General features: G+C 62.1%; 53 protein-coding genes and 5 pseudogenes. 33 read left to right on the forward strand and 25 right to left on the reverse strand.

Annotated elements, in window-relative coordinates; translation table 11 throughout:
* Window positions 1-549, forward strand: a 549-nt coding sequence (locus DDF70_RS20755) for an ABC transporter ATP-binding protein (protein WP_114943260.1), incomplete at its 5' end; no start/stop codon positions are given.
* Between the two features lie 337 nt (window positions 550-886).
* On the opposite strand, the gene DDF70_RS20760 is transcribed toward DDF70_RS20755, so the two are convergent.
* Window positions 887-1582: an FCD domain-containing protein gene (locus DDF70_RS20760; protein WP_162820544.1), complete on the reverse strand. Its 696-nt coding sequence runs from the start codon at window positions 1580-1582 to the stop codon at window positions 887-889.
* A gap of 121 nt (window positions 1583-1703) precedes the next feature.
* Here DDF70_RS20760 and DDF70_RS20765 point away from each other — a divergent pair, with 121 nt between their 5' ends.
* From DDF70_RS20765 to DDF70_RS20790, 6 genes are all read left to right on the forward strand, one after another.
* On the forward strand, window positions 1704-2612 hold the full coding sequence (locus DDF70_RS20765) for a beta-keto acid cleavage family enzyme (RefSeq protein WP_162820545.1): 909 nt from the start codon (window positions 1704-1706) through the stop codon (window positions 2610-2612).
* 181 nt (window positions 2613-2793) lie between these two features.
* Window positions 2794-3777 (forward strand): fumarylacetoacetate hydrolase family protein, encoded by a 984-nt coding sequence (locus DDF70_RS20770; protein WP_114946744.1) that lies wholly within the window; start codon window positions 2794-2796, stop codon window positions 3775-3777.
* Between the two features lie 86 nt (window positions 3778-3863).
* Window positions 3864-5195: an MFS transporter gene (locus DDF70_RS20775; protein WP_114946745.1), complete on the forward strand. Its 1332-nt coding sequence runs from the start codon at window positions 3864-3866 to the stop codon at window positions 5193-5195.
* A gap of 137 nt (window positions 5196-5332) precedes the next feature.
* Window positions 5333-6223, forward strand: a complete 891-nt coding sequence (locus DDF70_RS20780; RefSeq protein WP_114946746.1) for a helix-turn-helix domain-containing protein — start codon at window positions 5333-5335, stop codon at window positions 6221-6223.
* 423 nt (window positions 6224-6646) lie between these two features.
* A complete protein-coding gene (locus DDF70_RS20785) occupies window positions 6647-8320 on the forward strand; it encodes a tannase/feruloyl esterase family alpha/beta hydrolase (protein WP_162820546.1) in 1674 nt (557 codons plus the stop codon).
* Window positions 8321-8371: 51 nt separating this feature from the next.
* A complete protein-coding gene (locus DDF70_RS20790) occupies window positions 8372-10066 on the forward strand; it encodes a tannase/feruloyl esterase family alpha/beta hydrolase (RefSeq protein ID WP_162820547.1) in 1695 nt (564 codons plus the stop codon).
* Between the two features lie 554 nt (window positions 10067-10620).
* Here DDF70_RS20790 and DDF70_RS20795 read toward each other — a convergent pair.
* Window positions 10621-11793: a sialidase family protein gene (locus DDF70_RS20795; RefSeq protein WP_114946783.1), complete on the reverse strand. Its 1173-nt coding sequence runs from the start codon at window positions 11791-11793 to the stop codon at window positions 10621-10623.
* 295 nt (window positions 11794-12088) lie between these two features.
* On the opposite strand from DDF70_RS20795, the gene DDF70_RS20800 reads away from it, so the two are divergent.
* The 6 genes from DDF70_RS20800 to DDF70_RS20825 all read left to right on the forward strand — a co-directional run bounded on the left by DDF70_RS20800 (window position 12089) and on the right by DDF70_RS20825 (window position 19239).
* Window positions 12089-13594 carry an ABC transporter substrate-binding protein gene (locus tag DDF70_RS20800; protein WP_114946749.1) on the forward strand — a complete coding sequence of 502 codons (1506 nt, stop codon included), beginning with the start codon at window positions 12089-12091 and terminating at the stop codon, window positions 13592-13594.
* 68 nt (window positions 13595-13662) lie between these two features.
* Window positions 13663-14574: an ABC transporter permease gene (locus DDF70_RS20805; RefSeq protein WP_245435585.1), complete on the forward strand. Its 912-nt coding sequence runs from the start codon at window positions 13663-13665 to the stop codon at window positions 14572-14574.
* 3 nt (window positions 14575-14577) lie between these two features.
* Window positions 14578-15510, forward strand: a complete 933-nt coding sequence (locus tag DDF70_RS20810; protein WP_114946750.1) for an ABC transporter permease — start codon at window positions 14578-14580, stop codon at window positions 15508-15510.
* Complete coding sequence (locus DDF70_RS20815) at window positions 15503-17125, forward strand: ABC transporter ATP-binding protein (RefSeq protein WP_114946751.1); 1623 nt, start codon at window positions 15503-15505, stop codon at window positions 17123-17125. The genes DDF70_RS20810 and DDF70_RS20815 overlap by 8 nt, the downstream gene beginning before the upstream one ends.
* A gap of 64 nt (window positions 17126-17189) precedes the next feature.
* Window positions 17190-18314, forward strand: coding sequence for an iron-containing alcohol dehydrogenase family protein (locus DDF70_RS20820; protein WP_114946752.1), 1125 nt, complete (start codon window positions 17190-17192; stop codon window positions 18312-18314).
* A gap of 28 nt (window positions 18315-18342) precedes the next feature.
* Window positions 18343-19239, forward strand: coding sequence for a dihydrodipicolinate synthase family protein (locus DDF70_RS20825; RefSeq protein WP_114946753.1), 897 nt, complete (start codon window positions 18343-18345; stop codon window positions 19237-19239).
* Between the two features lie 87 nt (window positions 19240-19326).
* On the opposite strand, the gene DDF70_RS20830 is transcribed toward DDF70_RS20825, so the two are convergent.
* Both DDF70_RS20830 and DDF70_RS20835 read right to left on the reverse strand, forming a co-directional pair.
* Window positions 19327-20082 (reverse strand): FadR/GntR family transcriptional regulator, encoded by a 756-nt coding sequence (locus tag DDF70_RS20830; protein WP_114946754.1) that lies wholly within the window; start codon window positions 20080-20082, stop codon window positions 19327-19329.
* A 7-nt stretch (window positions 20083-20089) separates the two neighbouring features.
* Window positions 20090-21181 (reverse strand): four-carbon acid sugar kinase family protein, encoded by a 1092-nt coding sequence (locus DDF70_RS20835; RefSeq protein ID WP_162820548.1) that lies wholly within the window; start codon window positions 21179-21181, stop codon window positions 20090-20092.
* Window positions 21182-21362: 181 nt separating this feature from the next.
* On the opposite strand from DDF70_RS20835, the gene pdxA reads away from it, so the two are divergent.
* From pdxA to DDF70_RS20850, 3 genes are all read left to right on the forward strand, one after another.
* Complete coding sequence (gene pdxA / locus DDF70_RS20840) at window positions 21363-22361, forward strand: 4-hydroxythreonine-4-phosphate dehydrogenase PdxA (protein WP_205772458.1); 999 nt, start codon at window positions 21363-21365, stop codon at window positions 22359-22361.
* A gap of 119 nt (window positions 22362-22480) precedes the next feature.
* Window positions 22481-23512 (forward strand): class 1 fructose-bisphosphatase, encoded by a 1032-nt coding sequence (locus tag DDF70_RS20845; RefSeq protein ID WP_114946756.1) that lies wholly within the window; start codon window positions 22481-22483, stop codon window positions 23510-23512.
* Between the two features lie 298 nt (window positions 23513-23810).
* Window positions 23811-24074 carry a DUF6894 family protein gene (locus DDF70_RS20850; protein WP_114946757.1) on the forward strand — a complete coding sequence of 88 codons (264 nt, stop codon included), beginning with the start codon at window positions 23811-23813 and terminating at the stop codon, window positions 24072-24074.
* A 75-nt stretch (window positions 24075-24149) separates the two neighbouring features.
* Here DDF70_RS20850 and DDF70_RS20855 read toward each other — a convergent pair whose 3' ends face one another.
* Window positions 24150-24413 carry a cold-shock protein gene (locus tag DDF70_RS20855; protein WP_114946758.1) on the reverse strand — a complete coding sequence of 88 codons (264 nt, stop codon included), beginning with the start codon at window positions 24411-24413 and terminating at the stop codon, window positions 24150-24152.
* Window positions 24414-24650: 237 nt separating this feature from the next.
* On the opposite strand from DDF70_RS20855, the gene DDF70_RS20865 reads away from it, so the two are divergent.
* Window positions 24651-24836, forward strand: coding sequence for a hypothetical protein (locus DDF70_RS20865; RefSeq protein WP_114946760.1), 186 nt, complete (start codon window positions 24651-24653; stop codon window positions 24834-24836).
* Window positions 24837-24978: 142 nt separating this feature from the next.
* A complete protein-coding gene (locus DDF70_RS20870; RefSeq protein ID WP_114946761.1) occupies window positions 24979-25401 on the forward strand; it encodes a DUF6894 family protein in 423 nt (140 codons plus the stop codon).
* A gap of 40 nt (window positions 25402-25441) precedes the next feature.
* Here the strand turns inward: DDF70_RS20870 and DDF70_RS20875 are convergent, their stop codons facing one another.
* The gene (locus DDF70_RS20875) at window positions 25442-26182 is read right to left on the reverse strand and encodes a Crp/Fnr family transcriptional regulator (RefSeq protein ID WP_114946762.1); all 741 of its coding nucleotides are present in this window, start codon (window positions 26180-26182) and stop codon (window positions 25442-25444) included.
* 120 nt (window positions 26183-26302) lie between these two features.
* Here DDF70_RS20875 and DDF70_RS20880 point away from each other — a divergent pair, with 120 nt between their 5' ends.
* The gene (locus tag DDF70_RS20880; RefSeq protein WP_114946763.1) at window positions 26303-26524 is read left to right on the forward strand and encodes a hypothetical protein; all 222 of its coding nucleotides are present in this window, start codon (window positions 26303-26305) and stop codon (window positions 26522-26524) included.
* A gap of 23 nt (window positions 26525-26547) precedes the next feature.
* On the opposite strand, the gene DDF70_RS20885 is transcribed toward DDF70_RS20880, so the two are convergent.
* Window positions 26548-26796, reverse strand: a complete 249-nt coding sequence (locus DDF70_RS20885; RefSeq protein WP_114946764.1) for a DUF6894 family protein — start codon at window positions 26794-26796, stop codon at window positions 26548-26550.
* Between the two features lie 177 nt (window positions 26797-26973).
* Between DDF70_RS20885 and DDF70_RS20890 the strand changes: the two are divergent.
* Window positions 26974-27173, forward strand: a pseudogene (locus DDF70_RS20890) (CsbD family protein).
* A 58-nt stretch (window positions 27174-27231) separates the two neighbouring features.
* On the opposite strand, the gene DDF70_RS20895 reads toward DDF70_RS20890, so the two are convergent.
* The 5 genes from DDF70_RS20895 to DDF70_RS20910 all read right to left on the reverse strand — a co-directional run bounded on the left by DDF70_RS20895 (window position 27232) and on the right by DDF70_RS20910 (window position 29377).
* Complete coding sequence (locus tag DDF70_RS20895; RefSeq protein WP_114946765.1) at window positions 27232-27627, reverse strand: PRC-barrel domain-containing protein; 396 nt, start codon at window positions 27625-27627, stop codon at window positions 27232-27234.
* Window positions 27628-27968: 341 nt separating this feature from the next.
* Entirely contained in the window at window positions 27969-28319 is a 351-nt protein-coding gene (locus DDF70_RS36765; RefSeq protein ID WP_162820549.1) for a hypothetical protein, read from the reverse strand.
* 118 nt (window positions 28320-28437) lie between these two features.
* Complete coding sequence (locus DDF70_RS20900; RefSeq protein WP_245435586.1) at window positions 28438-28689, reverse strand: DUF1236 domain-containing protein; 252 nt, start codon at window positions 28687-28689, stop codon at window positions 28438-28440.
* Entirely contained in the window at window positions 28689-29042 is a 354-nt protein-coding gene (locus tag DDF70_RS36770) for a hypothetical protein (RefSeq protein ID WP_162820550.1), read from the reverse strand. The genes DDF70_RS20900 and DDF70_RS36770 overlap by 1 nt, the downstream gene beginning before the upstream one ends.
* Window positions 29043-29098: 56 nt before the next feature.
* A complete protein-coding gene (locus DDF70_RS20910; RefSeq protein WP_114946766.1) occupies window positions 29099-29377 on the reverse strand; it encodes a hypothetical protein in 279 nt (92 codons plus the stop codon).
* A 244-nt stretch (window positions 29378-29621) separates the two neighbouring features.
* On the opposite strand from DDF70_RS20910, the gene DDF70_RS20915 reads away from it, so the two are divergent.
* On the forward strand, window positions 29622-30167 hold the full coding sequence (locus DDF70_RS20915; protein ID WP_114946767.1) for a DUF892 family protein: 546 nt from the start codon (window positions 29622-29624) through the stop codon (window positions 30165-30167).
* A gap of 766 nt (window positions 30168-30933) precedes the next feature.
* Here DDF70_RS20915 and DDF70_RS20920 read toward each other — a convergent pair.
* Together DDF70_RS20920 and DDF70_RS20925 are read right to left on the reverse strand one after the other, a co-directional pair.
* Complete coding sequence (locus tag DDF70_RS20920; RefSeq protein ID WP_114946786.1) at window positions 30934-31245, reverse strand: SWIB/MDM2 domain-containing protein; 312 nt, start codon at window positions 31243-31245, stop codon at window positions 30934-30936.
* Window positions 31246-31280: 35 nt separating this feature from the next.
* The gene (locus DDF70_RS20925) at window positions 31281-31988 is read right to left on the reverse strand and encodes a sigma-70 family RNA polymerase sigma factor (protein ID WP_114946787.1); all 708 of its coding nucleotides are present in this window, start codon (window positions 31986-31988) and stop codon (window positions 31281-31283) included.
* 512 nt (window positions 31989-32500) lie between these two features.
* Between DDF70_RS20925 and DDF70_RS20930 the strand changes: the two genes are divergently transcribed.
* Window positions 32501-32896, forward strand: coding sequence for a response regulator (locus DDF70_RS20930; RefSeq protein ID WP_245435587.1), 396 nt, complete (start codon window positions 32501-32503; stop codon window positions 32894-32896).
* Window positions 32897-33012: 116 nt separating this feature from the next.
* On the opposite strand, the gene DDF70_RS20935 is transcribed toward DDF70_RS20930, so the two are convergent.
* Window positions 33013-35358 carry a PAS domain-containing hybrid sensor histidine kinase/response regulator gene (locus DDF70_RS20935; protein ID WP_162820551.1) on the reverse strand — a complete coding sequence of 782 codons (2346 nt, stop codon included), beginning with the start codon at window positions 35356-35358 and terminating at the stop codon, window positions 33013-33015.
* A 299-nt stretch (window positions 35359-35657) separates the two neighbouring features.
* On the opposite strand from DDF70_RS20935, the gene DDF70_RS20940 reads away from it, so the two are divergent.
* Both DDF70_RS20940 and DDF70_RS38170 read left to right on the forward strand, forming a co-directional pair.
* The gene (locus DDF70_RS20940) at window positions 35658-36035 is read left to right on the forward strand and encodes a response regulator (RefSeq protein WP_114946769.1); all 378 of its coding nucleotides are present in this window, start codon (window positions 35658-35660) and stop codon (window positions 36033-36035) included.
* Window positions 36036-36164: 129 nt separating this feature from the next.
* A complete protein-coding gene (locus tag DDF70_RS38170; protein WP_245435588.1) occupies window positions 36165-37274 on the forward strand; it encodes a sensor histidine kinase in 1110 nt (369 codons plus the stop codon).
* Window positions 37275-37594: 320 nt separating this feature from the next.
* Here DDF70_RS38170 and DDF70_RS20950 read toward each other — a convergent pair whose 3' ends face one another.
* Window positions 37595-38344 carry a Crp/Fnr family transcriptional regulator gene (locus tag DDF70_RS20950; protein WP_114946770.1) on the reverse strand — a complete coding sequence of 250 codons (750 nt, stop codon included), beginning with the start codon at window positions 38342-38344 and terminating at the stop codon, window positions 37595-37597.
* A gap of 40 nt (window positions 38345-38384) precedes the next feature.
* A complete protein-coding gene (locus DDF70_RS20955; RefSeq protein WP_114946771.1) occupies window positions 38385-38831 on the reverse strand; it encodes a DUF6894 family protein in 447 nt (148 codons plus the stop codon).
* A 189-nt stretch (window positions 38832-39020) separates the two neighbouring features.
* Here DDF70_RS20955 and DDF70_RS20960 point away from each other — a divergent pair, with 189 nt between their 5' ends.
* Window positions 39021-39317, forward strand: coding sequence for a hypothetical protein (locus DDF70_RS20960; protein ID WP_114946772.1), 297 nt, complete (start codon window positions 39021-39023; stop codon window positions 39315-39317).
* 463 nt (window positions 39318-39780) lie between these two features.
* Here the strand turns inward: DDF70_RS20960 and DDF70_RS38175 are convergent.
* Both DDF70_RS38175 and DDF70_RS20970 read right to left on the reverse strand, forming a co-directional pair.
* Window positions 39781-39963, reverse strand: a pseudogene (locus DDF70_RS38175) (hypothetical protein); the annotation flags it as partial.
* Between the two features lie 217 nt (window positions 39964-40180).
* Window positions 40181-41158 (reverse strand): MBL fold metallo-hydrolase, encoded by a 978-nt coding sequence (locus tag DDF70_RS20970; RefSeq protein ID WP_114946773.1) that lies wholly within the window; start codon window positions 41156-41158, stop codon window positions 40181-40183.
* A 384-nt stretch (window positions 41159-41542) separates the two neighbouring features.
* Here DDF70_RS20970 and DDF70_RS20975 point away from each other — a divergent pair, with 384 nt between their 5' ends.
* Both DDF70_RS20975 and DDF70_RS20980 read left to right on the forward strand, forming a co-directional pair.
* Window positions 41543-41836 carry a hypothetical protein gene (locus DDF70_RS20975; protein ID WP_114946774.1) on the forward strand — a complete coding sequence of 98 codons (294 nt, stop codon included), beginning with the start codon at window positions 41543-41545 and terminating at the stop codon, window positions 41834-41836.
* A 265-nt stretch (window positions 41837-42101) separates the two neighbouring features.
* The gene (locus DDF70_RS20980) at window positions 42102-42701 is read left to right on the forward strand and encodes a PAS domain-containing protein (protein WP_114946775.1); all 600 of its coding nucleotides are present in this window, start codon (window positions 42102-42104) and stop codon (window positions 42699-42701) included.
* Window positions 42702-43374: 673 nt separating this feature from the next.
* Here the strand turns inward: DDF70_RS20980 and hpf are convergent.
* Window positions 43375-43809, reverse strand: a complete 435-nt coding sequence (gene hpf, locus DDF70_RS20985; RefSeq protein ID WP_114946776.1) for a ribosome hibernation-promoting factor, HPF/YfiA family — start codon at window positions 43807-43809, stop codon at window positions 43375-43377.
* Between the two features lie 116 nt (window positions 43810-43925).
* On the opposite strand from hpf, the gene DDF70_RS20990 reads away from it, so the two are divergent.
* From DDF70_RS20990 to DDF70_RS21000, 3 genes and pseudogenes are all read left to right on the forward strand, one after another.
* Window positions 43926-44123, forward strand: coding sequence for a CsbD family protein (locus DDF70_RS20990; RefSeq protein WP_114946777.1), 198 nt, complete (start codon window positions 43926-43928; stop codon window positions 44121-44123).
* Between the two features lie 20 nt (window positions 44124-44143).
* Window positions 44144-44485, forward strand: coding sequence for a cupin domain-containing protein (locus DDF70_RS20995; protein WP_114946778.1), 342 nt, complete (start codon window positions 44144-44146; stop codon window positions 44483-44485).
* Window positions 44486-44742: 257 nt separating this feature from the next.
* Window positions 44743-45051, forward strand: a pseudogene (locus DDF70_RS21000) (IS66 family transposase); the annotation flags it as partial.
* A 76-nt stretch (window positions 45052-45127) separates the two neighbouring features.
* Here the strand turns inward: DDF70_RS21000 and DDF70_RS36775 are convergent.
* Both DDF70_RS36775 and DDF70_RS21005 read right to left on the reverse strand, forming a co-directional pair.
* Complete coding sequence (locus tag DDF70_RS36775) at window positions 45128-45268, reverse strand: hypothetical protein (protein WP_162820552.1); 141 nt, start codon at window positions 45266-45268, stop codon at window positions 45128-45130.
* A gap of 326 nt (window positions 45269-45594) precedes the next feature.
* Window positions 45595-45822, reverse strand: a complete 228-nt coding sequence (locus DDF70_RS21005) for a hypothetical protein (RefSeq protein WP_114946779.1) — start codon at window positions 45820-45822, stop codon at window positions 45595-45597.
* On the opposite strand from DDF70_RS21005, the gene DDF70_RS21010 reads away from it, so the two are divergent.
* The gene (locus DDF70_RS21010) at window positions 45806-46039 is read left to right on the forward strand and encodes a hypothetical protein (RefSeq protein ID WP_114946780.1); all 234 of its coding nucleotides are present in this window, start codon (window positions 45806-45808) and stop codon (window positions 46037-46039) included. The two genes, DDF70_RS21005 and DDF70_RS21010, sit on opposite strands and share 17 nt — an antisense overlap.
* 624 nt (window positions 46040-46663) lie before the next feature.
* Here DDF70_RS21010 and DDF70_RS21015 read toward each other — a convergent pair.
* On the reverse strand, window positions 46664-47797 hold the full coding sequence (locus DDF70_RS21015) for a sensor histidine kinase (protein WP_114946781.1): 1134 nt from the start codon (window positions 47795-47797) through the stop codon (window positions 46664-46666).
* Window positions 47798-48045: 248 nt separating this feature from the next.
* Window positions 48046-50112: pseudogene (locus DDF70_RS21020) on the reverse strand (response regulator); the annotation flags it as partial.
* On the opposite strand from DDF70_RS21020, the gene DDF70_RS21025 reads away from it, so the two are divergent.
* Complete coding sequence (locus tag DDF70_RS21025; RefSeq protein WP_114946782.1) at window positions 50101-50940, forward strand: DUF4238 domain-containing protein; 840 nt, start codon at window positions 50101-50103, stop codon at window positions 50938-50940. The pseudogene DDF70_RS21020 and the gene DDF70_RS21025 sit on opposite strands and share 12 nt — an antisense overlap.
* 150 nt (window positions 50941-51090) lie before the next feature.
* Window positions 51091-51270 (forward strand): annotated as a pseudogene (locus DDF70_RS21030) (antitoxin Xre/MbcA/ParS toxin-binding domain-containing protein); the annotation flags it as partial.
* 257 nt (window positions 51271-51527) lie between these two features.
* Here the strand turns inward: DDF70_RS21030 and DDF70_RS21035 are convergent.
* Entirely contained in the window at window positions 51528-52667 is a 1140-nt protein-coding gene (locus DDF70_RS21035) for an ATP-binding protein (protein WP_114946790.1), read from the reverse strand.
* Window positions 52668-52675: the final 8 nt, after the last annotated feature.

Genomic DNA, 52675 nt, shown 5'->3' on the forward strand with positions numbered 1-52675 from the left:
GTGGCCATGCGCACCGAGATCAAGGCCCTGCACCAGCGCCTGAAGACCACCACCATCTACGTCACCCACGACCAGATCGAGGCCATGACCATGGCCGACAAGATCGTGGTCATGCACGACGGCGTGGTCGAGCAGGTCGGCGCGCCGCTCGAGCTCTACGACCGTCCGGCCAACCTGTTCGTGGCCGGCTTCATCGGCTCGCCGGCGATGAACTTCCTCAAGGGCCATCTGCAGGGCGGCCGGTTCGTGACCGCGAGCGGCATCACCCTGCCGGTGGCCAACGCCCCGGCGGCCTCGGACGGCCAGCCGATCATCTACGGCATCCGGCCCGAGCACTTCATGCTGGACGAGGCGAACGGGGTGCCGGCCGAGGTGGCGGTGGTCGAGCCGACCGGCTCGGAGACGCAGGTGTTCGCCAAGTTCGGCGGTTCGGACGTGGTCGGCGTGTTCCGCGAGCGCGTCGACGCGCAGCCGGGCCAGCAGATCCGCGTCACGCCCGATCCGCGCCTCGTCCACCTCTTCGACGAGCAGACCGGCAAGCGCCTCTGATCAACGTCTGCAATAGGCAAGCTCAACTCACCGAGACGTTCAACCCTCCAGACCACGGCTCGGGAAGGTCTCCCTTTGGCACGCCTGAGACGCTAGAGATTGGTTCGCTTTAGCGCTTGAGAGCCGACATTCGTTCGGTGGCCGGAACGTGAAAGTTTGACCCAAACCAGACCATCCGATGGTAGGCATGAAACGAGATGGAAGCGACGCTCGCTGCGTGGTATTCCACAACGCCGGTGAGCAGGGTTTGATGGCTCCCGGCCATCGCCGAACACGAGTGGACCCCGTGGGCACACGCATGGAAGGTCACAGCGTGCTACGTTGGTGCGGCTTTGGATCAACGAGCGGCACCGGGTGGAAACACGTCGTCGGCAAATGTCATCAGGTGGTGGCGGAGGATCTCGCACGCACGGGCAGCGTCCCTCTTGATGGAATACTCGGCAAGGATCCTGTGCTCGTCGATGCGCTGCACCCGCTGCAAGTGCTCCCGAGGCTTGCGGTTCTTGAGCATCAGGTGGCGGTACCGGAAGCCCTGGTCGTAAAGAACATCGAGGAAGGCCAACATGCGCGGCGAACCGCAGGCCGAGATCAGCGCCATATGAAAGGCCTTGTGGACCGCGTCGAATCCCGTGGCCGCCTCACGCGCGTCCTCCGGCGCCCAGGACATGTAGTTCACGAGACGATGGAGTGTCGCGACGACCCCGGCCTCCCACTGGTCGTCGCCATGCTCGATGGACAGACGCAGAGCTTCCATCTCAAGCGGGAGGCGGGTGCGGATGATATCCATGAGGTCGGCCGGGCTCATGTCCGCAACGCGGAAGCCACGCTGGTCGATCACCTTTACCAACCCCCGGGCGATCAGCCTGGACAGCCCCTCACGCAAGGGCGTCGACCCGATCCCGGTCTTTGCGACCAGGTCCCGGATGTTGAGCCGCTCGCCCGGCTGGAGTTCGCCGGCCAAGATCTGGGCCGCAATGTGCTCGGCCGCCTTGGCAGCTAGGCTATCCGACGACTGAAGGGGGAGGGCATCCATGTTCACCGCCAAAATATCGATATTTTCTGTTTTGATGCACAAATTTAGTGTTTACATATTTTAGCCTCCCGCTATCGTGAGCGTCAACAACAGCCAAAAGTGCGTTCACAGGGAGATGCCCGTGCCCAACAAAAAAATCGTGATCGTCGCCGCCCTCAATGGCGGAATGCAGCGCGATCGAGACGGCGCCAAGGTGCCGATCACCCCGGCTGAGATCGCAGAGGATGCCTACCTCTGCTACAAGGCAGGCGCCGCGATCATCCATGTCCATGCCCGCGACGAAAGTGGCCGGAACACGGGCGACCCGGTGGTCTATAGCGAGATCATTAGGCGCATCCGGGACAAGTGCGACGTCCTGATCCAGACCACAAATGGCATCGGCGTTCGTCGCGATCCCACGACAGGCGACTTCATCTGGCCGACCGACGACGAGCGCCTTGCCCTCCTGAACATCGAGCCGCGCCCCGACCTCTACGGCATCGCAGCGGGTTCCATGGACTTCTATCATCCGGAGGGCGGCTATCCGGGCGAGACCCCGTATATGAACTCGCCCAACTTCCTGCGCACGACCCTGCCTCATGTCTACCGGATCGGCTCGACCGTCGAGTTCGAGCTGACAGAGGTCAATGTGGTGCATCGCCTGTCCCGCCTTGCGGACGAGGGAATCATCGACCGCCATGCCAGTAACCTGTGGATGCTCCACGGCGGTGGCATCGGCAACACCCCGCCGACGGCGCGGGCCCTGGTCTACTCGCGTGACGAACAGGAGCGTCTTTTCCCCAACGCGAAGTGGGGCGTCCTCGGCGCCGGCCGTGCCCAGTTCACGATGGCGGCTCTCGGGCTTGCCATGAACTGCGACACGGTCCGTGTCGGCTTCGAGGACAACATCTACCTGCCGAATGGCGAGCCCGGACGACGTAACCACGATCTCGTGGAGGCTGCCGTCAGGCTCGCGGGTTCCCTTGCGCGCGACCCTGCAACCCCGGCGGAGGCGAGAACCGTGTTCGGTCTCAAGGATCCCGCACGCTAGATCGTCTGGAGAGCCGCGCCCGTTGCCTTTCGGCCGGAAGGGCTGAGGACCAGGGTCGTCTCTCCAGACTTCCACCAGCGATATCACCGTGCCCGCTGCACGAACCTGCCTTCCATGAGGCGGGACAGGATCCGTGCGTCGAGGCTCACCCAAGGAATGAAGACATGGGACATCAGACACCATGAAGCTGGCCACGCTCTCTGACGGCAGCCGTGACGGAAGGCTTGTCGTCGTTTCCAGGGATTTGACGCTGGCGGCTCTTGCCGAGCCGCGCACGCTTCAGAACGCGCTCGATGCGTGGGACGAGGCCTTGCCAGCCCTGAACGACCTCTATCGGAGGCTGAACCACCGTGAGGTCGCTGGCGCATTTGCGTTCGAGACGTCCCATTGTCTGGCGCCGTTGCCGCGAGCCTACCAGTGGCTCGATGCATCGGCATTCCTGGCCCATGGCGAGTTGATGGCCAAGGCCTTCCGGATCAACAACCCCCAGGGCGCCACGCCGCTCGTCTACCAGGGTGCTTCCGACCGAATGCTGGGCCCCGCGCAGGACGTTCCGTTCCCAAGCGTTGAGCACGGCATCGACTTCGAGGGCGAGTTCGGTGTCATCCTCGGCGATGTCCCGATGATGGCGACGGCTGAGGAAGCCCAGAAGGCAATCCGCCTTCTGGTCCTGATCAATGACTGGTCCTTGCGCACCCTTGCACCCTCCGAGATGAAAACCGGGTTTGGCTGGATCGCGGCCAAGCCCGCCACGAGCTTCGGACCCGTTGCGGTCACGCCGGACGAACTCGGTGATCGTTGGGTCGACGGGCGGATCCACCTACCACTTCATGTATCGCTCAACGGCCGACGCTTCGGTGAACCGTTCGGCGGTGCCATGGACTTCGGATTCCCTGACATCATTCGGCATGTCACGGCCACCCGTGCGCTGGGAGCCGGCACGATTCTCGGATCCGGTACCGTCTCGGAAGGCGACCCGGACCGCGTTGGCTCCGCCTGCATTGCAGAGCGACGTGGGTTCGAAATCATTCAATCCAATGCAGCGACGACGGATTTCTTGAGCTTCGGCGATACCGTCCGGATCGAGGCCTTGGGTCAAGATGGTCAATCGATCTTCGGCGCGATCGACCAGACGGTCGTCCGGAATCCGGTACGGCCGGACTGATCCTATACAGACGCTCGAGCATACGGTCGCAGAACATAACGAAAATGGCCGTTCTGCCGAGGTAGTCACAACTAAGGGAGGGTTTCATGTACAACGTGAGGGTAGCCGAGGTGGGGACCGCGGCAGTCGACGAAGGCCGGATCTTTCAAAAAACGTTCTGGCGCATCGTGCCGTTGCTCGTTGCAGGGTACTGCGTCGCGTTCCTCGATCGCGTCAACATCGGCTTCACGCAATTGCAGATGGGAAATGCCGTTGGCATCAATGCCGCGCAGTTCGGGTTTGCGGCCGGCATCTTCTTCCTGACCTACGCGCTGCTGGAACTCCCCAGCAACCTGCTGTTTCAGCGTATCGGCGCCCGCAAGACCTTCCTGCGCATCATGTTCCTCTGGGGCTTGGTCGTCATTGCCACCGCCTGGGTCACCTCGGCGACCCAGTTCTATATCCTGCGCTTGCTGCTGGGAGCCTTCGAGGCCGGCTTCTTCCCGGGCGTGGTGCTCTACCTGACCTGGTGGTTCCCCAGTGCCCAGCGCGGCCGGGTGACGGCGGTCATCTTCCTCGCGCTCCCGCTGGGCGGTACGATCGTCGGCCCACTCACAGGTGCCATCATGAGCGGACTCGACGGAGCCCTTGGCTTGCAGGGGTGGCAATGGGTCTTCATCGTCCAAGGCATTCCGGCCTGCCTCCTGGGCATCATGTGCTACCTCTACCTGCACGAAAGCCCGCAGACGGCTCCGTGGCTGACGGATTCGGAGAAGGCTCACCTGCTCGAAAAACTGCGGCAGGACGAGGAGCGGGCGCCTGCCAAGTCGGGTCATCCGGGTGCGGCAACGTTGAAGGATCCTGTCGCCTATCTGCTGGCCTTCGTTTACTTCGTGCCGACTTGCGGGTTCTACCTTTTCAACTTCTGGCTTCCGACCCTCATCCGCGAGAGCGGCGTGTCGCAGATCATGAACATTGGCCTTCTCTCAACGATCCCCATGCTGTGCGGAATTGCCGGCCTCCTGGCGATGAACTTCAGCTCCGACTTCTTCAAGGAACGCCGCTGGCATCTGGTTGCCTGCTTCCTCCTGGCCGCCGGCGGATTGCTGATGGCAGCATGGCTCAAAGGATCGACCTACACGCTCCTGGCATCTCTGTGCGTGGCCAATATCGGGCTGACGGCGCTGGGGCCGCTCTTCTGGACCTTGCCGCCGACCTACTTCGGGCGGGCCGCCGCGGCAACGGGAATCGCGCTGGTGAGCACGATCGGAATCACGGCTGGCTTCGTGAGCCCATCCGTCCTGGGCTACATCAAGGCCCAGACGGGCGACCTGACACTGGGCATATACGGCATCGCGGCGCTGCTTCTGATCTGTGTTCCGCTGCTGATCTGGACCGTGCCGGACCGCGCGATGCGGGTCGGCGGAACGACGGATTGAGTTGGGTACAAGGCGGTCAGGTAGCGTGAAGCCGTGAACTGCCACATTGGTTCGTTCGCGGCTTCGCCACAGCACGCTCAAGTGCGCTGTTCAGACCGACCGAAAGGTAATCACCAACGCTGCGGCACGAGGCGAATGTGGCGAACGGCACGATTCCGACCTATGCCCTGTACGGAGAGGCCACGGACGCCCCCGGCGTGGGCTGGATCCACTGCGAGTCGATTCAGGCCCGCAGTCGTTTGCATGACTATGTCATCCAGCCGCACCGCCATCAGACGCTGTTCCAGATCCTTCACCTGACGCAAGGCAGCGGTCACTTGCTCGTCGACGGACAGGGCATAGGGATCGACCCGCCCTGCATCGTCACGCTGCCGCCAATGGTGGTCCATGGCTACACCTTCACGCCGGACGTGGAAGGCACCGTCATGACCGTGTTCGCCAATCGCGTTGCCGAGATCCTGGGCGCCACTGCCGACCTGGCGGAAAACTTCCGGTCGGTCCAGATCGTTGCGGTCGAAGGCCACCATGATCTCGCCCATAGCCTTAATTCGGATATCGACGCGATCGTGTCCGAGTTGCAGGCGCATGCGCCCGTACGGCGCCAGACCATGGAGGCACGGCTGTTCCTGATCATGGTCGCGCTGTACCGCGTGCAGAAAAGGAAGAGCCAGCCTCCATCGAGCGAACCCTCCCGCTCCCGGGAGCATGCCCTACGGTTCCGTCAGATCGTCGACCAGGATTATCGCAGCCATCGAAGAATCCCGTCATATGCCAGTCAGCTCGGCATTACCTCGACCCATCTCAACCGGATCTGTCGCGAGACCTTCGGCGAAACCGCCTTGGGCCTGATCCATCAGAGGCTGGTGCTGGAGGCGAAGCGCTACCTAACGTTCACGACGTTGAGCGTTAAGGAAATCTCTTTTGCGCTTGGGTTCGAGGAGCCCGCTTACTTTACCCGCCTCTTCAAGCAAAAGACCGGCATGTCACCCATGACCTTCAGGGCCATTCAGGCAACTGCGGCGAACTGAAGGCTCAGGGATTGCCAGACCCTGCCGCCTGGGACTAGGCCCAGTCCGAGGTATCAGCCGTATGGCGCGCGGATTGCCCTTCACAAGGTCGCTTTTGTGCACCGGCTGCTTCATGCGGCCTGATTGCCTGGAGTGTCGATACGCATTCCAGTGCGGTTGGGCGATGTTCGAAAAGTCCAGGAGAATGCAGGATTGATGCATTGATGGGTGGTTGGTGCCCCGTACACTCGCCTCATGCCCGGATCAAAGGTGAATACACCTGATCCCCAGGTTCACTTCAGGAGCCGCAACAGCCGGTCGCCGACCCGTGGGCGGCGCGCTGCATCGATCCGTCCTAGCGTGCCGCTCGTGTTCCGAGGCGGCAGCCGAGTGATCTTGCGTCCAAATCGAGCCAACGAGAACGCAGACGAGGGAGTATACGCCATGAGAAAACGCCACCTGAGACATGCCTTGCTGACGCTCGCGGGGATTGCTAGCGCGACGCAGGCAGGCGCGCAGACAGAATCCAGCACGAAGCCGGCCGTTCAATGCAATTCGCTGAAGGAGATGCGCATCGCGCAGGGATCCATCGGCCTTCCGACGGGCGGGGCGGTCGTCACCTCCGCCGTTGCCAAGCCTGCGGCGGAGAAGAAGGTCACGCCAAACGGGATCCAGCTTGCCCTCCCTGAGTATTGTGAGGTGAGAGGGGTCATCAAGCCTGTCGATCCGAACGCACCGGACATCAACTTCCAGGTCAGCCTGCCGAGCGCCTGGAACCGTTATGCCATGCATTATGGCGGAGGCGGGATGAACGGCAATCTCGTGACCGGATTGTCCCAGCGATACCCCCAGCCGCTTGATGCCCCGCTGCCCATCTCGCGCGGCTATGCGACATTCGGGAGCGATTCCGGCCACACCAACAACGGCGGCGACTTTACCTTTGACTTCGCCCTCAATGACGAGGCGTTGAGGAACTTTGGCTTCGAGGCGCTGAAGAAGACGAAGGACGTCGCCTTCAGCGTGATCAACCGCTACTACGGCGCGTCACCGTCCAAGAGTTTCTTTGCCGGCCACTCGAATGGCGGCCGCGAGGCCCTGATGGTCGCACAGCGCTTTCCGTCCGACTATGACGGCGTCCTCGCCGTCACCCCTGTGCTGAACTTCACCGGCATCCAGCTCAGCGGCAACCGGCTTGTCGCAGCCCTCTCCGACGGCGGTTGGTTGACGAACGCGAAGATCGATCTGCTGACGAAATCCTCGCTTGAGGCCTGTGACGAGTCGGACGGCATCAAGGACCAGATCATCGGTCGGTACATGGGCTGCAAGCACGATCCGATCGTCCTGCGCTGCCCCGGCGGGAGCGACACCGGCCCCTCGTGCCTTTCGGACCTGGAGATCTCGACCGTCAAGATCTACCGTGAGCCGCATGTGTTGCCCTTCCAGCTTGCCTACGGTGTTACCGGCTTCGAGGGATTCGGCGTCTCGGGGCGGGAGAGCTTCAGGGACGGCTGGGCAACCTGGGTGACGGGGAAAGGGGCACCGGCTCGTCCGCAGCTTCCGGGTTCGGACCGTCCGCAGGGACAGGGCAACGTCCCGTTCTTCGGGCAGATGTTCGTTCGCTACTTCATTGCCCAGGATCCCGCGTTCGACACCTACAACTTCGATCCTCTGAAGTTCCGGGAGCGGATCCAGAAGGTGTCTGCCATCATCGACTCCACCAATCCCGACCTGTCGTCCTTCCTCGATCGCGGCGGCAAGCTGATCATCACCGACAATACCGGTGACTCGGCGCAGAGCGGATATAGCGGCATCGCCTACCATGATGCCGTCGCGAAGGTCGTCGGCCCTGACCGGCTTGCACAGGGCGTGCGCCTGTATATCGCCCCGGGCGGTTCCCACTACGGGATCGGGACGCCGTCGAAGTTCGATGCGATCGGCTCTCTCGAGCGGTGGGTCGCCAGCGGTGAGGCGCCCGGGAACCTCGTGGTCGTCGACATGGGCCCGGCCACGCATGCGGTCGGCGCCTCCCGTCCGCTGTGCGAGCATCCCCGCTACCCCCACTACAGAGGGTCGGGCGATCCAGCCCGTGCGGAAAACTACGAATGCCGGTCGTTCTAGGATCGGGGTATGCTGGAACAAAAGAACCGACGCAGCGAACAGGAGGAAGCAATGAAGCCCATCATCTACGCTGTTGCAGCCGTTACAGCGATTGTCGGCCACGGCGCTCAAGCTCAGGACAAAACCACAACCGCACTCCAGCGATGCCAGGATCTGAAGGGCCTTGTGATTGCACCCGGTGACATCGGCCTCCCGGCAAAGGGAGCGTCGGTCACACAGGCCGACCGGGCTCCACTGGCGGAACCCAAGGCCTCTCCCGACGGTGAGTTCGGGCTCCCGATCCCGGAGAGGTGCATCGTCCAGGGTCGGATCGAGCCCGTCGATCCCAATGCCCCGCCGGTCAACTTCAATGTCAACCTGCCCACCACCTGGAATGGCAAGGCCTTGCAATCCGGCGGCGGCGGTCTCGGTGGAGCCCTGATCACGGCTCCCAACCAGAAGGGCTCCGGCCGCTTCGACCCGATCCCGCTGGATCTGCCTTATCCCCTTACACTCGGCTATGTGACCTTCGGCGATGACGACGGCCATCAGGGATCGGATGTCAACTTCACGAAGAGCGACGAGGCGTTGCGGAACTGGGCATCCGACGCGCACAAGAAGACCCGCGACGTCGCCCTGACCATCATCAAGGCAGCCTATGGCAAGGCACCGGATCGCCTTTACTTCACGGGCGAGTCGGCGGGTGGCCGCGAGGCCGTGATCATGGCCCAGAAGTTCCCGCGCGACTACGACGGCATCATCGCCACGTCACCTGTGCTGGGCTGGTACGGGATCCACTTGGCGGACAATGCGATCCGCGACAGGCTGATCCAGGGTTGGCTGGATGCAAAGGCGATCTCTCTCATCGCCGAGAAGACCCGTGCCACTTGCGATGAAATTGATGGTCTTAAAGACGGCATCATCGCCCGCTACATGGAATGTCCCAACAACGTTGCAAGCTTGCGATGCCCTGACGGCAGGCCCGGAGAGGGCTGCCTCTCAGATGCGCAGATCCTGGCCGTGAACGCCATCCGAGAGCCCTGGTCCATGATCGTGCCCCTGGCACACGGGGTCACGCGCTATGCCGGCTTCGGGGTCACCGGTGACGAGGATGGAGAACGCTACCAGTATGCGTTCTACACCGTCGGAACGGAACGACCGTCGCAGCCTCTGGAGCCCGGGCGGGGCTTCGAGTCGAAGCGCGGTGCCGTGCTCAACTTCTCGAACCTGCTGGTCCGTCACACGATCGCACAGGACCCGGGCTTTGACCCCTACCAGTTCGATCCGCGTCCCTATGCCAGGCGCATTCAGTACCTGTCGGCACTGTTCGACGCGACCAATCCGGACCTATCCGAGTTCCGCAATCGCGGCGGCAAGATGATCATCCTCCAGCCGTCCGCGGACAATGCGGTCGGGACACCGATGATCGCGGAGTATTACAGGTCCGTGGTTGCCAAGATGGGACAAAACGCGGCCGATGACGTCCTCCGCTTCTATGTCGGACATGGCGGCGGGCACAATGTCACGGGCACCTCGCAGGTGGATACTCTCACCCTCCTGGAGAACTGGGTCGAGAAGGGGGAGTCCCCACCCGATGCGGTGACGGCCTACAACGTCGAGACTTCTTCGCTCAAGCGCCTGCGGAGCATGCCGGCCTGCCGCTATCCGACCTATGCAAAGTACAATGGCTCAAGCGACCCGAACAGGGCGGAGAGCTTCACGTGCGAGAAGCGTCCCGATCCGCTCGCGTTTGATCCGAAGCCATAGCGAGCCACCGAGTCCTCCTGCCTTCTTGGCATGCCCTGACCAACGGTTTGGGCGTGCTCGTCTTGAGGACCCGACATGTGGAATTGTCGGCAATGTCGCTCAGGGTAGAGACGGCATCCTCAAGTCTCGGGATGGGCAGCGCCAGCAGTGATCTATAAATGCCTCCAGTTGCCACCTCTTGGAAGTAAATCCAGACCCTGCTTTCGCCAGGAATATCGGACATTCCTAGAGGTCAAGGGATTGGCAGAGGATGACCCACAGCGGCCCTTCCGCATGCGCACTGTGGGATCCTTTTCATCAGCAATGATGTCGCTGACTTATACGCTAAGGGCATAGTGTCCTGCCTGATACTTGGCGAACGCAGTATTGTGCATTGGTGGCTTATGCCTGCACAGGCACTCGGATTATTGCCTGATCCACGTCTCGTTCCGGGATCTGGATCAGGCGGAGATTGCCCTTATACGGAAGCGAGCGTTCAACCCGCACAAGGAACCGATGCTGCCGCATCGTCACATCGGTTCAGGTCGAATGCGCCACGGCATACTTTCGCGATTTCAGTGCCGATCGATCCAGCCTGGTGCCAGGCGGACGTATTTGATGGCGCGTCGATGGAAGGTGTATGCCAGATGTAGTGCACCGTCCGGTCCCTGCACCATAGCTGGATACGAAAGCTCCTTGTTGCGACCATCGAGCGGGTTGTTCGAGAGGCAGGTTCCCGGCCCATCGTCGACGATCCGCCGTTGCGGGAAGGTCTTGCCGCCGTCGGTCGACACGCACAGGGTGAGGGGAGCACGCGGCACGCCCCAAATGGCTGCAACCCCTCCAGCGGGGTCTGAGCGCCCGTCATCCTCCTCTCCGAGTTCGTCATAAAGGGACTCGCGCCGGGCGGGCGAATCCGTTGCCGAAACCGGGTTGCACAGCAGCGCCACACGGCCATCGGCAAGCCGGATGGCGACGATCGAGGAGTTGTTGTTCGGCACGTCCGTCGGCTCGGGCGTAGACCAACTGCGTCCGCCGTCGGTGCTCTCCGTCCGGTAGACGAAGTCCGCCTGCCGCCGCCGGAAGAAAGCCGCCATGCCACCATCGCCGAGCGGCACGATGGTCATATGCACGCAACCCACCGAGTTCGGGACCTCCGTGAGGGACCAGCTCTCGCCGCGATCCTGGCTGACGGCGACGGCAGCAGTGTCATGGCTGCCGGTCCAGCGCGCGCCGGGCAGGACCTTGCACAGGAAGAGCGGCAGCATCCACGCCCCGTCATCGCGGACGACCATGGATCCGCGCACGAAGCTGCCCTTGGGCAGATCCAGGGTACGCGACGGACCGGAACGTACGCCGGCAGCCGTTTGCTCGATCGGGCGAAAGCGGACGACGCACTCCTCCTGGCGCCCACCCGGCTGGGCCGTGTGGAACAAGCCGACCGAGCCTGATTGCGGCTCGGCGAAGATGACGGGGTTCTGCTCCGAGCGCGTCTCGTCGTCCGAGACCTGGTCCGCGGCGCTCCATTGCGTGGCCCCGGGCGCCAGCGTGGAAATGCGGATGAAGATGTCGGATCGGCCTTCCAGCGTGCCGGCAAACCAGGCACAGGCCAGCGAGCCGTCCGGCAGCCATTGAAGGAACGACGCGTGATTGTGGATCACCGGCGAAGGCAGGAACGCCTCTGCACGGTCGGGCTCGATCGGTTCCACGCGACCGGTCATACGCTCTGCAATGTTGTCTGGCGTCACGATGTCCTCCCATTGCGAATGTGGCATCGAAATGAACCAGTTTTCATAGCTTGTCAAGTTGACAAATGTCCCTCCACAATTCGCGGCACAGCTAATAAATCACTCAAATACTTCAATAAATTCCAAAAATATAAGATCGACTCTCTTAATGAGAACATCGGAAAGAGCCGTCCCGGAATAATATGTTGACAACTTGTAAACTCGCGGCGATATTGCGTGCAACGAAGGCTACCCCGTCACAAGGCCCACCAAAGGGCTGTGGGTCCGGTCGCGGGGCGACATAGGGAGGTAGGAAATGATCCGTTCAACTCTGCTGCTTGCCGCTGCGCTGACGGCTCTGCCGCTGGCGTCCGCTTACGCCCAGAAGGCCGGCGAGGTGACCGTTGTCCTCGGCGAGGACCTTGATCTGGTCGAGCCATGCATGGCAACACGGTCGAACATCGGCCGCGTCATCTTGCAGAACGTCAACGAGACCCTGACCCAGTACGATGTGAAGGGCGGCAAGGGCGTGCTGCCCCGGCTGGCCGAGTCATGGACCGACCAGGGCAATGGCACCTGGCGCTTCAATCTCCGCAAGGGCGTGAAGTTCTCCAACGGGACGGCCTTCGACGCCAATGACGTCAAGCACTCGGTCGAGCGCATGCTAAGCGACAAGATCACCTGCGAGTCTTCACGCTACTTCGGCGATACCAAGCTCAGCCTGAACGTCGTCGACGACAACACGATCGACGTCACCGCCACTCCGCCGCAGCCGATCCTGCCGCTGCTCATGTCGATCGTCACGATCGTGCCCGCCGAGACACCCTTGGCATTCGTTCGTGACCCGATCGGCACCGGCCCCTACAAGCTCACCCAGTGGAACCAGGGCCAGAACATCACGCTGGAAGCGCGCAGCGACTATTGGGGCCAGGCCCCCGCGGTGAAGAAGGCCACGTACGTGTTCCGTTCCGATCCTGCCGTTGCCGCCGCGATGGTCACCAAGGGCGAGGCCGATCTCGCCCCGTCGATCTCGGCCGCCGATGCGACCGATGCCAAAAGCGACATCTCGTATCTGAACTCCGAGACCCTGTACCTGCGCATCGACAGCGCCGTGGCACCCATTAACGACAAACGCGTCCGTGAGGCACTCAACCTCGCCATCGACCGCGGTGCCTTCATCGGATCCCTGCTACCGAAAGGAACCGTCGAGGCAGCCGCCATCGTGCCGCCAACGACGCTCGGCTGGAATCCCAACGTCAAGCCGTTCCCCTTCGATCCAGAAAGGGCCAAGAAGCTGCTCGCGGCCGCCAAGGCCGACGGCGTGCCGGTCGACACCAAGCTCTACCTGATCGGTCGCTCCAATCTCTTCCCCGGTGTCGTCGAGGTGGTCGAGGCGATCCAGCAACAGTTGCAGGACGTCGGGTTCAACGTCGAGGTCCAGATGCTCGAGGTCGCGCAGATCGAGCAGATCTACAGCAAGCCCTTCAAGGAGGGCCGGCCGCCGCAGATGCTCGTGGTCCAGCACGACAACTCGCGCGGCGACCCGGTGTTCTCGATGTTCTTCAAGTATGACAGCAAGGGGCGCCAATCGGGGATCTCCGACCCGAAGGCTGATGAGCTGATTGCCAAGGCGACGGCTGCGACCGGGCCGGAGCGGGCCAAGCTGTGGTCGGACCTGATCGCCTATGTCCATGACGACGTGGTCGCCGACGTCCTGCTGTTCCACATGGTCAACTTCGCCCGGGTCGGCAAGCGGATCGCATTCACCCCGACGATTGCGACCAACTCCCAGCTCGAGCTCGCGGACATCACCTTCAAGTGAGGCAATCGCGGGAGGCGGTACCGCCTCCCGCATTCGCCGCCGGACATCGCCTGCCGTGGAGGAAAGCCGTGCCCCAATACGCTTCGCGCATCATCTCGAGCTTCTTCTCGCTCGCGCTCCTACTCGTCCTGGTCTTCTTCCTGTCCCGCCTGACAGGCGACCCGGCAGCTCTTTTCCTTCCGGTCGATGCCACGCCGGAAATGCTCAACCAGTTCCGCGAGCTGCACGGGCTCAATGATCCCATCATCGTGCAGTTCGGCCGCTATGTCTGGGATGTGCTGCACCTCGACTTCGGTGACAGCCTGCGTCAGGCGCGCCCGGCCATCGACATCGTCCTTCAGGCCTTCGTCTGGACACTCTGGCTGGCGATCACCACGATCGTTCTGGTCTCGATCGCCGCCATCGTCATCGGCTCGCTGGCCGCCTTCCGGCCCGGCGGCATCTTCGATCGGTTGGTCTCGCTGGTTTCCCTGATCGGCGCCTCGGCGCCCGATTTCTGGATCGCCGTCGTCGGCATCACCGTCTTTGCCATCGGCCTCGGATGGCTTCCGACGTCCGGCACCGGCACGGTGTGGCATTGGATCCTCCCGATCGCGGTCCTGTTCATCCGGCCGTTCGGCCTCCTGCTCCAGGTCGTCCGTGGCTCGATGGTCCAGGCCTTCGGATCCGCCTACGTCAAGACGGCCCGTGCCAAGGGTGTCGGGAACCGCTCGATCATCTTCGTTCATACGCTGCGCAATGCGATGCTGCCCGTCATCACGGTCATCGGCGACCAGGCGGCAGCGATGCTCAACGGCGCGGTCGTGGTCGAAACCATCTTCGGCTTCCCGGGCGTCGGCAAGCTGATGATCGACTCGATCCTGACGCGCGACTTCAACGTGATCCTTGCCGCGATCCTGGTCACCGCGCTGGCGATCTTCATCATGAACCTGCTGATCGACCTGGCCTATGCCCTGCTCGATCCCCGTATCAGGACCTGACCCATGACCGTCGCGACCCCCACCCCCGTGAATGTGGTCACAGCGCCCCAGCGCAGCCGCGCAAGCGTTGTCCTCGGCATGCTGTGGCGCGATAAGTTCGCCACCGTTGCGGTGATCTTCCTGCTGCTGGTGATCCTCTGTGCCATCTTCGGCCCGGCGTGGCTCGGCGACGCCGCCGTGAAGCAGAACCTGCGGGGCCGCAATGCGCCGCCCTTCTCGCTGCAACAGGGCTGGCTCTTCGTCCTCGGCGCCGATGCTCTGGGACGGCCCCTGCTGGCCCGCATCGTCGTGGCCGCCCAGAACACCCTCGCGATCGCAGCCGGCGCCGTCGTCCTGTCGTCGATCCTCGGCGCGACCCTCGGGCTCATCGCCGGCTACGGCCCCAAGTGGGCAAGCACCCTGATCATGCGCATGGCCGACGTGATCATGTCGTTTCCGTCACTGCTGCTGGCGGTCATCGTGCTCTACATGCTGAAGCCGTCGGTCGCGAACCTGATCCTCGTCCTGGCGATCACGCGCATCCCGATCTACCTGCGGACGACGCGGGCCGAGGCGCTAGAGATCCGCGAGCGCATGTTCGTGCAGGCGGCGCAGGTGATGGGGGCGTCGTCCAGGCGGATCGTCTTCCGGCACATCCTGCCGATGATTGTCCCGACGCTGGTCACGATCGCGACGCTCGACTTCGCCTTCGTCATGCTGGCCGAAAGCGCGCTGTCCTTCCTGGGCATCGGCATCCAACCGCCGGAAATCACCTGGGGCCTGATGGTCGCACAGGGCAGGCAGTATCTGGCCAATGCCTGGTGGCTCGCCTTCTGGCCCGGTCTTGCAATCATCCTGACCACACTGTCGCTGAACCTTCTGTCGGGCTGGCTGCGCATCGCGCTCGACCCCGCCCAGCGCTGGCGCCTTGAAATCGGAGGACGCAAGAATGGCTGACCATCACCTGCTCGAGGTCAAGAACCTCTCCGTCCGGTTCCACACCGCCGCCGGCATCGTCGATGCGGTTCGGGGGATAAGCTGGCACCTGGACCGTGGCGAGACCCTGGCCATTCTCGGCGAAAGCGGTTCGGGCAAGTCGGTGTCCGCCTCGACCATCATGAACCTGCTCGACATGCCGCCGGCCGAGATCGCATCGGGGGAGATCCTGTTCGATGGACGCGACCTGCTGACGCTGTCCGACGCGGAGCGCCGGGCCATCAACGGCAAGCGCATTGCCATGGTGTTCCAGGACCCGCTGAGCCATCTCAACCCGGTCTACACCGTCGGCTGGCAGTTGCGCGAGATCATGCGCGTCCATGGCGTCACGGCGCCCGAGGCCGCCTCGCGTGCCCTCGAGCTGATGCGCCGGGTCGGGATCCCCGAGCCGGAAGCGTCGATGGACAAGTATCCGCACCAGTTCTCGGGTGGCCAACGGCAGCGCATCATGATCGCGATGGCGCTCGCCAACAAGCCCGACATCGTGATCGCCGACGAGCCGACCACGGCACTGGACGTGACGGTTCAGGCGGAGGTGCTCAGGCTGCTCGAGGAGCTCCAGGCCGAGATGGGCATGGGCGTTCTCCTCATCACGCATGATCTCGGCGTGGTTGCCGATGTCGCCGACCGGGTGGTGGTGATGAATGCCGGCGAGATCGTCGAGGCCGGAACCCCGAGCGAGATCTATCATCATGCCAAGCATCCCTACACGCGCAAGCTGATCGCCGCCGCACCCGGGCGCGGCGAAATGAAGGCGCCCGGCAGGGGCGGGACGCCCATTCTCAAGGTGGAGGACGCCTGCAAGACCTACGGCGATTACCACGCCCTGGCGAACGTGTCGTTCGAGCTGATGAAGGGTGAAACCCTGGCCGTCGTCGGCGAGAGCGGATCGGGCAAGTCGACGGTCGCCAAGGCCATCCTCAGGCTGATCGATGCCGATTCCGGCAAGGCGCTGTGGAAGGGCAAGGACCTGTTCACCATGCCGCCGCGGGAGCTCTACGCGATGCGCCGCAAGATCCAGATGGTGTTCCAGGACCCGACGCAGTCGCTCAATCCACGCATGTCGATCTACCAGATCATCTCGGAGGCTTGGGTCATCCACCCGGAGATCCTTCCCAAGGCGCGGTGGCGTGAGCGCGTGGCCGAGCTGCTCGTACAGGTCGGTCTGCAACCCGAACATGCCGCGCGTTATCCCCACCAGTTCTCCGGAGGCCAGCGCCAGCGGATCGCGATCGCGCGGGCCCTCGCTTTGGAGCCCGAGATGATCATTGCCGACGAGGCGGTCTCGGCGCTCGACGTGTCCATCCAGGCGCAGGTCATCGCGCTGCTCGACAAGCTGAAGCGTGAGCTCGGCATCGCCTTCATCTTCATCGCCCACGACCTGCCGGTCGTCCGCGACTTCGCCGACCACGTGATGGTGATGGAGAAGGGCCGCGTCGTCGAGCAGGGGACCGTGCGTGAGATCTTCGAGAACCCGCGCGAACCCTACACGCGCCGGCTTCTGGCGGCGGGCCTCGATCCTGACCCGGACGTCCAAAGGGCGCGCCGGATTGCCGAGCAGGCGGTCGCTGTATGACCGCGTCATTCGCCAATGCGGTGTCGGCTCCCGCACCCGCATTCCAGAACTGAGGAGATAACCAATGCCAGGTCTTGAGCAAGCCTTGGAAATGCAGCGTCCACCGATCGTCCGCTTCGGTGTCGGGCAGATCGAGACGCTCGCGGCGTGGGTCGCCGGTGTCGGCGTGAGGCGCTGCTTCGTTGTTGCCGACAGGATCAACGCGGCACGCCTTGACGTGCTCGGCTTGGAAAATCCGGGCGTGTTCGGCGACGTCAAGCCGGAACCGGACCTGCCCAACCTGGAGGCCGCGGTGGCAGCGGCCAAGGCGATGGACGCCGACGCGATCATCGGCTTCGGCGGCGGCAGCGCCATGGACCTGGCGAAGCTGGTCGCGGTCCTGGTGAGCAGCGACAAGGGCCTGCGCGATGTCTCCGGCCCGAATAGGGCACCCAAGCGCAGCGTCAAGCTGATCCAGATCCCGACGACGGCAGGCACTGGAAGCGAGGTCGGGACCCGGGCCCTGATCACGGACCCAGAAACCATGAACAAGATCGCGACGGAGAGCGTCGAGATGCTGGCCGACATGGCGATCATCGACCCTGCCCTGACCGTATCGGTCCCGCCCATGGTGACGGCCGCGACCGGCGTGGACGCCATGGCGCACTGCGTCGAGGCCTTCACGAGCAAGCGCGCCCACCCGATCATCGACGGCTATGCCCTGCGCGGCATCCAACTCGTCGGCCGCTACCTCAAGCGGGCGGTGGAGGATGGGCGCGACCTCGAGGCACGCGCCGGGCTGGCGTTGGCGGCCTTCTACGGCGGCATCTGCCTCGGCCCCGTCAACACGACCGCGGGCCATGCGCTCGCCTATCCGCTCGGAACCCGGCACAAGCTGGCACATGGCATCGCCAATGCCTTGATCTTCCCACACGTGCTCGCGGCGAATGCCCGTGCCGTGCCGGAGAAGACGGCGCTGGTCGGCGAAGCGCTCGGCTTCACCTGCGAGAGCCGGCAGGCGGTGTTCGGCGGCGCGAACGCGTTCTGCACCGGATTGGGCCTCGACATGGGGCTGCACAGCCACGGCATTCCGCGCTACGACCTGCCGGCCTGCGCCAGCGAAGCCCACCAGATCCGGCGGCTTCTCGACTTCAATCCAGTCGACCTGAAGGAGGCCGACATTCTGAATATCTACGAAGCCGCCTACTGAGGCATCGCCGAACATGGAGAACACGACAATGGCCAAGGAAGCTTTCGTCGCGCTCGTCACCTGCTTCAATGACGACGAGACGATCAACTATGACGCGACACGGGCCCAGGTGCGCCGCCAGGTCGAGGCGGGCAACAACATCATGTGTGCCGGGACGAACGGCGACTTCACGGCACTGACCTTCGAGGAGAAGGTCCGGCTGACTCGGGAAGTGGTCGATGAGGTCGGCGGCCAGGCGCGCGTCATCGTCAATGCCGGCATGCCGGCCACCTACGAGACGGTGCTGCTTGCCCGCGCCTTTCAGGACATCGGCGTCGACGGCATCGCGGTCATCACCCCGTTCTTCATCGCCTGCACGCAGGATGGCCTGATCCGCCACTTCTCGACGGTCGCCGACAAGGTCACGACGCCCGTCTACCTCTATGACATTCCGGCCCGGACCCAGAACCATATCGAGCCCGCGACGGCGAAGACGCTCGCGGCCCACGGCAACATCGCTGGGATTAAGGACTCAGGGGGAAGCCAGGAGACGCTGGAAGCCTACCTGGCGGTCGGGCGCGAGGCGCCAGGTTTCGACGTCTATTCCGGACCGGACCACTTGGTGCTGTGGTCACTGCAAAACGGGGCCCGCGGTTGCATCTCCGGGCTCGGCAATGTCATGCCCTGGGTGCTGGCCGGGATCGTTGCCGCCTTTAACAAGGGTGACATCGCTGAGGCAGAACGCCTGCAAGAGCGCTTCGGCGCGTTTCGCAAGGACCTCTACGCCCTGGGTTATCCGCCGGCGCTGGTCAAGCGGGCGCTTTACCTCATGGACAACTCGGTCGGAGCGAGCCGGCAGCCGGCGCTGCTGCCCGATCCCGTCCAGGATGCGCAGATCGCGGCTATCCTGGAGAAGCACGGGTTGATCACCAAGGCGGCCGCATAATCATGCGGGTTGCGACCGGCCTGCCGATGGGCCGGTCGCAGTCCCTGTTGAAACTCCGTCAGGATAGGCCTACCGGCCAGTGTGAGCTTATCTGGCGCCGCCCAGGTTGATCAGCGTGCCGCCGAACAGGCGTTCCCGTGAGTGGATCAGGTGGTTGCGCATCAGCATTTCCGCCTGCGCCGCCTGGCCGTCACGGATGGCGGCGAAGATCGCACTGTGTTCCTGGAAGACCTCCCGCAAGCCCTTGGCCCCGTCGGTCATGAGCGATTGGCCGTGCAGCTTCATTCCGACATAGATGTGCTCACGCAGCGCCCGCAGAGAGGTATCGAAGTACTGGTTGTTGGCCGCCTGCGCGATGGCGAGATGGAAGGCGAAGTCGGCGTCCTCGCGGTGGATCTGGGAGTTGGTGGCCGCGTCCATGAGCGAGAGTGCCGTCTCGATCTTCTCGATGGCGGCGGAATCACGCCGACCGGCCGCGAGGGACGCAGCGGTCGTCTCGATGCAAATCCGGAACTCGTAGCAACGCTGGATGTCGGCAATCGTCTCGACGGGCGCGAAGCCGAGCGGTGCGCTGCGCACCTCGCGGACATAGCTCCCGGCACCTTGGCGCGAATAGACGAGGCCTTGATCCCGCAGCCGTTCTAGCGCGGCGCGCAGCACAGGACGCGAGACGCCGAACTCCTCGGCGAGCGTCTTTTCCGGCGGCAGCTTCTGGTTCGCCGGATAGTCGCCGTTCGTGATCCGGCTGTAGATCAGGTGATAGATCCGGTCCGCCAGTCCCGGGCGGGCGGGCCTCGTCGCCTCAGATGGCGGCTGGCCCATGTCGAAATCGGTTGTGTCCATAATCGTGTCAGTCCCGTCCTGTGTCCGCTGTCATGGTGACGATCCTTGCGAGCGCGTCAGGTGCGCCAAACCCTCCGGACTTGGTGACGAGTCTCGTCCTTCGACCGCCGACAACCATCGATGAAACCGGCACCCCCGGCAAGGCCTCGCCCTCGACCTCGAGGATGCCGACGCCGAGCGATCCGAGGATGGCGTCCGCGGTCTCGCCGCCGCAGGCAAGGAGGGTACCCACGTCCACGGACCTGGCGAACTCCGATGCGGACGCGGCAAAATGAGCGTTGGCGCTGCGGGGGTCGAACGCATCGCCGCCGGCGACGAGCCGTAGCAGCAGCGCGTCATGGCGGATGCCGCCCGGCGGCACTTCTACTCGACCGTCGGGGGCACGCAGTTCCTGCACGCCGGCGGCGCGCAAGACGTCGAGCTGTTCCAACGTGATGGGATCACGCGAGCCGATCGCCAGCAGGAGGGGCGACGGCAGGTTGCCGACCGGGGCGGGACGTGCGCCGGGGCGCAGATGCCGGGCAAGCGCCGCCGCAAGACCGGCGGCTCCAACGAGGAGCACCGGATCCCCGGACATCGCAACCGTGACCACGCGGTCGAGGTCGGCGTCGGTCGCCGCGTCGGGGACCTCGACCGTCAGGCCGGCTCCGGCGAAGGTTGCAGCCACGTCGATCGGAGAGGCGACGCCTGCTCCGGAAAGTCGGCCGCCTTGGGTTGCCCGACCCTGGGCCGGGATCGCGGGTGTCACGACCGCCCGCGCGATCCCGGTCCTTGCGGCGACCATGCCGAGTTCCGTCCCGCAATGCCCCTTGAGCCGGGAATCGACCTTTTTGAAGACCAGCTTCGGTCGGTCACCGATCGCATCGAAGACGTGGCTGACGGCGCAGGTTGCAGCTTCGGGGGATCCCTCGCGGGACGCCGTGCTGATCGCGAGCACGTCCGGCGCGGTGGCCATGGCGGCGGGGATGTCGGCAGGCCGCCGCGCAACCGTACAGCGCAGGCCCACGCCGGCGAAGGTCACCGCGCTGTCCAGGGCGCCCGTGAGATCGTCCGCGACGATCAGCGTCTTCATGCCAGAAACCTCATTCTCTGCCAGCACCTTACAGGTAAATGTGTTAAATTGAAACCCCGAAATTCATGATCTTTCCTGCAAATCAAAACCACCTAAGTTAATGAAATTGCTTGCGACATCACGAAGATGTTTGTATGGAAGTGATCACTTTACATGTTTCCGAATAAGCGATTGCATCAAGCGTTCGCTGAGCAGAGGAGCCGTACCAATGACCGTAGCGCACGAGCGTCCAATCGTCATAACCATGGGTGACCCGTCCGGCGTCGGCGCCGAGGTGACGGTGAAGGCATTGGCGGCCCTGCCGCCGTCCCAGCGGGCGGATTTTGCCATTGTCGGCGACCGTCGGACGTTGGAACGCGCGATCGCGGCGAGCAGCGTCGATCTGGGGATTGCCGATACCACGCGGACCGATGGCAGCGCATTGCGCCTGATCGACGTGCCGGTCGACGGCCTGCCGGACCGTTTCGGCGTGCTCAGCCCGCGCTGCGGCGAAGCCTCGTTCCAGTACATCCGCACGGCGGTCGAACTGGCACAGTCGGGCCAGGCTGCCGGCATCGTCACCGCCCCGATCAACAAGGAGGCGCTGAACGCGGCCGGTCACCATTACGACGGTCACACTGGTCTCCTGGCCCACCTGACCGGCAGCCGCGCATCGTGGATGTTGCTCGCGTCCGAGCGCCTCAACGTCATTCACGTGTCCACGCACGTCTCCCTGAGAACCGCCATCGAGCGGGCGACGCCAGAGCGCGTCCTTGAAACCATTCGTGTCGGGCAGCGTCATTTCCAGCGCATGGGGGTTGCGTCACCGCGCATCGCGGTTGCCGGCATCAACCCGCATTGCGGTGAGAACGGGCTGTTTGGCCGCGAGGACGACGATCAACTGGTGCCTGCCGTCGCGGCCGCCCGTGCAGAAGGAATCAATGTCTCCGGACCGATTTCAGCCGACACGGTCTATCACCGCGCTTATCAGGGTGCCTTTGACCTGGTCGTGGCGCAGTACCACGATCAGGGCCATATCCCTGTCAAGCTGGTGGCCTTCGACAGCGCGGTGAATGTCTCGCTCGGCTTGCCCATCGATCGGTCCTCCGTCGACCACGGAACCGCGTTCGATATCGCAGGCACCGGCAAAGCCAATCACGTCAATATGTTGTCTGCGCTCGACTATGCGCGGCGGCTGGCCATGAGCAAGGCGGCAACTTCCCAGTAAAGCTCACGTGGGGGCCGCCCTGATCGGGGGATGCGGAACCTTCGGTGAGCTTGCGCTGAACTGGACGTCATCGGCGCGCGCCGGTCTCAAGCGTTGATAGATGGAGGGCACGTAAGGCCATGGCACGCATCAGCCTGAGCCGATTCCTGATCGAGCAGCAGCGGGAAGGGGATGCCCTGTCCGCCCAACTCCGTCTCCTGATTGAGGTGGTTGCGCGAGCCTGCAAGGCGATCAGCTACACCATCAACAAGGGTGAGCTGGGTGGCATCCTCGGCAGCCTCGGGACGGAGAACGTCCAGGGCGAGGTTCAGAAGAAGCTGGACGTCCTGTCCAACGAGATCCTGCTCGAGGCCAACGAGTGGGGCGGACATCTCGCGGCCCTGGCTTCGGAGGAGATGGACACCATCCACCTGATCCCGCACCGCTATCCGAAGGGCGAGTACTTGCTCGTGTACGATCCCATCGACGGGTCGAGCAACATCGACGTCAACCTGAGCGTCGGCACGATCTTCTCGGTGCTGGAAGCGCCCGAGGGAGCCTCCACGCGTGACGTCCGGGAGGAGGATTTCCTTCAGCCCGGCAGCCGACAGGTTGCCGCGGGCTACGCGGTCTACGGTCCCCAGACGTCGCTCGTCCTGACCTTCGGCAAGGGAGTGTTCGGGTTCACGCTGGACCGCGAGGTGGGATCGTGGGTGCTGACCCAGCGCAACATCATCATTCCCGAGGGCAACCGCGAGTTCGCCATCAACATGTCGAACCACCGTCATTGGGTGCCGCAGGTTCGCCAGTACATCGACGACCGCCTTGCCGGTCGGGAAGGCCCATGCGGTCAGGACTTCAACATGCGCTGGACGGGTTCGATGGTCGCCGACATCCATCGCATCCTCAACCGGGGCGGCATCTTTCTCTACCCATGGGACGCACGCGACCCGGCGCGGGCCGGCAAGCTGCGCCTGCTGTACGAAGCCAACCCACTCGGACTGATCATCGAGCAGGCTGGCGGCTCTGCCATCGACGGCACCCAGCGAATTCTCGACATCGTTCCCGCGGGCTTGCACGACCGCGTAGCAGTCGTCATGGGAGCTAGGGACGAAGTCGAGGCGTTTCAGTCCTACGGCAGCGCCGAGAACGGGATTGGGCGTGTGACATGAGGGCCATTCCGGCCTAAACACGGGACCGCCTGTTTCGGCAATGTGATGGGGATCGTTTTGCCGATGGCCGCCTTCCGGCGATGAGCCCTATCTGGCACGTTCACGCCGGTAGCAGCTTGCCTGCCAAGGAGCTAGCTTTCGCCCACTTCAGGCTGGATGCAATGAATGAGGTTCATGCGAGGCTAAAGGTCTCCTCCTGGCACTTCTCGGAAGTAGACCGAGTGTCTGCTCTCGCAAGGAACGTTCCGGTCATAAAGGCAGTTTTCCCGCCACTCCGTGATCAACTTACAGAAAGGCCATGCCCCGCTTCTTCTTTCATGTCCGGTGCCGCGGCGAGACCCTGAGCTACGACGATTTGGGCCTCGACTTCCCCGATACAATGACGGCTCACAACGAGGCCGTGCGTGCTGCCCGAGACCTCGACGGCGTATTCGTCACCTGGGGTCGGAACCCTCACGATTGCACCATGGAGGTCGAGAACGCCGCAGGTGAGCTTGTTTTTAGCGTCACATTTGCCGCGGTCCTCAACGGCCAAGCCAAGCCGTTCGATCCTTATTCCTAAACCGCGAAAACCAGCTCTGGCTCACCGTTCGATACTGACGATTATGCGCAATTCGCGGATGATTGTCTCACGCGCTCAGGTCTTGGGCTTGCGCCGGATTGCCTCGTTCTCTCCCGGCCGGGCGGTGCTGGTGTCGATCTCCAGAACCTCAGCAACGCGCTGCTTGCCACGATCATGCTCGATCCTGACCCGCACCGTGGTTCCACGCGGAAGCCAGACATAGCCAGCCTCCTTGAGCACTGACATGTGCAGGAAGGCGTCGCCCTGGCCTCTCTCCAGCGCCACGAACCCAAACTGTTTGGTCTGGTCGAACCAGGCGACCGTCCCTGTCACCGTCATGCATGATCTCCGCGAGCGGCAACGTCAGCACAGCTTGCTCGGTTTCACCATCCGTGGAGGCTCATATGCCCTGAATGCAATTCAGTTCCATGAAGGCGCTCCTGGGAAGTTCGAGGTCTCCCTTGAACGAAACTGGATCGCATCCATTGTCCCTGTATCACCGGCTGATCCGATCCTGTAGGCGCTGGTGGCCGAGAGAGACGTGTGCTCCCGCCTGCAAGGCTGAGGAGCGCCGTCATGGCCGACACTCCCAAACACCCGACGACGCGCGCCGATTATGATGCGCATGCGATGCGAGCCTTCCGAGAGAGCTTGGAGCAGGCGCGCAAGGCCCTCAGAGACACCGACTACATGGTGACGCCCGACCGCGCCAAGCTGGTCCACCCAGACCAGCAGGAGGAGCCCCCGAGAGGCCCCAAATAGCAGCTCCATGACTGGGCTTACGCGCAATTCGCAGACAATCTTCTTAGGGACGAGGTTGATCTAGGTGAATGCCTCGTGAGCCCAGCCGCACCATGATCTCTCAACCAGATGCCTCCAGAGGCGATGGAGCAATGGAGGAGGCATGCCGCGGTTTTTCTTTCATCTCAGAGGCGGGCTTGAGGGCCTCAGCCGCCATGAAATTGGCGTGACCGTCCCCGACGTGGAAGCTGCCTACCTGGAGGCGTTCCAGGCTGCCACGGACATGTCGCAGGAGTGGCTCAAGAAAGGTCGCAATCCCAGGTGCTACGCTTTCGAGATCATGAACACAGCGGGTGAGCTGGTTCTGGTGCTGCCCTTCTCCGAGGTGCTGGATCGTCAGTCCGGAAGGAAGCCTGTCAGACTGTCCAGAACCATCAGGACGGCCAAGGAGCGCGGCGAGCGGATGACCCGCTTGACCACTGAGGTAGCCGAACAGGTGAAGCTGGCTCAGGAGAACCTGCGTCGCTCACGCGAGTTGCTGAGCAGTCTAGGCAAGAGCAGCGCCAAATCAGGATTTCCGCTCTGAGCTTGTCAAAAACGGTCTTCCGCGAAATCGCTGGGCAGATTTACGGACCCGGTTTCGGTGGCGGGTAGCGGCCCGGCATCACGCGCTGATAGATGCGTTGGATCCGGCCGTAGCACTCGCATACCGTGTCCTCGAGACCGGCCCGGTCCGTCACCGTGATGCTCCCGCGCCCCTGCTGAATCAGCCCCGCCGTTTGCAGGGTGCGCGTCACCACGCTCACAGTCGAGCGCTGCACCCCCAGCATCTCCGCCAGGAACTCGTGCGTGAGCGACAGGGTATCCTGCTCCGCCCGGTCATGCATCATCAGGATCCAGCGGCAGCAGCGCGCTTCCACCGGATGAACGGCGTTGCAGGTGAGAATCTGGAATGTCTGGCCGAGCAGAACCTCGCCGTAGCTGGCAATCACCTGCCGCAGCTTGGGGTGGCTGTTTCGGATCTCATCCAGGGGCTCAACGGCGATGCGTGAGGCGGTGCCGGCCATCTGCACCACATACCGCCCAAAGCCCTCCCGGCTCACGAGAGCGCTCAGCAGGCCCACGACGCCACCGCGCCCGAACAGGGCCACCTCGACCCTGTGGCCGTCCTCCAGCACATTCACCAGTGACACCACGGCGTGGTGAGGGAAGTAGGCGTGGCGGATGGGATCACCGGCTTCGTACAGCACCTGCTTCAGGGTCAGCTCGACCACCTCCAGGTGGGGCTCCAGCGCCGCAAAGTCCTCCGGTTCCAGAACTGCCAGGAGCCAGTTCGTGCGATGGTCTGCTTGCGGAGCGTGGGTCATGGCCCTCCTCCGCTCAGATAACACGGGCGGAGGCAAATTATTCCAGCGTGGCCGGTTCCACACGGACGATTATGCGAAATTCGTGGCCCACGCGCGCGACGAGGCGCAAACTTGGGAACCATGCCGAACGTGCAGCAAGAGCGCGAACACTTGGCCAAGGCGGACCGGGACATCGCCGACGGCGAGAGGCGTGTGGCCGAGCAGATCATCCTGATCGAGCAGATGAGGAAGGATGGCCACGACACCGCTCTTGCCGAGGAGTTCCTTCGAAACCTGGAGCAGACCCTTGAGCAGTGGCATGCCCACCGGCGGCTCATCCTCGACGCAATCGCGCGAGGGTGAGGGCTTATGGGAAATTGTCCGGCCTAATCATTGGCTGTGGTCGGGTATTCCACGACCAAGGAGAGCGCGGCACGGATCACGACCTGCCCCGCTTTGTCTCTCACGCTGACGATGAACGTGCGCTGATCGCCGTCAGGGAGCTCGTCCCACGCCATCTGAGGCAGTTCTTCCTGAGCGACAGCTTTGGCCGCCTCGAGGTCTTCCAGCTCCTGCCCCTCGTCATCGGAGACAAAGCGTTCACCGTCGTAGGTATCGAAGAAGAAGCGGGGCACTGGCACTCCGGCGCTGGAAAGGGTGCCTATCAACGCCCAGCGCCTCGCTCATAGTTCCATACTGAACGTTCTGCGAATGCACACGCTTTGCCCGGATTGGCTAACGACCATACGCAGAAACCTTGTCCGTTCCTTGGACGTTAACGCTCTGCTCTCATGACAGGCAGGAGTGAGGCCATGGATTGGAACCGGGTTGAGGGCAACTGGAAGTCAAGGGCCAGATCAAGGAGCAGCAGGGCCAGCTCACCGACGATGACCTCGACGTCATCAACGGCCAGCGCGAGCAGCTCGAAGGCACGATCCAGGAGCGCTATGGGCTCGAGAAGGATCGCGTCCGCCAAGATGTCGACGATTGGTACAATCGCCAAACCTGGTAATGCCAGAATGGAAAAAGGCCCCGAAGCGGGGCCTTTGTGTCCTTAACCGGCGGATTGCTCAGCGCTTCCAGCGTCCTTCGTACTTGAACTCGGGAGCTGCCTTGAGCTGGTCCTTGGTGGCGTTCATCACCGCATGCCACTTGTTGTCGTTCTCGGTATAACTGACCTTGACGGCGCGCGGATGGACGATGACATAGCGCTCGCCCAGGCCCAGGAAGCCTCCGACCGAGACGATGTAGCCACTGAGATCGCCCTGCGACAGGATCAGGTCCTTGATCTCACCGATCGTCTCGTTGGCCTCGTTGGTGACATTAAGACCGATGAGATTGTTGCTCAGCACGTCGGTCGGCTTGGCTATGACAAACGTTTCCGTTGTCGTGGTCACGGCCGTCTGAGCGACGGCGGCGCCGGCCAACAGGGTCGTGGCGGCAAGGGTCATGAGGATGCGGCGCATTTGTCCCTCCGTTGAAACGGACCAGATGTCAGGGAATGCGCCCAAACCATGCGGGTTCCGCTGCTCCGATGCATGGCCCGGAACGCTATGGGCTGCCGGCATCGAAGGGCAGAGAACGGCTTTAGCCCGTTAGGATTTGCATCAGGGTTGATGTTCGTCTTGAACGCTTCAAGAGACGATTTGGACTGCCCTTATACTTGGACCGCGCGCGGCGGTGGCAGATGCCGGGCATGGAGTCCCGGGGCGAGTTACGGCGAGACCGCGGATGGCACCTCGGCAGATCATGCGGGCGAAGGCTCGGCATCGGGCTTGACGGCAACAACCGACCGAAGAGGCACACCTCAGGGGCAGAAGTAGCCCCGCGCACTGTCTGAGATGCATCGAGCCCCGTTGGGGAGGATGATCCCGCCTGCTCCGTCGGGCGGGATATAGGCCCCGGTGGAGATCTTGAACCCGCCGTTGGGATCGGCAGGCACGGTTGAGCCGTCCGGCAGGGTAAACTTGCCGTCCCTGTAGGTGATATGCCGGGAGTATCCGGGCGGAAGGCCCGCCGGGATGGTGGCCGGGGGTACGGGGTGTGCTGCCTGTGTCGACCCGAGGTTGGCTGGCGGAACGGGCTGGAACGGGGGCTCGCTTGATGAAACGCAGCCTGACAGGACAAGGCCCATCAGCAAGATTGTCGGCACTCGCATCGCATTCCTCCGCTCGATCAGCGTTGGCCTGTTTCTTTGGCGGCTTAATAGATCCGCCATAGAACAACAATGGGCGGCCACAAGGGCCGCCCATCGCTAGCCTGAACGCTAAAGTCTCTTAGCGGATGACCTGCACGATCTTCTGGCTGCTCGGCTCGACCAGAACCGGGGTGTTGTTGACCACCGTGTACTTATAGCCCTTCACCTTATACTCGGCCGGCACCTCATGATAAGTTACGCCGGACTCGGGCAGAACGGCACCCACACGCACCTCTTCCTTGTAGGTGTAGGACGGTACCTTCTGGGTCGTCATATAGGTGCGGAACTCCGGCTGCTGCTGATCGGCGATGCCCCCCAAAGCGCCTGCCATCAGCTCTGAAGCTCTGGTGGGATGTTCGCCATCTCGTCATGATCATGATCGATCGGCACGAGGAAGGTCACGAACACACCATCGCCGTCCTCCTCGTCTTCATCATCATCATCATCATCATCATCATCGTCGACGTCAAGTTCAGGGGCCTCGAACGCGGCAACCTCCTCTTGGGACGCGGGCCTGATGGTCAAGGGTGCCTGCCCGTCCTGCCCGTCCCACAAGGGTGCCCCGCCGCTGGTCATAACGGTCAAATCCTGCCCGAACTCGGCGCTCTCGAAGATGTTCCGCGCCTGGGTCTCGTCCGCATCGGTGATCGCAATGGGCTTGCCGCCAATTTCGAGGGTGAACATCGCTTCTCCTGTGCCAGTGAGATCGCCGTTTCAAGTTTCGGTTCGGTGGAGGCGAGTCACTCGGAAGGTGGTGCGGCCTCGCGGAACATCTCCTTGAGAGCGCTCATGAGCATCGGCTGAGCAGCCTGGCCCTCAGCCAGCGTGAGAAAGTCGTTGATCCCGAAGCGCTGTGTTTCATAAGCCGCCTGGCCTTCCGTGTGAGGGCTCGCGTGCATCCAGGTATGCTCGACGTAAAGGCCCGGCGCATCGGTATCGAGGACCAGGTGCCACCAATCGCCAGCGTTCTCCAGGGGGCGATCCGCGACGAAAGCCAACTCACGCTTGAACACAGGCATTGGCATCCTCCGGTTATCAGCCCCATGGCGGAGCGGGGAGAGTCGAGAACAGCAGGATGCAGAGGCGTTTGCAAGGCAGGAGAAGTACTGGCTCCTGCTCTTCGCAGGCCAAGAGTCGGCCGGATGACCATCGCATTCCGTTTATACGGCGCCAGAGCGGCCGGACATCTTCACCTAACCTGTGCCAGAACAACCTGCCCCTTCATCGGTTCCCGTGCATGCACCGCAAGCGAGGAGGGAGATCATGTGGCAGACTGCAAACGCCACTGTTCTGCTGTGGCTGCGCGACGCGCACGCCATGGAGAGCCAATCGGTGCAGATGCTCACCAGCCAGCTGCCGTCGCTCGCGGGATTCCCGGATTTTCATCAGAGCATCAAGGCACATGCGGAGCTTTCTCGCGAGCAGCGGGAGCGGCTGGGCTCCCGCATCGCCGGGCTGGGCCAGTCCGCATCCCTGTTCCGCGATGGCCTCGGCATGACGTTAGGATTGACGGCTCCGGTGATGATTGCGGCGCTGCCAGACAACGTCGCCCGCAGTGCGGTTGCGAACTACGCCTTCGAGCATCTGGAAATCGGCACCTACCGTGCCTTGATCGGTTTGGCCGAAGAGGCTGGGGACCACGAGACCCGGAAGCTTGCCGAGTCCATTCTGGCGCAGGAGCTGGAGATGGCGGCCTGGCTGGAGGAACATCTGGCCGCGATTGCCGCCGCAGTCCTGCCTAGCGCCGCGGCCTTGCACGGTGCCGGGCAACTGCCCTCGGGCGGCATGCTGCCGCCGCTGGGCCTGTAGGGGGCTCGATCCGGAAGGCAGCGGCCTTCCGATCGGACTTTGTTTCGTCCTTGGGGGTTGATCTTTGCGGGAGCATCGCAGGAGAGCTTATAGAGGCGTCCGTGCCCACTCGGGGCCAGCGCAAGATCTGTGCGTGATTGAGCGTTTAGGTAGAACGGATTGGGAACCTCTCAGGCGTGACTTGAAGCCTGATCCTCAATGGCAGGGGACATCACATCGACGCACATCGGCTAATCCGTTGATCCTCCTTCCTAATCCTTTCTGCGGCGACTTGCTAAGCTGTTGCGCGACAATCAGAGACCCCGAGCCAGCGACAATCAGGCATGCAAGCAATGATTGCAGTGGGGGCTTGCAGCCGTGATCTGCGTCAAGCCCGATAGCCACCGAAGGTGGTGGCCGAAGGCCAGGCTTTACGCGGATTTCGGCGGCGAGCATTTTCGATGAGCGATGCACGCCAACGTAGAAAATAGCTCAATGCGCTTGGCACGTCTGATTGTCGCAAAGCAGCGGGTTTTGATTGTCGCGCAACACTAAGCAGAGCCACTCGCTCCAGCAGATTCGCCGGGCAGCTGCATCCTTCCTGTCGACGTGCCCACAGCGCTATATGGCTACTCAGGACCTGAACCAAGTCGTATTCGGCCGTTCGTTAGCTCGATATGCCTGCTTGAGAGTACATGTTCCTGCTACGTACTCCCGTAGCGCTCAATCGGGAGCAGATCTTGCACTGATCCCTAACAGGCGTGCGAAACTTGCCGTGAAACACATTTCATTTGAGATGCTGGGCCAGGTGCTTGTTCATTTCAAACATGCTGACCTTGTTCTTGCCGCCGAACACCGCCTGAAGCTTCTCATCGGCCATGATCTCGCGCTTGTTCTGCGGGTTCTGGAGCTTGTGCTTCTTGATGTACTCCCAGACTTTGCTCACCACATCGGGGCGAGGCAAAGGGTCTGAACCGACAATGGCAGCCAATTCCGGCGACGGCTGCAATGGTTTGAGGAAACCGGTAGTTGGCTCCTGAGCCGCACTCCCAGTTGCTTTCACCCGCTCGTCCGGTTTCCCGGGTTTTGATTTCGGCATGTGATCCTCCACCTTGAGCCGCATCAGGGACGATGTCACATGGAAACTGCGGCCTCAGGGTGTTGCAGCGCGGCCTGCATCAGCCGATCCGGGCCGAGATCGTGCAGGCTTTCCATCTGCAACATCTCGGCGAGTTGGTTACGAGCCCGGTTCACCCGGCTCTTGAGCGTACCCACCGCCACCCCACAGAGCGCCGCAGCGTTCTCGTAAGTCTCGCCTTGCTCGGCCACCAGGAGGAGAGCCTTGCGCTGCCCCAGTGGCAGACGTATCAGCGCCTCCTGAAGGTCTTGCAGCATCAGCTTGGATTCCTGCTCGGCTTGCACGACCAACCGTCTGGCGAAGCTACCCTCTGGGTCTTCGATCTCCCACCTGCGCTTACGATGCTCGGAGTAGAAGCTGTTGCGCAGGATGGTGAACAGCCATGCCTCCAGGTTGGTACCGGGCTGGAAATGATCCAAGTTCGTCCAGGCGCGAAGGACGGTACTCTGCACAAGATCATCACTCCGGACCGGATCGCGGGTCAGATGAAGCGCAAAGGCTCGCAGGTGCGGCAAAACGGTAGGCAGATGGTCCCGTACATACTGCGAGCGGCGGCCTGAACGGACCTTCTCAACCAAAGTGAGGTGCTGCGCATGCGAGAGCGGATGGATGTGACGGAGCCGTGCCCGCTTGCGCCGTGCCGACCGGCTGCGATCTGTCTCTTTGAGAGCGGGCTGGCTGTGTTGGCGAGCGGTTTGGGTCATGACCTCGCTCCACCTTGGCTGCGGCTTCACCATACATCTTTAAGGCTCAGCTATCCAGACAAAGCGCGGCATGGCATTGATCATCACGCCCCAAGCGATGAGGTCCTGCCCCTCCGGTCAGGGCGTCTCTCAGAGGAACATTGGCGGTGCCCTGGCGTTTCTTCAGTATCTCGCCGGAAAAGGAGCGCCCAATCATCGATTGCCCTGCACAACGACATAGCCATCGCCGCGTGTATCGACGGAGATGGGTCGAAAGGAACCCTGGTTTGCTTTGAATGGCACTAGGGTTTTCTCGCGGGTGGACGTAGACACGTTGAAGCGATCCGATAGACCCACCCCTAGTGAGCAAGTCTGCGACACCCAAGCTTCACAACAGAATGTAGCGGAACAAAGCGGGGTATGATTGCAGCGCCGCTCGATACTTCAGGCTCCAAACGGCACACTGTGTCTTGCCCAGTCGTATAGCCAAGCTTTGATCTCATTGACTGGCGCTCTATGTCTGAGCCTTCCTGTTGGCCTCCTATGATCCGTCTGATCGAATGTGCATCCTCATCGTTGAACCGGACCCGCACGTTCGTGCCATGGCAGCCGACGTGCTTGAGCAAGAGGGCTTTGAAGTCATCGAGGCGTCGTCCGCCGACTATGCCGCCACCATCCTCCAAAGCCGCAACGATGTCCGTATCCTGTTTACGGAAGCCGCGACACCCGGCGACCTCAACGGCTTTGATCTGACCCGGATCGCGCAGACACAGAAGCCGCAGATCGTTGTGATTGTGGCCGTAGGCGCATTGCCATCTGGTTTCTCCGGAGCCGCTCCGGAGGCTCGGTTCGTCCGCAAGCCCTACCGTATGGCAGACGTGATACCGTTGATCCGCGAACTGACGCGAGATCAATCTGACCCCGGATGAACGCCTGTCGAGGCACTCCCGTCACCGGGGATGCCCCGTCGCCGAACATCCGGGTCAGGCAACAGAGCGTAGCGTACGCGGTTGCTGCTCGCCGGTGGCAGCAGGCGTTTAAGGTTTCACGGTGCTGTCCGCGCGAGCGGGATCACATTTGATGCCGTGCGCCGACCCACTGTAGTGACCTCACGGATCGCAGTCAGCAAAGCATCAGGCTGGTAGGGCTTGGTCAGCAGCGTAAAGCCCTCCTCAGTCGCCCGGTTCGCGGCATCGCTGTACCCGGTGGCGAGCAACACCGGCAGCGTAGGCCACTTCGCTTGAATGCGGTGAGCCAAGTCCAGACCATCCAGGTCACCGGGCATTACCATATCGGAGAACACAAGATCGAAGGTCGGATCGGCGTGGAGCCGCGCCAGCGCCTCATCCCCGGTGCTCGCATGAGTGATCGCATGCCCGTGCTCCGCGAGAAGTGCGACGGCGACATCCGCTACCTGCGGGTTGTCCTCAACGAGCAGGATGCGCAGCGGACGGCTCTCGGCGACAGGCATATCGACATTCTCGTCTAGCTTCTTTGCCGGGGCGTTTGCCTTGGGCAGGTACAGGGTCACTGTGGTGCCTCGGCCCACCTCGCTGCGGATGTCAACTGTTCCGCCTGACTGCTGGGTAAACCCATAGACCTGGGCCAGCCCGAGCCCGGTGCCTTTGCCGACCTCTTTGGTCGTGAAGAACGGCTCGAACACCTGGGGCAGGGCCTCCTCAGAGATACCGACGCCGGTATCCGTCAGGCTGATCGCCACCGCCTCTCGCATCTGGCCGTGGCGCAGAACAATGTTCTCTGTCTTCACGCGGAAGGTGCCAGCTTTCGGCATCGCGTCACGGGCGTTCACCGCGAGATTGATCAAAGCAATCTGAAGCTGGGTCGGGTCCACCTCGACCGGCCAGACCCTCTCGGCCAGATCGAATTCAAGCCGGATGTCACCCCGCAGTGATTGGGTCAGCATGTCGTCCATTCCGGCGATCATGCCATTCAGGTCTACCGGCTCCGGGACCAGGGTCTGGCGACGGCTGAAGGCCAGGAGCCTACCGGTTAACCTGCGGGCCTGCTCGACCGCGTGCAAGGCATTGTCGATCAACCTGGGGCGACGCTCTTCTTTGGCGCGCTTGAGCATGTCGAGGTTGCCCATGACGACAGTCAGAAGATTGTTGAAGTCATGCGCGATGCCCGAGGCCAGTTGGGCGATGGCCGCCAGCTTTTGCGACTGGTGGGTTTCAGCGCGGGCTTTCTCAAGCTCCTCCTGAGCCTGCTTCCGCTCGGTGATGTCGCGGGTCACCTTGGCAAAGCCAATCAAATCGCCCTGCTCATCCTGGATGGCATCAACGATGACGTGGGCGAAGAACCGAGTACCATCCTTGCGGACGCGCCAGCCCTCCTTCTCGAATCGGCCCTCACGGGCGGCGGTCTCCAGGGCCAGCGCGGGCAACCCGGCCTCACGATCCTCCGAGGTGTAGAAGGTCGAGAAATGCTGACCGACGATCTCGTGCTCCTGATAGCCCTTCAGGCGCTGTGCGCCCGAGTTCCAGTTGACCACCCGGCCCTCGGGATCGAGCATGTAGATCGCATAGTCGGTCACGCCCTGCACCAGCAGCCGGAAGCGCTCCTCACTACGCCTGAGCGCCTCCTGAGCCGCTTCGCGATCCGAGATGTCACGGGTGACCTTGGCAAAGCCGATCAGGTGGCCCTGGTCATCGCGGATCGGGTCGATGACCACATGCGCCCACATCCGGCTGCCGTCCTTGCGGATGCGCCAACCCTCCTGCTCGAACTTGCCTTCGCGGAGCGCCGTCTCCAGCGCCCGCTTGGGCAGGTCAGTCTGCCGATCCTCGTCGGTGTAGAAGCGGGAGAAGTGCTGGCCGATGATTTCCTCTTCGGTGTAGCCCTTGAACCGCCGTGCGCCGGGATTCCAACTCGCCACGACGCCGTGCGGGTCGAGCATGTAGATGGCGTAATCGGTGACACCTTGGACCAGCAGGCGGAACCGCTCCTCGCTTTGCCGCAGCGCCTCCTGGGCGGCTCGGCGCTCAGTCATATCACGGGTGATCTTGGCGAAGCCGATCAGGTGACCGTGCTCGTCCCGGACCGGGTCAATCACCACATTGGCGAAGAACAGGCTCCCATCCTTGCGCACCCGCCAGCCGTCCGTCTCGAAGCGGCCCTCGCGGGCGGCGGTCTCCAGAGCCTTGGCGGGCATACCCGCCTGCCGGTCGGCCAGGGTGTAGAAGGTCGAGAAATGGTGGCCGAGTATCTCGGAGGCGGTGTAGCCCTTTAGGCGCTGCGCCCCAGCATTCCAAGTCGTCACGCAGCCCTGCTCATCGAGCATGTAGATGGCATAGTCGGTGATGGACTCGATCAGGAGCCGAAAGCGCTTATCCCCGTCCGGTTGCTCCGGATGAGCCCGTACTAGGTCCATTCTGAAATTCCCCAACCAGCCCTGGCCTGCGCCCTTATTTCTGATTTCGGCGGCAAGCTAACCTCACCTAACGCGGCTTGGCCGTAATGGTTCCCCATGTGTCGGTCGGGGCCGTTAGTAGCCGCCTGGATCGTGATTGATAAAAGCGGCCCGTCCTCTTGGACCCGACCAGTGAAATCGAATTCGGACCTGACGATGTAACCAAGGCGCTGGCGGGGTATATTGGCCGGTTAACACGGGTGATCGTCAAGCTTGCCTGTTCAGGCTAGATTCAAGCCGGTTGGGTGAAGGCTTGTCAGATGACCCAGCAGGCTCATGGCAAAGCGCGTGCCCTCGTCTTGGAGGATGAGGCCCTGATCGCGCTCGATCTCCAGGACGAGTTGCAGGACGCAGGCTATGAGGTGGCTGGCCCTTTCACCACCTGTGCCGCTGCCTTGGAATGGCTCCGGACCGAGACGCCCGACATAGCCATTCTGGACGCGGCTCTGAAGGATGGTCCCTGTCGAGAGATTGCGCTGGAATTGAGCCGCCGTGAGGTCCCGTTCCTGATCTATTCCGGCCATCACGAGGATCGCCAACTTCTGGCTGAGTTTGATCATCTGACCTGGATTGAGAAGCCGGTTCCGCCCTCGGTGCTGGTCCAAGCCTGTCAGAAGCTTGTGGCGGGGCATCCCTAAACTCTTCTGGGGAAGAGGCTGGGTTGGCCTGAACTCTCGCTCGTGTCGCCCGTTCTCATCACCGTGGTGGCGTGAGTAGCCTCGGTGTCGAACGATCAAACGTCTGTCCCATGGAACGAGAGCGACCGATTGGCTGCCCTGCGCAGTTACCGGGTTCTCGACACGCCACCCGAGCCCGAGTTCGATGCTCTGGTGCAGCTTGCCGCCCGTATCTGTCAGGCTCCCATTGCTCTCATCAGCCTCATTGACGACCGCAGGCAATGGTTTAAGGCCGAGGTGGGGCTTGGCGTGCGCGAAACGCCGCTCGACCGCTCGATCTGCCTCAGCGCCATCTTGGGGTCAGGGCTGACCGTGGCCCAAAATCTGACCGAAGACCTGCGCTTCAGCACCAATCCGCTGGTGACCGGTGAGCCGCACCTACGCTTCTATGCTGGGGCGGTGCTGAGGACGCCTGATGGCTTACCCTTGGGGGTGCTCTGCGTTCTGGATCGGGTCTCGCGTGACCTGACGCCGGATCAGGCGTTCACCCTCGAAACTCTGGCGCAGCAGGTCATGTCGCACCTGGAACTGCGCCGCGCGGTTGCTGAACGGGATGATCTGCTGGAGGTCAGCCGTAGGGCTGAGCAGCGGCAGGCGCTGCTGGTGCGTGAGCTTCATCACCGGGTGAAGAACACGCTCGCCACTGTCCAAGCCCTGGTTGGAGCCACGGGTCGGTCGAGCGGGAGTTTCGACGAGTTCTACTGCTCCTTCTCAAACCGCATCATCTCCCTGGCGAAAACCCACAATTTGCTGACCGAGGATTACTGGCAGAAAGCACCGTTGCGGGAGATCGCTCTCAGTGAGTTGAAGCCGTTCGTCGAGAGCCGACAGCCCCGCTTCATGCTCATCGGACCACACGTCGAGATATCGGCTGATCTGGCGGTGCCGGTCGGCATGGCGCTGCACGAACTGACCACCAATGCTGTGCGGTATGGGGCGCTTTCCGTTCCTGGAGGATATATTCAGATCAGGTGGAACGTGGTTGAGACTGATGGGGGTAGGAGGGTTCTCCTAGAATGGAGAGAGTTTGGTGGTCCGCCTGTGAATGAGCCCCAGCATCAAGGCTTTGGCTCGACACTTCTCCAACGGGTTCTGCCGATGCAGTGTAATGCCAATGTGGAGGTTCAGTACGACACTAAGGGATTGCAATTTAGAATGGATGCACCCTTGGTTGAGCAACGGCTTGTACCAGCGTATTAGCTTGCGTACTTAGAACAGAAACGCTCAAGCCCTTTCACCCATACCTTGAACCCGGCAGAACATGAGCCTGCAAATGGCTTGACCCTCTGGAGGTCCGCCACCTTCTCACGCCGGTCTGGCGGGCGGCGTTCCATGAAGTCGCCAAACCTCAACGGCTGCCAATGCTGTGACCAGCAACCCGATAACAATATGCGTCCTGTCATGGCGGTCTTCCTTCCATGCCTCGTATCCGCATCCAACAACGATCCTCGTGTAGCACCTAAACCCTGACGATCTGAAGTTGGAGTAAGGTTCAGTCCATTACCTGAAGGCTCCTCGTGTCACGCCCGCATCCCGTTGTTTGCATTCAGGGCCTCACCCTCGTGCTCCAAGTGCAAGTAGTTGGGGTTAAACAGCGCAGCCTCTTGCAAGGCATTCAGGTCGAGTATGGAGAGATGCTTGCCCTTGAGTTCGAGAAGACGATCCCGCCGCAGGTCCTGGAGCGTGCGGTTTACGTGAACGGTGCTCAGGCCGAGGGTGTCGCCCAACTCGCTTTGCGTGACGGGCAGGATGCAGGAGTTGCCGTTGGTCAGGCCCACGGCCCGCAGCCGGAAGAACAACTCGCACAGAAGGTGGGCCATGCGCTCGTAGGCACTGCGCTGGCCGACGTTGACCACCCATTCCCGCAGGGTCGCTTCATCCACCAGGGTGGACCACCACAGCGCCTGGGTGATGCGTGGATGCTGCGCTATCAGGTCGAGGATGGTATCGTGGGGAATCTGGGCGACGGTAGCAGGCGATAGCGTAGCGATGGAATGATCCATCTGACGCAGGATGAACACGTTGATGTCACACATGTCTCCTGGCACGAAGTAGGCCATAATCTGCCGTCGCCCATCCTCCAACTGCTTGTAGCGGCAGGCATAGCCTTCCAGCAGCAGGTTGACCGCCTCCGGGCGGTCTCCTTCCGAGATGATGTCCTCCCGCGAGCCATAGACTCGGACCTGACGGGCGGCTTGGTCTAGGGCCAGTTTGTCGTCATCGGAGAGCTTGGTGAAGTTCTCCAGCTTGCGGATGACCGGGTTCAGCATGGCGGCATCCTCCGCGCTGTTGATTATACCACAGGAAGGGCTACGGTTTCGCATCCGGATGAGCCTTCCAGGGAACAGTAACTCTCCGCTGGTTCGAGCGCGACGCGCTCAGCAACTCCTGTGAATGGCGGATACTCTCACGAGCGGCCCTGACCTGCTCGTCAAGAGCGGCAGCCAAGCACCGGGTCCGGTCAGCAAGTGCCTGGGCTGTTCGAGCCGGGTGCGGCAGCTTCCGCCGAGCCGTGTGCCCTCTGGTGCTGTCGAGGACCTCCGCAAAGGGAAGCGTCTGGATCACGTGCCCGAGGTCGTCTGTGATCTCAAATGTGTTCCGGGTTGGGTCTTCCCGTTTCCGAAGCAGGTCAGGCCACATCTCCAGGGCCGTCTGGAATGCCTCCAGGTAGGCGGTCTCTACGTCAGGAAGCTCAAGCCCGATCTCGTCAGGCTTGAGACCCTGCGCTGTCCTGAGATGAAAATAGAAGCGGGGCATGACGCGGCTTCCGTTGCACATGGAACATTCGCAGAGTGCGCTCCCGATCAACACCCAGTGCGGCCCGAAGTTGCCCTTGACGCTCCGAGCGGCGCGAGGCCGCTCTGGTGCGCTGCGAGACAGTCGAGTGTTCGTAATGCCACGCTGGGTGTAAAATGCTCCTAAGAACAAAAACGAGGGAGGCTTACCATGTCACGCATCCTGGCAAACGAAACAGCGGCCCTGTCGCAATCTGATCGCGGCGCTCTGAACGCGGAGATACAACGGGTGTTAGCCGTGCTGTCCGAAGTCGAAGCCTTCTACGAGAACGACCGAGAATGCCTCAAAGGCTGGTCTGGCCCTTACGCGATCAGAGTGCGCCTCGTCGAGCATCTTGAAGCGCGCCACGCCGAAGAACGGGGGCCTCTCGTCCAGCGCCTCGCCGATCTGCATCAGCAGATCACCCTGGCGTCGATGTTCGAGAGCCTGCCTGGGTTGCAGCACTAAGGTTCCGAGGCTGGCAATAGCTCTGGGGGAGATCGTCTGGCGGTTATTGCCTACGTTGCTTGTCACGATGGGGAGCATAGCCCCGGTTCGTTCGGCCATAATCCGGGACGTCTCCGTCTCGTCCGCGCCGTTGCCCATGGATCATCCAGGCCAAGGCATAGCCGATAGCTCCTGCCATGAAGAGCGAGAGGAGCGGATTTCCCGCCGAATAGCGGGTCACAAGGCTTTGCCCCTCACGGACATATCGCTCGGCCTGCGGATAGCGTTCGCCCGCTTGCCGCACGTAGCGCTCGCCTTGGCTGTACACAGGCCCTACGGCTTCGGCGGCACTTCCGGCGACATCGTTGAGCGCTTCCCGCACCTGATCCAGAACATGCTCGTTTGAGCCCTGCTCCGGTTGGCTCTGCTGCTCTTCCGCCGTTGGGGCACCAGCTTGCTGATCAGGACGATCAGGCTCAGGGCCTTTGGTGATGGTCACCGAGACCGGATCACTCGTTGGGAAGGTCTCCTCGATGGCATGGTCGAGCCGTGCATCGAGGTTTTCCTGCGAGTTCTCAGGCAGTTTGTTGTCTGGGGGACACTCCGCAGACTGACGCTCCTCTTGGTCGGGAGTGGATTGGCTGCTGACACCAGATGCGTTCACCATACGAGCCCTCCGGGACGCTCAGAGCAGGCTGTTGGCAACCTGCACGAATTGTAACGCCAAGCCTGCGAGCACCGTTCCCGGATGGGCTTACCCCATGCAAGGAGCTTGGCTGACGAGCTTAGTCTGCCCACTCTTCGCTCTTGCCAAGTTTCCAGACCTTGTGGCAGCAAACCTTATGCTGTTGGTTTTGAGGACCCACACGGAGCAGAGTGCTGCATCAGAAAGTATACCGTTTGCCGACAGCCGAGGGGGCAATTACCGGTTCGCCAAACGCCTGCGTTAGGGCCATGATCGCCCGCCATCCGGTGCAATGGGCGGCAGCTATGGTCTTGAGGTCGAACGCTCTCATACCCTCAACTGTTTCGGGGATGATCTTCTCGTTCCTGCCCGAGAGATGGAACCCGCCGATGACCGCATGGAGCGGCACATCGGGAAAAGAGTCCTGAGCATGCTTGAGGACATTGACCACCCCGGCATGCGAGCAGGCCGTGAATACGATGAGACCCTTGTCCTTCACGTTGGCCGCAACCCAGCGCTCGTCCATGAGCAGGGGATCAGGCTCCCACCCGCCATCATCTGTCTGGCGGTACTGACCAGGAAAGCCATGCTCAAAGGGCGTCACGCGCGGAATTTCCCCACTGACATAGAACATTTCCCCCGAGAGGCTCTGAGGTTCGGTCGTGTTGATCACCTTCGCTCCGTGCGCGGTTAGAGCCTCAACGCTGGGGATGTCTTCCATAAGCCGCATGCTGCCATCCGGCTGCTTCATGGCGCGGGTCGCGTACATGCCAGGGTGTGCATAGAAGGGAACCTCCCGTTCACCATTGCGCTCCCGGATGAGATCGAGAGCCCGCAGCATTCCGCCTGCATGATCCCAGTGCCCGTGGGAGAGAACGATCCCTTCGACGATGCCGAGGTCGATCCCAAGGCGTGAGACGTTGCGCTCGAAAGTCTCCTCCTCTGGCCCCGTATCGAAGAGGACCGTGTGCGTGCTCGTCCCGCGAGAAGCCGTGATGAGGCACGACAGACCATGGGCGGCACAGCAGATGCACCGGCCTGAAAGCTTGCGCATCCCATGCCGCCATAAATAGCTCCACTCGTTCTCGACATGACTTGGGACCGTGGACAGGCTGTCGGTCACGTTGTCTACCAGGACGTGGACCTCGACCCGATCAACCGAGATAGCAGTAGCCATGGGGCACCTCTCATTCCTGACGCATCCGCCGTTAGTGGCATTACGACAAGGGTGGCCCGACGAGTTCGATCCCAAACTGCCGACAGGCTCGGTTGAGAGCCTCGGCCTGCTCGGGCGTCGGACGAAACGTCATCAGCCGATCTCTCCGTGCGTCTTCATGCTCGGAGGCGATCAGGCGGACGCGAAGGCTGGCAGCACGAGCCGCCCGAGTGGCCGCACGACATGACTGTCCAGGTTGTCATGAGAGTGGGCGACCTGTGCGGACAGCCTCATTCCCCAGATATGGAGCACCTGCCTTGCCGAAACATTGCCGCCCCGGTTCGGTTGGTAGATATTTCTTGTGTTTCAAGTGAACGAACGGATCGGAGGGTCCCTACGGTCGAGGTGACGTGGCAGCCGATCCGTGTCGAAACCGGCAAATCCGAAGAGGATGGACGGCTAGTGCTGGTGGACGGCAAACTGATCGCGGTGCTGGTCCGCCTGTCGGACGAGTACCCGCAGTCCGAGCTTCACGGGCAATGGTTCGTGGAAGCAGGATTCGGCCCAATCTTCCAAAAGCACGAGGTGTTTTCGACGCTTGAGGACGCCGTAGCGTGGATACGGCAAACCGTCGAGTTCAGGACACGCTGGCGAGCCGACGCCGAGCAGGCAACGCTCGGAAGTCGCCGTCCGCGATGACCACTGGTGAGCATTCCTTTGCCTTTGAAGAAGAAGAGCCTTATTTTTTCACCCCCATCATAAACTAATCATGGGAGCCGATAAGCTAATCGTAGGAGTCTAGCAGCATCCTGATAATACAGTTCAGCTTACGCGAAGCGTGACTGTCGCGGATTTGGATCGCGACAACTCGACGAGTTTGGTCGGAACGCCACCATCTTGTAGAATAGGTAATCCTGCCGCACGGGATGCGTTCGGCAGACGGTGTCATGAGTGGGAAAGGACCATGAGCGACGCGTTAAACGAGCCTAACTTCCGGACGACGGGCACGCAGATGAGGCTGGCCGAGGCGATCTACCGAGGCATGTTCGAGGGAGCGCCTCACCCTTACCTCATCCTCTCGCCAACTCTGAGGATCGCTGGGGTCAACGAAGCCTACATGTCGGCGACCCTGCGCAGGCGCGACGCGTTGGTCGGCTTCGACATGTTCGATGCCTTCCCCGACAACCCACTTGATGACGAAGCCACGGGGGTCCGCAATCTCAGCGCCTCGTTCGAGCGCGCGCTCACATCCATCCAACGTGATGTCATGCCGCTCCAGCGCTACGACATCAAAGGCCCAGATGGGGTGTGGGAGGTCCGCTATTGGAGCCCGGTCAACTGGACGATTGCCGATGATGCCGGTTCGGTAATCGCTGTTGTCCATCATGTGATCGACGTAACAGAGCAAATCCTTGAGCCCAAGCCTGAGCCGCTTCGAGAAAGCCTTCTCTTCCGGGCTGAGCGTGCCTGTCTGGAGGCACGGAAGCTTGTCAAGGAAGCCCAAACGGACCTACGACTTGTTCGCGATTCCACACGATCACTGACCCGAGGCTCTCAGGACTGATGCAGGGTCAGGGACTGCCGATTACCGCTTGCTGGCATGCATGGCGTCCCGCTCGGCGTATTCAATCTGCTCGACCAAGGGTCTGAAACGTTCCGAGACATCCTCCTGCATCATGCCATTGTAGGCTTGCCCGGAGGGCCTGCCCTAAGGCAGCAAGCCAGACCGCCGGGATGCCGGTCAGGGTATGCTGAAGCTCAACACGCCCGAGCCGACGCTCCGCCGTGTCCATGAGGATACGCTCCAGGCTGGTGTAAGAGGACACATTTCATGTTGTCCCGATGCTCGTCCGGTTGGGCGATGAACTCTCAGAGATCGGGCCAGTTTCAGCTATGCGGTTGAAGAGCGGTGACTTTCAGCGGGAACCCTTGGTGGTTGAGCCCATTGAAGAGGCATCAGGACCCGCATTTTCTCCCCGCATTCCCTTGTGCATTGGGTCCACACCTTTCCAGAGCAGTGTTCTGGAACCCGGCCTCGTCGAGCGCCGGGTTTTCTTTTGCGCTCGACGCGGTTTTGTCGTCCGCCAACGGTACTGAGCGCGAATGGATGAAAAGAGGCACTGGAGTGCAGGCTAGTCTCCACTCCTACGGCTCATTGCAACAGGCGGGACCATCTGATCAAGGAACGCTGCCTATAGACAAGAGCGCCACCTGTGCTAACCGCCGATCACCGCACCTCAGGTGGGAAGGTCCTGTTCTTCCGGTTCTGCAAAGCTGCCATCGGCTTGGGCCTCCGGTTCCGTTTCTGCCGTGCTGATCCGCTCGCGCAGGACCCCATCCTTATCGACGCGCTCGCCCTTATCCTCGCGAAGCTCGCGCTTGGCGCGGCGAAGCTGTTTGCCGACCTTATCGAGAGCGGCGTTGAAGGCGAGATAGATGTCCTTGTCTTTGGCCTCGGCGTTCTTCATCGGCAGACCGCCCATCTGCATGTTTACGCTACAGCGGTAGGTGATCCCTTCCTTGCTGAAGTGAGCCGATGCTGTGTTCAGCCGTCCGAAATATTTGCTGGCCACCCGCAGAATGCTCTCACGGGCGTGGTCGGGTAATCCATCACCCAGGTGGACATTCGAGCTTTGGATCGTGATCGCTTTATCGACGCTCTCTAGCTTCATGGCACCCTCCCTGTCCGGTTTCTAGGTGAGTGGTCGCGAGACGTGCCGTTCTCAAGTTCGTGCGGAACTTCTTCTGTCTATGTAGTTTGCTTCCGGCAGACCTCCAGGAGGCGATCATGAGTTGGGGTCACGTCCAGGCCAACTGGAAGCAGTTCCAGCGTCATGTGAAGCTCCACTGGAACCGGCTGACGGACGAGGACATCGCCCGCATCAAAGGCCATCGCGAGACCCTTATCGCGTGCCCGCAAGAGCGCTATGGCTATGCTCATGATCGGGCGCAGCAGGAGGTCCGAGAGTGGGAGCATCATCTTTAGGCTGAGCACAGGAGGGTGATATGACTGACACAACCGTAACCAAGGTGAGCAGCGCCCACTCACCAACCGGTGACCAGGGCGAGGTCTACCTCGCGTCAGGCAAACGGATGTCCATGCGGCTGTGGCGGGATGAGCCCCCAACTGAGGACAAGCCCAGCCATAAACATGAATATGAGATGGTCGGCTACGTGATCTCCGGACGGGCGGAACTGGTGATCGAGGGGCAGACCGTGCGGCTGGAACCGGGCGACTCGTGGGTGGTACCCGCAGGAGCCGAGCATACCGACCGCATTCTGGAGGCTTTCACCGCTGTCGAAGCGACCTCTCCTCCTGCTCAGGTACATGGCCGCGAAAAGTCCTAGCCTCACTGTGCCAACCGCCACGGTTAGCCGAACACAACCCCTTTCAGGTTCTTAAGAGCCCTGTCGCACTGCTCAATGTGTTCACTGGCCCGCCGCCGCATCTCAACGGTACTCTGGCAGGGTTCATCGACCTCTTGCTTGCAAAATGCGCAGATCATCTGACTGACCCTTCAACGAGAGCGAATATGTCGGGCCAACAAAGATGTGGGAGCAGGGTTCCCCATATGTTGATGGCCGTTGGCCGTCATTGGGCTTCAGCGATTGCTCAGTTTCCCGCCCGGCTGGCGCGGCGGAAGAACGAATTGCTGCGGGTGCTTGAGCGGCCGGAGATCCCGCTGCACACCAATGCATCCGAGAACGACCTGCGTGCCTGCGTGATCAAGCGCAAGATCTCTGGTGGCACGATGAGCGCCGATGGTCGCCTGGCCCGGGATGTGATGCTGGGGCTGTCGAAGACCTGCCGCAAGCTCGGGCTGTCGTTCTTCACCTATCTCGGGGATCGGCTCGGCCTGAACACGGATCAGCCGAAGATCTCGCCGCTGGCCGATCTCATCCACTCAGCCTGAGGCTTGGCCCCCGAAACTGCCCCGATTACATGTTGCCAGAGCACCGAAGGTCCAAGCGGCAACGAAGGGTGATGGATCAAGTCGCCTTCTTATGGCGAGGATCATACCTCACAAGCTCGCCTGTCATCTTCTTTCCCTCGTCGATCAACCTCTTAGCCTTGTCGCGCAGCTTGTTCTTTTTCGCATTGCTGCGATGCTTCTCACTGCCTTTGCCCATTGTTAATCTCCCGGATCTTGATGTCTCGTTGTAACGGCGCCTCGCAGACACGGTTCCAACCTCTCGCCCGCTGTTCAGATGCCGAGCTCTGACACGAAGCTGCCGTTTGCAAGTTTCGTTCTGCGTTTGAGATTGGCATCGCTGGACACGTGCCCTGATGTGCGGACAAGGTCGGGGTGCGTCTCGTAAACGGCACGCAACTGGGCCTCAGGCGGTGCGGATCGTGTCATCGAGCAGAATGGCCATCTTTCGCGCAAGCCGGCGGATGACCGTGTCGCCGACGTTAAGTTGGAGGGCGCGGGCCTCGCGGGCGAGCACCTCTTCCTTCAGGCGACAAGAACGCTGAGTTCCGCATTGGTCGGCGGGCGGCGCCATTGGCGTGCCCACATCTCCTTCAGCCATTCGGTATCCGCAGCGGTGATCCGGATGACCGGCAATGACGTGCCGGTCTCCTCACCTGGGAGAAGGGCGGCATAGGCGGCAAACAGCAACCCGCCGAGGGCGAGAAAATGCAGCAGCCCTCCCTTCAAAGCTGTAGTGCTGGCAACGGCCACGACCGATGCAGCCTACGTGTTTTTCAATGCGGCCGTGGTGGCCCGGCACCGGATCCGGGCGGCGAATTGGAGCGGCATCTGGTACCTGCTCTCTGCCTTTGCGGTGATCAGCTCCACGGAGCAGGCAGTCTACGTCGCCTTCGCAGCCCCCGGCTCCTGGATCGGTGCCTTCGCCTCGGTTACCTGGCTGGCGCGGATCCCGCCGGTGAAAGCCTGATGGGATGAGCCATCCGGGAGGCAAACCGCTATCCCCAGGTGTGAGCTATGGCTGATATCCTGGAGAGCATAAGGAATTGTGGGGCTCTCAGTCATGGGTTTGTTTCAAGAGCCACCCTTGCAACACGTTGACGCTGGCATCGAATGGGACTGCACTCCAGCGCTTCATACCTGCCCCAGGAAACCTCATGCTCTCCTGAGAGGAGCCTCGACCGCAGAGACCTCGCGCCCTCTGTCGGTATAAGAGCAAGGGCAGGAGACTTTCGATGGCCCTGACGGGCGTCTACGGCGGGAGGGGAGGGCAGGTCAAAGGTGAAGAGCGGACCTTGTTAAGGCCGCGCTTAACGGCCGAGGTTGACCGACGCGGACCTTCCCAGACCTTGGTTCTGTCCTGCGATTGCAGACACGTGGACCCTTTTGCGTGCAATGATCATCAGCGACGCACCGGCTTGTCAGTCATCCAGGATGATACTGGCCGTTGCAATACGAGAGCCACCTTGGGGCGCAGGCTGTCGCCGCAGTCCAGCCCGTTGTGGACGCAACGCCCCGTTGTTCGGGCGCCGTGGAGCCGCTGTCTGCGCTATGCCACGGCTGCCTATCCCGTCCCATTGATTGGCTGTGGCCGCTACGTGTCGACTCGGTCAGAGCCAATCATGACCGGTGCGGCGAATTCGATGACACAAGTCACGCCAGAACCTTGCAGGTGCCGACGCAATGAACCGCCGAGCTGACCCTCCACCAGCCGCTTCAGCAATCGGGAGCCGAAGCTCTCGAGCGCGGCGCCTCTCACCATTGGTCCATCGGATTCGCGCCACTCCAGCACCAGATGCTGAGCATCCCGGCTCCAGCTCACCTCTAACCGGCCCGTCGGGATAGAGAGCGCGCCGTATTTGAGCGCGTTCGTCGCGAGTTCGTTGAGAGCAAGGCCGAGAGCCAGCGCCTGCGGGCCTGGTAGTGTGACCACCGGGCCCGCTACGGTGAACCGTCCGGGGGCATCCACATTATAGGGTTCGAGTTCGGCCTCTACGAGCTCGCCCAACGTGATCTGGTCCTGGTGCGCCAGTTTCCGATCCAGCAGATCGTGTGCGCGAGCCAGGGCGGCGATCCGCGCGGAGAGCGCTCGCGCGTGTTCCGGCGGCAAGGTCAACCTCGCGAGTGCCTCCGTTGCGGTATAGGCGTTCTTCACCCGGTGCCGAAGCTCGTCACGCGCGAACTCCGCCTCCTCAAGGGCTCGCGACAGGGCCTTCACCAGGCGCACATTCTCCATCGCGGTCGCGGTCGCCCGGGTGAGGGTTTCCAGGATCTCGACCTCGTCGGATGTTGGCTCGTAGACTTGGCTCCAGTAAGCGCCGATCGCGCCGATCGGATCCTCGGACCGCACAGGCGCCATCACGAGGCTGCGCACGAAGGTTTCACGGTAGAGGTCCTGCGGGATCCGATCGTCACGGCGAATGTCGGCGATCACAACCGTCCGGCGATGGAGCATGGCCCAGCCGCTGATGCACGACGAAAGCGGAAAGTTGCGGCCTTTCCAGAGCGGGCCGACGGCGTCTTCCTCCACATAACGGCAGGCGTCGCCCTCTCGCAGGATGACCGCAATGCCATCGGATCCGATCAACCGGCGCGCCGTCGATCGGACCACCTCGACCACATCTTCGATCTCCCCCGCGCTCGCCAGACGCTCGATCGCATTCACTAGGTCTCCCGCGGGCGTGCGGCGGAAGCTGGTGCACTCGGAAGGTGGCGTAGGCTTCGGCATGGGTACTCTGGTGTATACACATCGATCCTGCCCCGGTCGTAGGGGTCAACCTGGGCAGTCCGAGAACTCAGAAATAAAGAAGTTGGTTCCGTGCGCCAATCAGCAGCGGCCCCGATCGGGTACTTCTGAACTCTTGGCGATGCCGCATGATCGATGGGGATCTGTCCCCGTCGATCTGATGGGAGATGCGGACGGTTACGAGATTATAGCCGGCCGGGGAACGGCCGACCCTACAGGTCGACGGCGGATCACTCCGCCGCATCCAGCTTCGATTTCCTGACGGCGGAAGCCAAGGCCTGCGCCAAGTCCTCCTCGGAATAAGGCTTCACCAGAAGAACAGCGCTTCTCAGGTCTGGCTCGGCCGATACGGCCTCGTCTCCGGTGGCGAAGACGAGGCCCAGGCCCGGCCGGATCCTCATGGCACGCCGTACCAGTTCGGCTCCCGAAAGATCGGGCAGCCCGACATCAGCAACCAGGATGTCGACGGAACTGGCTTCGAGCAGCTTCAGGGCCCATGCCGCATCCCCGGCCTCGAGTACCGCATGACCGAGTTCCGCCAGCATCTCGGCCGTGCTGCTCCGAATGAGGTCGTCGTCCTCGACCAGCAGCACCGTCCAATGTGCGATGTTCGCCACCTTCGTCGCTGTCGCCCCGGCCTGGGGAGAAGGCGCGGATGCGGCGCGGTTGCGCTGCTGCTGGTTGGCCAGAACATGACGGATCTTGCGGGCCAGGTCCTCCCGTGAATACGGCTTCGGCAGAAGCTCCACGCCGGGATCGAGGCGGCCGCCGTGCACGATGGCGTTCTCCGTGTAGCCTGAGGTGAACAGCACCGCCATGTGCGGCAGGCGCAGCCGCGCCTTGCGGGCGAGTTCAGGACTCCTCAGGGACCCTGGCATGACCACGTCGGTGAACAGGAGATCGATCTCCAGCCCGCTCTCGATGATGCTCAAGGCGCTCGTCGCGTCGCGAGCCTTGAGCACACGATAGCCGAGGTCCGCCAGGAGCGCGACCGCCGTCTCGCGGACCTCGTCGTCGTCCTCCACCACCAGGATGGTCTCGGTTCCGCCCCGCACGGGCGCGGCACGAAGGTCGGTCAGCACATCCTCCAGCTCATGCACACGCGGCAGGTAGATCTTCACCGTCGTGCCCTGGCCGACCTCGCTGTAGATCTTGATGTGGCCGCCGGACTGCCGGACGAAGCCATAGACCATCGACAGGCCCAGGCCGGTGCCCTTGCCCTCCGGCTTGGTGCTGAAGAAGGGCTCGAACACCCGTTCCAGCACGTCCGGTGGGATGCCGCTGCCGGTGTCGGTTACCGCCAGCATCACGTACTGGCCGGCCGCGACGTCATGCTGGCGGGCATAGCGATCGTCGAGCAGGGCATTACCGGCCTCGATGGTGAGGCGTCCCTGCCCATTCATCGCGTCACGGGCATTGATCGCCAGGTTCAGGATCGCATTCTCGATCTGGCCCGGATCGATCTGGGTGCTCCAGAGACCGCCGGAAATCACGGTTTCCACCTCGATCTCCTCGCCGAGCGCCCGGCGCAGCATGTCGTCCATGCCCTTGATGAAGCGGCCGACATTGACGACCTTCGGCTCCAGCGGCTGACGCCGCCCGAAGGCCAGGAGCTGGGACGCCAGCTTGGAGCCGCGCGTGACGCCTGCGAGCGCGTTCTGCACCCGCGCCTCGGCGCGCTCGTTCCCCGCGATGTCCTTCGTCAGGAGTTGCAGGTTGCCGCTGATCACCTGGAGCAGGTTGTTGAAGTCGTGGGCAACACCGCCCGTGAGCTGGCCCAGCGCCTCCATTTTCTGTGAGCTGCGCAGATGCTCCTCGAACTGCTTGCGCTCGGTGATGTCGCGGCCGGCGGCGTAGAACTGGTCGCCTTCCGGGACACAGTACCAACTGTACCAACGGTAGGAGCCGTCCTTGGCTCGCACGCGCATATCGAAGTCACGGACGATCTGGCCGGCTGTCAGCCGTTCGAACTGCGACTGTGTCGCGGCGAGATCGTCCGGATGCGCCAGGGCATCGAAGCGCTTGCCGACGAGTTCCGCCGGCTGGTAGCCGAGCGCCTCAGCCCAAGCCGGATTGACGCTGCGGTAAAAGCCATCGAGGCCACAAAGCAAAAATAGATCCTGGCTCATGCGCCAGACCAGGTCGCGCTCGTAGGTGCGTTCCTTGACCTGCTGCTCCAGCGTCTCGTTTAGCTGACGCAGGGCCTGCTCGGCACGCATCTGATGGGTAACATCGTGCCCCTCGGCGAAGATGCCTGAGACGGACCCGTCAGCCTCAATGATCGGTTGATAGACGAGGTTGAGGAACCGCTGCTCCAAGGGCCCGTCGGGCTCTCGCTGAATGTTGACCGGTTCTACAGCAAAGAGAGGCCGGACAGAGGGATCGTCGCCACTAAGCCGGGGAACGTGTTCGTCGAGGGGCACCTTTACTCGTCCGTGGAAGTCGATGGATCGAAGAACCCAGCGCTCGAATTGCACTATTCCAAGGTGGAGAGTCTAACCGATCCGATTATCGAAAAGATGGTGCTCTCAGCGCGCTCGCGCCGGGTCCCGAGCCTGAGCCCAACCGAACTTGAGATTTGGAACCACTTTTTCTTCTACCAGCAAAAGCGGGTTCCGGACTTCTTCGGGGAGATCGAGGACATCAAGAATTTCCCAGCTCGGATAGAAGAGGTTCTCGCATCGCTGGAGTCCGAGATCGGCCGGCCCATTCCCGCCCACCTCCGTCAGCAGGTCACGGATGAGGACGCGGTGGAACGCATAAAGAAGGATGCAATCGTCGGATCGCTGTTTGATCCCGCAACGATGGTGATGGAGGTGCTTCAGGCGAGGGGCCTTGTCATAGCGGTCCCGCGGCGTGAGGCCAAGTCATTCGTGCTGGGTAGCAACCCCATGGCAAGAATGGGAACCCGGAACGGGTCATCTCTCGGGAATCCTGAGGTCGAGTTGTGGCTCCCGATCGCACGGGACGTGGCGATAACGCCGTATGGGAGGCCCGGCGAGGTGCAGATCATCGTCTTGGAAGACTTTCAGGTCCGCAAGGTCAACCAAGGCATCTTCAGCCGGAGCACAATGCTGGCCTCTGGATCAAGGGACCTAATCGAGTCTCTGCGGGCTCCTCGATAACTTGGCTCCAAAGCGCATCAGTCTGTGCGGCTTATTGCGGAGGCCACGACCGGCCGCGCCATCGAGCTTGTGGATCGTACAGGCATTGGACTTGGCATATACTTGCGGCGGTGAGTCCTGCCTAGGTGGTTTGGGATGGAAGATGCGAAGGTCCGAATCCTCACGCTAGCAGGGGAAATGGCGGGCGATGAGCGGCGCGCCTTAACCTGGTTCGAGCAGCAGCCAATTCCGGGCTGGGCTGGAAAGACAGCCTATGACCTCGTCCAAGAGGGCAAGGCGGATAAGGTCCTGGCCTATCTGGAGGCGGTAAAATCCGGGGTTTATGCATGAGCCAAAGCACACCGCCGGAAACACTGACACTGTTGAAAATCCTGTCCTTGGGCAATCAGGACGTGGCGGCCGGCAGGACTAAGCCTGTGGCTGATGTCATAGCCCGCCTCCGGGCCAAGCGAACTGGAGCGATTGTTCCCGCGGACCGAAGCACGAAGAGATGATGAGCCGGGATGGTCAGAAGCCGATCGTTAGGCTCAATTTCCGGCTATTCGGATTTTGGTGTGGAGGTGTGGCTAGAAGTTTTGACGCGAAGGTCATTTTTCCGCCAACAGTGCCTGACCGAGGGCTGGCAACGGCATCACCTCAATGTCATCCTTTAGAGGAAAAGACCCGTTTCCTGGATAGACAACGATGCGGCGTTCGGGTTTGAGATCCTCACAGGCGTGATAGAAACCCTTCTCTACCTTTGGCGCCAGACTACGTTTGATCTCAATGGCCCACGGGCGACGACCAGGCAAGGTGATGAGTAGGTCAATTTCCGCGCCTGCGGATGTTCGGTAGAAGTTTGCCTGCGTGTCGGAAGGGGCGGCGGCGATCAGAGTTTCGATGACAAAGCCCTCCCAACTGGCTCCGGCCACAGGGTGACCCAGCACATCATCCTGCGTTGCAAGTCCAAGCAGGGTATGAGTGATGCCGCTGTCGCGGACATAGATGCGCGGGGATTTGACGAGGCGTTTGCCCACATTGGCGTGCCAGGGTTCCAGTCGCCGCACGAGCAGCAGGTCGACCAGCAGGTCGAGGTAGGACGCCACGGTCTTTCCGTCCACGCCAAGTGCACGTGCGAATTCGGCGGCATTGAGGAGTCCGGACTGATGATGTGCCAGCATGGTCCAGAAGCGACGCAAGGTCTCGGCCGGAATGCGAGGCCCCAGCAGGGGGATATCGCGTTCCAGGTAGGTTCGGATGAAATCCTGTCGCCACCGTTGGCTGATACGATCACTGGTGGCCAGATAGCTGTCCGGGAAGCCACCACGCAGCCACAATCGGTTCAAGTCTGAAGCCGGAACCTCCAATCCATCGATCGGGTGCATTTCGAGATAGGCGATCCGCCCGGCTAAGCTTTCGCCCGACTGCTTCAGGAGATCGAGTGACGCGGATCCGAGGAGCAGGAAGCGGCCCGTCCGCCGCCCCTTGCGGCGACCGCGGTCGATCAGACCGCGCAAGTTCTGAAACAGATCCGGTAGCCGCTGGACTTCGTCAAGAATGACAAGCTTGTCTTCATGGCCGGCGAGATAGAGTTCTGGTTCTGACAGCCTGGCGCGATCAGCATCGGATTCCAGGTCGAGATAGATCGACGGACGGTGCTCCCCGATGGTCAGAGCCAGTGTCGTTTTGCCGACCTGCCGCGGGCCCAGGAGGGCGACGGCAGGATAGCTGTCGAGCAATTCGTTCAGCTCGGCGG

Source organism: Microvirga calopogonii (assembly GCF_003347665.1).
In the GTDB taxonomy this organism is placed as follows: domain Bacteria; phylum Pseudomonadota; class Alphaproteobacteria; order Rhizobiales; family Beijerinckiaceae; genus Microvirga; species Microvirga calopogonii.

Bases quoted from the DNA above. Each gene is read 5' to 3' on its own strand.
- DDF70_RS20990 (WP_114946777.1), top strand. From the start codon at position 43,926: ATGAGTTGGGGTCACGTCCAGGCCAACTGGAAGCAGTTCCAGCGTCAT.
- DDF70_RS20820 (WP_114946752.1), top strand. From the start codon at position 17,190: ATGCCAGGTCTTGAGCAAGCCTTGGAAATGCAGCGTCCACCGATCGTC.
- DDF70_RS20995 (WP_114946778.1), top strand. From the start codon at position 44,144: ATGACTGACACAACCGTAACCAAGGTGAGCAGCGCCCACTCACCAACC.
- DDF70_RS20850 (WP_114946757.1), top strand. From the start codon at position 23,811: ATGCCCCGCTTCTTCTTTCATGTCCGGTGCCGCGGCGAGACCCTGAGC.
- DDF70_RS21015 (WP_114946781.1), bottom strand. From the start codon at position 47,797: ATGCCGAAGCCTACGCCACCTTCCGAGTGCACCAGCTTCCGCCGCACG.
- DDF70_RS20790 (WP_162820547.1), top strand. From the start codon at position 8,372: ATGAAGCCCATCATCTACGCTGTTGCAGCCGTTACAGCGATTGTCGGC.
- DDF70_RS20940 (WP_114946769.1), top strand. From the start codon at position 35,658: ATGACCCAGCAGGCTCATGGCAAAGCGCGTGCCCTCGTCTTGGAGGAT.
- DDF70_RS20855 (WP_114946758.1), bottom strand. From the start codon at position 24,413: ATGACGGTGACAGGGACGGTCGCCTGGTTCGACCAGACCAAACAGTTT.
- DDF70_RS20925 (WP_114946787.1), bottom strand. From the start codon at position 31,988: ATGACCCAAACCGCTCGCCAACACAGCCAGCCCGCTCTCAAAGAGACA.
- DDF70_RS20875 (WP_114946762.1), bottom strand. From the start codon at position 26,182: ATGACCCACGCTCCGCAAGCAGACCATCGCACGAACTGGCTCCTGGCA.
- DDF70_RS20950 (WP_114946770.1), bottom strand. From the start codon at position 38,344: ATGCTGAACCCGGTCATCCGCAAGCTGGAGAACTTCACCAAGCTCTCC.
- DDF70_RS20845 (WP_114946756.1), top strand. From the start codon at position 22,481: ATGGCACGCATCAGCCTGAGCCGATTCCTGATCGAGCAGCAGCGGGAA.
- DDF70_RS36770 (WP_162820550.1), bottom strand. From the start codon at position 29,042: ATGTTCACCCTCGAAATTGGCGGCAAGCCCATTGCGATCACCGATGCG.
- DDF70_RS20980 (WP_114946775.1), top strand. From the start codon at position 42,102: ATGAGCGACGCGTTAAACGAGCCTAACTTCCGGACGACGGGCACGCAG.
- DDF70_RS20770 (WP_114946744.1), top strand. From the start codon at position 2,794: ATGAAGCTGGCCACGCTCTCTGACGGCAGCCGTGACGGAAGGCTTGTC.
- DDF70_RS20865 (WP_114946760.1), top strand. From the start codon at position 24,651: ATGGCCGACACTCCCAAACACCCGACGACGCGCGCCGATTATGATGCG.
- DDF70_RS36775 (WP_162820552.1), bottom strand. From the start codon at position 45,268: ATGGGCAAAGGCAGTGAGAAGCATCGCAGCAATGCGAAAAAGAACAAG.
- DDF70_RS20815 (WP_114946751.1), top strand. From the start codon at position 15,503: ATGGCTGACCATCACCTGCTCGAGGTCAAGAACCTCTCCGTCCGGTTC.
- DDF70_RS20880 (WP_114946763.1), top strand. From the start codon at position 26,303: ATGCCGAACGTGCAGCAAGAGCGCGAACACTTGGCCAAGGCGGACCGG.
- DDF70_RS20910 (WP_114946766.1), bottom strand. From the start codon at position 29,377: ATGCCTGTGTTCAAGCGTGAGTTGGCTTTCGTCGCGGATCGCCCCCTG.
- DDF70_RS20900 (WP_245435586.1), bottom strand. From the start codon at position 28,689: ATGGCAGGCGCTTTGGGGGGCATCGCCGATCAGCAGCAGCCGGAGTTC.
- DDF70_RS20955 (WP_114946771.1), bottom strand. From the start codon at position 38,831: ATGCCCCGCTTCTATTTTCATCTCAGGACAGCGCAGGGTCTCAAGCCT.
- DDF70_RS20970 (WP_114946773.1), bottom strand. From the start codon at position 41,158: ATGGCTACTGCTATCTCGGTTGATCGGGTCGAGGTCCACGTCCTGGTA.
- DDF70_RS20775 (WP_114946745.1), top strand. From the start codon at position 3,864: ATGTACAACGTGAGGGTAGCCGAGGTGGGGACCGCGGCAGTCGACGAA.
- DDF70_RS20915 (WP_114946767.1), top strand. From the start codon at position 29,622: ATGTGGCAGACTGCAAACGCCACTGTTCTGCTGTGGCTGCGCGACGCG.
- DDF70_RS20825 (WP_114946753.1), top strand. From the start codon at position 18,343: ATGGCCAAGGAAGCTTTCGTCGCGCTCGTCACCTGCTTCAATGACGAC.
- DDF70_RS20810 (WP_114946750.1), top strand. From the start codon at position 14,578: ATGACCGTCGCGACCCCCACCCCCGTGAATGTGGTCACAGCGCCCCAG.
- DDF70_RS20830 (WP_114946754.1), bottom strand. From the start codon at position 20,082: ATGGACACAACCGATTTCGACATGGGCCAGCCGCCATCTGAGGCGACG.
- DDF70_RS20935 (WP_162820551.1), bottom strand. From the start codon at position 35,358: ATGGACCTAGTACGGGCTCATCCGGAGCAACCGGACGGGGATAAGCGC.
- DDF70_RS20960 (WP_114946772.1), top strand. From the start codon at position 39,021: ATGTCACGCATCCTGGCAAACGAAACAGCGGCCCTGTCGCAATCTGAT.
- DDF70_RS20920 (WP_114946786.1), bottom strand. From the start codon at position 31,245: ATGCCGAAATCAAAACCCGGGAAACCGGACGAGCGGGTGAAAGCAACT.
- DDF70_RS20800 (WP_114946749.1), top strand. From the start codon at position 12,089: ATGATCCGTTCAACTCTGCTGCTTGCCGCTGCGCTGACGGCTCTGCCG.
- DDF70_RS20760 (WP_162820544.1), bottom strand. From the start codon at position 1,582: ATGGATGCCCTCCCCCTTCAGTCGTCGGATAGCCTAGCTGCCAAGGCG.
- pdxA (WP_205772458.1), top strand. From the start codon at position 21,363: ATGACCGTAGCGCACGAGCGTCCAATCGTCATAACCATGGGTGACCCG.
- DDF70_RS20895 (WP_114946765.1), bottom strand. From the start codon at position 27,627: ATGCGCCGCATCCTCATGACCCTTGCCGCCACGACCCTGTTGGCCGGC.
- hpf (WP_114946776.1), bottom strand. From the start codon at position 43,809: ATGAAGCTAGAGAGCGTCGATAAAGCGATCACGATCCAAAGCTCGAAT.
- DDF70_RS20785 (WP_162820546.1), top strand. From the start codon at position 6,647: ATGAGAAAACGCCACCTGAGACATGCCTTGCTGACGCTCGCGGGGATT.
- DDF70_RS36765 (WP_162820549.1), bottom strand. From the start codon at position 28,319: ATGCGAGTGCCGACAATCTTGCTGATGGGCCTTGTCCTGTCAGGCTGC.
- DDF70_RS20870 (WP_114946761.1), top strand. From the start codon at position 24,979: ATGCCGCGGTTTTTCTTTCATCTCAGAGGCGGGCTTGAGGGCCTCAGC.